Annotated in this window: 52 protein-coding genes and 3 pseudogenes (1 of these 55 running past the window's edge); 13 read left to right on the plus strand and 42 right to left on the minus strand. The window is 63.9% G+C overall.

Annotated features, from left to right (window positions below):
- Window positions 1-664 precede the first annotated feature (664 nt).
- The 24 genes and pseudogenes from O0J73_RS02790 to O0J73_RS02905 form a co-directional block, all read right to left on the minus strand.
- Window positions 665-910 carry a DUF2274 domain-containing protein gene (locus O0J73_RS02790; RefSeq protein WP_031636880.1) on the minus strand — a complete coding sequence of 82 codons (246 nt, stop codon included), beginning with the start codon at window positions 908-910 and terminating at the stop codon, window positions 665-667.
- Entirely contained in the window at window positions 907-2,181 is a 1,275-nt protein-coding gene (locus O0J73_RS02795; RefSeq protein WP_031636881.1) for a TrbI/VirB10 family protein, read from the minus strand. The genes O0J73_RS02790 and O0J73_RS02795 overlap by 4 nt, the downstream gene beginning before the upstream one ends.
- Before the next feature lie 2 nt (window positions 2,182-2,183).
- Window positions 2,184-3,179 carry a P-type conjugative transfer protein TrbG gene (trbG, locus tag O0J73_RS02800; RefSeq protein ID WP_033967817.1) on the minus strand — a complete coding sequence of 332 codons (996 nt, stop codon included), beginning with the start codon at window positions 3,177-3,179 and terminating at the stop codon, window positions 2,184-2,186.
- A complete protein-coding gene (gene trbF, locus O0J73_RS02805; protein WP_023114200.1) occupies window positions 3,176-3,880 on the minus strand; it encodes a conjugal transfer protein TrbF in 705 nt (234 codons plus the stop codon). Before trbF (O0J73_RS02805) ends, trbG (O0J73_RS02800) begins: the two co-directional genes overlap by 4 nt.
- A gap of 12 nt (window positions 3,881-3,892) precedes the next feature.
- Entirely contained in the window at window positions 3,893-5,278 is a 1,386-nt protein-coding gene (trbL, locus tag O0J73_RS02810) for a P-type conjugative transfer protein TrbL (protein WP_023114199.1), read from the minus strand.
- Window positions 5,275-5,595, minus strand: a complete 321-nt coding sequence (locus O0J73_RS02815) for a hypothetical protein (protein ID WP_023114198.1) — start codon at window positions 5,593-5,595, stop codon at window positions 5,275-5,277. The genes trbL (O0J73_RS02810) and O0J73_RS02815 overlap by 4 nt, the downstream gene beginning before the upstream one ends.
- A 12-nt stretch (window positions 5,596-5,607) precedes the next feature.
- Window positions 5,608-6,333 (minus strand): P-type conjugative transfer protein TrbJ, encoded by a 726-nt coding sequence (gene trbJ, locus O0J73_RS02820; protein ID WP_033967813.1) that lies wholly within the window; start codon window positions 6,331-6,333, stop codon window positions 5,608-5,610.
- Window positions 6,330-8,781, minus strand: a pseudogene (gene trbE, locus O0J73_RS02825) (conjugal transfer protein TrbE). The gene trbJ (O0J73_RS02820) and the pseudogene trbE (O0J73_RS02825) overlap by 4 nt, the downstream one beginning before the upstream one ends.
- A 15-nt stretch (window positions 8,782-8,796) precedes the next feature.
- Window positions 8,797-9,069, minus strand: a complete 273-nt coding sequence (locus O0J73_RS02830; RefSeq protein WP_003103993.1) for a VirB3 family type IV secretion system protein — start codon at window positions 9,067-9,069, stop codon at window positions 8,797-8,799.
- Window positions 9,066-9,449, minus strand: a complete 384-nt coding sequence (locus O0J73_RS02835; protein WP_031636907.1) for a TrbC/VirB2 family protein — start codon at window positions 9,447-9,449, stop codon at window positions 9,066-9,068. Before O0J73_RS02835 ends, O0J73_RS02830 begins: the two co-directional genes overlap by 4 nt.
- Window positions 9,446-10,498, minus strand: coding sequence for a P-type conjugative transfer ATPase TrbB (trbB, locus tag O0J73_RS02840; RefSeq protein WP_031636909.1), 1,053 nt, complete (start codon window positions 10,496-10,498; stop codon window positions 9,446-9,448). The genes O0J73_RS02835 and trbB (O0J73_RS02840) overlap by 4 nt, the downstream gene beginning before the upstream one ends.
- Window positions 10,495-10,959, minus strand: a complete 465-nt coding sequence (locus tag O0J73_RS02845; protein WP_003111089.1) for a ribbon-helix-helix protein, CopG family — start codon at window positions 10,957-10,959, stop codon at window positions 10,495-10,497. The genes trbB (O0J73_RS02840) and O0J73_RS02845 overlap by 4 nt, the downstream gene beginning before the upstream one ends.
- Complete coding sequence (locus tag O0J73_RS02850; RefSeq protein WP_308307961.1) at window positions 10,956-12,956, minus strand: conjugal transfer protein TraG; 2,001 nt, start codon at window positions 12,954-12,956, stop codon at window positions 10,956-10,958. The genes O0J73_RS02845 and O0J73_RS02850 overlap by 4 nt, the downstream gene beginning before the upstream one ends.
- A gap of 236 nt (window positions 12,957-13,192) precedes the next feature.
- Window positions 13,193-13,471: a lipoprotein gene (locus tag O0J73_RS02855; protein ID WP_031636913.1), complete on the minus strand. Its 279-nt coding sequence runs from the start codon at window positions 13,469-13,471 to the stop codon at window positions 13,193-13,195.
- On the minus strand, window positions 13,468-14,412 hold the full coding sequence (locus O0J73_RS02860) for a LysR substrate-binding domain-containing protein (RefSeq protein ID WP_023114186.1): 945 nt from the start codon (window positions 14,410-14,412) through the stop codon (window positions 13,468-13,470). The genes O0J73_RS02855 and O0J73_RS02860 overlap by 4 nt, the downstream gene beginning before the upstream one ends.
- 74 nt (window positions 14,413-14,486) lie before the next feature.
- Window positions 14,487-14,750, minus strand: coding sequence for a hypothetical protein (locus O0J73_RS02865; RefSeq protein ID WP_023114185.1), 264 nt, complete (start codon window positions 14,748-14,750; stop codon window positions 14,487-14,489).
- Window positions 14,751-14,877: 127 nt separating this feature from the next.
- Entirely contained in the window at window positions 14,878-15,510 is a 633-nt protein-coding gene (locus O0J73_RS02870; RefSeq protein WP_023114184.1) for a hypothetical protein, read from the minus strand.
- A gap of 21 nt (window positions 15,511-15,531) precedes the next feature.
- Window positions 15,532-16,197 (minus strand): HupE/UreJ family protein, encoded by a 666-nt coding sequence (locus O0J73_RS02875; RefSeq protein ID WP_049879081.1) that lies wholly within the window; start codon window positions 16,195-16,197, stop codon window positions 15,532-15,534.
- A 177-nt stretch (window positions 16,198-16,374) separates the two neighbouring features.
- Window positions 16,375-19,515 carry a CusA/CzcA family heavy metal efflux RND transporter gene (locus O0J73_RS02880; RefSeq protein ID WP_033880256.1) on the minus strand — a complete coding sequence of 1,047 codons (3,141 nt, stop codon included), beginning with the start codon at window positions 19,513-19,515 and terminating at the stop codon, window positions 16,375-16,377.
- Window positions 19,516-19,525: 10 nt separating this feature from the next.
- Complete coding sequence (locus O0J73_RS02885) at window positions 19,526-20,755, minus strand: efflux RND transporter periplasmic adaptor subunit (protein ID WP_031636927.1); 1,230 nt, start codon at window positions 20,753-20,755, stop codon at window positions 19,526-19,528.
- Entirely contained in the window at window positions 20,752-21,999 is a 1,248-nt protein-coding gene (locus tag O0J73_RS02890; protein WP_031636928.1) for a TolC family protein, read from the minus strand. The genes O0J73_RS02885 and O0J73_RS02890 overlap by 4 nt, the downstream gene beginning before the upstream one ends.
- Window positions 22,000-22,139: 140 nt before the next feature.
- On the minus strand, window positions 22,140-23,135 hold the full coding sequence (locus O0J73_RS02895; RefSeq protein ID WP_031636929.1) for a M56 family metallopeptidase: 996 nt from the start codon (window positions 23,133-23,135) through the stop codon (window positions 22,140-22,142).
- A complete protein-coding gene (locus O0J73_RS02900; RefSeq protein ID WP_023114178.1) occupies window positions 23,135-23,533 on the minus strand; it encodes a BlaI/MecI/CopY family transcriptional regulator in 399 nt (132 codons plus the stop codon). Before O0J73_RS02900 ends, O0J73_RS02895 begins: the two co-directional genes overlap by 1 nt.
- A 109-nt stretch (window positions 23,534-23,642) precedes the next feature.
- Window positions 23,643-25,427 (minus strand): annotated as a pseudogene (locus O0J73_RS02905) (relaxase/mobilization nuclease and DUF3363 domain-containing protein); the annotation flags it as partial.
- A 32-nt stretch (window positions 25,428-25,459) separates the two neighbouring features.
- On the opposite strand from O0J73_RS02905, the gene O0J73_RS02910 reads away from it, so the two are divergent.
- The 4 genes from O0J73_RS02910 to O0J73_RS02925 all read left to right on the plus strand — a co-directional run bounded on the left by O0J73_RS02910 (window position 25,460) and on the right by O0J73_RS02925 (window position 30,073).
- Window positions 25,460-26,329, plus strand: coding sequence for a CheR family methyltransferase (locus O0J73_RS02910; RefSeq protein ID WP_006442856.1), 870 nt, complete (start codon window positions 25,460-25,462; stop codon window positions 26,327-26,329).
- Window positions 26,326-26,922 carry a chemoreceptor glutamine deamidase CheD gene (gene cheD / locus O0J73_RS02915; RefSeq protein ID WP_008264676.1) on the plus strand — a complete coding sequence of 199 codons (597 nt, stop codon included), beginning with the start codon at window positions 26,326-26,328 and terminating at the stop codon, window positions 26,920-26,922. The genes O0J73_RS02910 and cheD overlap by 4 nt, the downstream gene beginning before the upstream one ends.
- Entirely contained in the window at window positions 26,919-27,992 is a 1,074-nt protein-coding gene (locus tag O0J73_RS02920; RefSeq protein ID WP_008268640.1) for a chemotaxis response regulator protein-glutamate methylesterase, read from the plus strand. Before cheD ends, O0J73_RS02920 begins: the two co-directional genes overlap by 4 nt.
- Window positions 27,993-28,075: 83 nt before the next feature.
- Window positions 28,076-30,073 (plus strand): hypothetical protein, encoded by a 1,998-nt coding sequence (locus tag O0J73_RS02925; RefSeq protein ID WP_308307963.1) that lies wholly within the window; start codon window positions 28,076-28,078, stop codon window positions 30,071-30,073.
- 70 nt (window positions 30,074-30,143) lie between these two features.
- On the opposite strand, the gene O0J73_RS02930 is transcribed toward O0J73_RS02925, so the two are convergent.
- The 14 genes from O0J73_RS02930 to O0J73_RS02995 all read right to left on the minus strand — a co-directional run bounded on the left by O0J73_RS02930 (window position 30,144) and on the right by O0J73_RS02995 (window position 43,239).
- Window positions 30,144-30,569, minus strand: coding sequence for an energy transducer TonB (locus O0J73_RS02930; RefSeq protein WP_308307964.1), 426 nt, complete (start codon window positions 30,567-30,569; stop codon window positions 30,144-30,146).
- A 340-nt stretch (window positions 30,570-30,909) separates the two neighbouring features.
- Entirely contained in the window at window positions 30,910-31,155 is a 246-nt protein-coding gene (locus O0J73_RS02935) for a DUF2274 domain-containing protein (RefSeq protein WP_000108283.1), read from the minus strand.
- Window positions 31,152-32,432, minus strand: coding sequence for a TrbI/VirB10 family protein (locus O0J73_RS02940; protein WP_003092274.1), 1,281 nt, complete (start codon window positions 32,430-32,432; stop codon window positions 31,152-31,154). Before O0J73_RS02940 ends, O0J73_RS02935 begins: the two co-directional genes overlap by 4 nt.
- A 2-nt stretch (window positions 32,433-32,434) precedes the next feature.
- Window positions 32,435-33,427: a P-type conjugative transfer protein TrbG gene (gene trbG, locus O0J73_RS02945; RefSeq protein ID WP_000776560.1), complete on the minus strand. Its 993-nt coding sequence runs from the start codon at window positions 33,425-33,427 to the stop codon at window positions 32,435-32,437.
- Window positions 33,424-34,128: a conjugal transfer protein TrbF gene (trbF, locus tag O0J73_RS02950; protein ID WP_001211312.1), complete on the minus strand. Its 705-nt coding sequence runs from the start codon at window positions 34,126-34,128 to the stop codon at window positions 33,424-33,426. The genes trbG (O0J73_RS02945) and trbF (O0J73_RS02950) overlap by 4 nt, the downstream gene beginning before the upstream one ends.
- An 18-nt stretch (window positions 34,129-34,146) precedes the next feature.
- Window positions 34,147-35,514 (minus strand): P-type conjugative transfer protein TrbL, encoded by a 1,368-nt coding sequence (gene trbL / locus O0J73_RS02955; protein WP_001000746.1) that lies wholly within the window; start codon window positions 35,512-35,514, stop codon window positions 34,147-34,149.
- On the minus strand, window positions 35,511-35,837 hold the full coding sequence (locus O0J73_RS02960) for a hypothetical protein (RefSeq protein WP_014603538.1): 327 nt from the start codon (window positions 35,835-35,837) through the stop codon (window positions 35,511-35,513). Before O0J73_RS02960 ends, trbL (O0J73_RS02955) begins: the two co-directional genes overlap by 4 nt.
- A 12-nt stretch (window positions 35,838-35,849) precedes the next feature.
- Entirely contained in the window at window positions 35,850-36,593 is a 744-nt protein-coding gene (gene trbJ, locus O0J73_RS02965) for a P-type conjugative transfer protein TrbJ (RefSeq protein ID WP_003092277.1), read from the minus strand.
- Window positions 36,590-39,040 carry a conjugal transfer protein TrbE gene (gene trbE / locus O0J73_RS02970; protein ID WP_000933135.1) on the minus strand — a complete coding sequence of 817 codons (2,451 nt, stop codon included), beginning with the start codon at window positions 39,038-39,040 and terminating at the stop codon, window positions 36,590-36,592. The genes trbJ (O0J73_RS02965) and trbE (O0J73_RS02970) overlap by 4 nt, the downstream gene beginning before the upstream one ends.
- Before the next feature lie 12 nt (window positions 39,041-39,052).
- Window positions 39,053-39,322, minus strand: coding sequence for a VirB3 family type IV secretion system protein (locus O0J73_RS02975; protein WP_003092280.1), 270 nt, complete (start codon window positions 39,320-39,322; stop codon window positions 39,053-39,055).
- Window positions 39,319-39,705 carry a TrbC/VirB2 family protein gene (locus O0J73_RS02980; protein ID WP_000150010.1) on the minus strand — a complete coding sequence of 129 codons (387 nt, stop codon included), beginning with the start codon at window positions 39,703-39,705 and terminating at the stop codon, window positions 39,319-39,321. The genes O0J73_RS02975 and O0J73_RS02980 overlap by 4 nt, the downstream gene beginning before the upstream one ends.
- A complete protein-coding gene (gene trbB, locus O0J73_RS02985; RefSeq protein ID WP_023093367.1) occupies window positions 39,702-40,772 on the minus strand; it encodes a P-type conjugative transfer ATPase TrbB in 1,071 nt (356 codons plus the stop codon). Before trbB (O0J73_RS02985) ends, O0J73_RS02980 begins: the two co-directional genes overlap by 4 nt.
- A complete protein-coding gene (locus tag O0J73_RS02990) occupies window positions 40,769-41,245 on the minus strand; it encodes a ribbon-helix-helix protein, CopG family (protein ID WP_000085131.1) in 477 nt (158 codons plus the stop codon). Before O0J73_RS02990 ends, trbB (O0J73_RS02985) begins: the two co-directional genes overlap by 4 nt.
- Entirely contained in the window at window positions 41,242-43,239 is a 1,998-nt protein-coding gene (locus O0J73_RS02995) for an IncP-type conjugal transfer protein TraG (protein ID WP_001163195.1), read from the minus strand. Before O0J73_RS02995 ends, O0J73_RS02990 begins: the two co-directional genes overlap by 4 nt.
- A gap of 305 nt (window positions 43,240-43,544) precedes the next feature.
- Between O0J73_RS02995 and O0J73_RS03000 the strand changes: the two genes are divergently transcribed.
- The 3 genes and pseudogenes from O0J73_RS03000 to O0J73_RS03010 all read left to right on the plus strand — a co-directional run.
- Entirely contained in the window at window positions 43,545-44,450 is a 906-nt protein-coding gene (locus O0J73_RS03000; protein WP_023093368.1) for a LysR family transcriptional regulator, read from the plus strand.
- A 281-nt stretch (window positions 44,451-44,731) separates the two neighbouring features.
- Window positions 44,732-45,262, plus strand: a complete 531-nt coding sequence (locus O0J73_RS03005) for a hypothetical protein (protein WP_000043569.1) — start codon at window positions 44,732-44,734, stop codon at window positions 45,260-45,262.
- A 95-nt stretch (window positions 45,263-45,357) separates the two neighbouring features.
- Window positions 45,358-45,543, plus strand: a pseudogene (locus O0J73_RS03010) (integrase core domain-containing protein); the annotation flags it as partial.
- A gap of 228 nt (window positions 45,544-45,771) precedes the next feature.
- On the opposite strand, the gene O0J73_RS03015 reads toward O0J73_RS03010, so the two are convergent.
- From O0J73_RS03015 to O0J73_RS03030, 4 genes are all read right to left on the minus strand, one after another.
- Window positions 45,772-46,089 (minus strand): multidrug efflux SMR transporter, encoded by a 318-nt coding sequence (locus O0J73_RS03015; RefSeq protein ID WP_000539741.1) that lies wholly within the window; start codon window positions 46,087-46,089, stop codon window positions 45,772-45,774.
- Between the two features lie 58 nt (window positions 46,090-46,147).
- Window positions 46,148-46,411, minus strand: a complete 264-nt coding sequence (locus O0J73_RS03020) for an EexN family lipoprotein (RefSeq protein ID WP_000717310.1) — start codon at window positions 46,409-46,411, stop codon at window positions 46,148-46,150.
- A gap of 32 nt (window positions 46,412-46,443) precedes the next feature.
- Entirely contained in the window at window positions 46,444-47,349 is a 906-nt protein-coding gene (locus O0J73_RS03025) for a LysR family transcriptional regulator (protein ID WP_000405670.1), read from the minus strand.
- 93 nt (window positions 47,350-47,442) lie between these two features.
- Window positions 47,443-48,846 (minus strand): TolC family protein, encoded by a 1,404-nt coding sequence (locus tag O0J73_RS03030; RefSeq protein ID WP_308307965.1) that lies wholly within the window; start codon window positions 48,844-48,846, stop codon window positions 47,443-47,445.
- Between the two features lie 72 nt (window positions 48,847-48,918).
- Here O0J73_RS03030 and O0J73_RS03035 point away from each other — a divergent pair, with 72 nt between their 5' ends.
- The 6 genes from O0J73_RS03035 to O0J73_RS03060 all read left to right on the plus strand — a co-directional run.
- A complete protein-coding gene (locus O0J73_RS03035; protein WP_143485411.1) occupies window positions 48,919-49,587 on the plus strand; it encodes a TetR family transcriptional regulator in 669 nt (222 codons plus the stop codon).
- 131 nt (window positions 49,588-49,718) lie between these two features.
- On the plus strand, window positions 49,719-50,750 hold the full coding sequence (locus tag O0J73_RS03040) for an efflux RND transporter periplasmic adaptor subunit (RefSeq protein WP_225984323.1): 1,032 nt from the start codon (window positions 49,719-49,721) through the stop codon (window positions 50,748-50,750).
- A 24-nt stretch (window positions 50,751-50,774) separates the two neighbouring features.
- Window positions 50,775-53,879, plus strand: coding sequence for an efflux RND transporter permease subunit (locus O0J73_RS03045; protein ID WP_003092293.1), 3,105 nt, complete (start codon window positions 50,775-50,777; stop codon window positions 53,877-53,879).
- 80 nt (window positions 53,880-53,959) lie between these two features.
- On the plus strand, window positions 53,960-54,307 hold the full coding sequence (locus O0J73_RS03050) for an SMR family transporter (RefSeq protein WP_038421338.1): 348 nt from the start codon (window positions 53,960-53,962) through the stop codon (window positions 54,305-54,307).
- 15 nt (window positions 54,308-54,322) lie between these two features.
- Window positions 54,323-54,943, plus strand: coding sequence for a DUF3313 family protein (locus O0J73_RS03055; RefSeq protein ID WP_000837791.1), 621 nt, complete (start codon window positions 54,323-54,325; stop codon window positions 54,941-54,943).
- A protein-coding gene (locus O0J73_RS03060; RefSeq protein ID WP_000063629.1) for an ABC transporter permease crosses the window boundary here: on the plus strand, window positions 54,940-55,856 show its 5' portion. 241 nt of this gene lie beyond the right edge of the window; the window shows 917 of its 1,158 coding nt (coding positions 1-917); its start codon is at window positions 54,940-54,942; the stop codon falls past the right edge of the window. Before O0J73_RS03055 ends, O0J73_RS03060 begins: the two co-directional genes overlap by 4 nt.

Raw genomic sequence — 55,856 nt, forward strand, 5'->3', positions numbered from 1 at the left:
TGCGGGGGCGCTGCAAGTACGTCCATGTAAGCTCGGTCGCCGCATCCATGCGGCTCACGCCCCGCAACCGGACCCACCCCGCCTTCGACAGATTCCCGCGATCTGTCGGAACGGCGTTCTGCTTTGGTGGGTGTCGACCTTGGTCGACACGGTAGATCTGATCAAAGTTTGACTATCGATATCTGATGGATGTGTCGACCCAGGTCGACATCCACCAACAGCCGCAGGAAACGATCTGGGGCAGAGCCCCCTGAGTCAGGGGGCGGCCGCGAAGCGGCGGGGGTGTGGGAGCTGGTAAGTGGGGCCCACGGTTCGCGCAGCGAAGCGTGGGAGCGACAGCGCGCATGCGATGACGCGTACCAGCCCTGCCAACAAAAAAGTGCCGGTGTCAAGTCTTTCGCGCAAATCACGCAGGGCTTGAAACCGTATATGGGACAGTAGGTTAGCTCTTTTCGGGGCCGCTTTGCAGAACCGCGGCTTCGTCGGCTAGGAGCCACATAAGAGCGTCGGGAGAGAAAGCCGCATCGCACCGTGTCGTGCTGGATTGCCGAGGAACGGCGGGCCTGTCGCGTCATCATAGCCCAAGAGGCTTGGCGGCATCCAGAATGAAGAACGCGCAGCCGGTGGCTGCGCGTTCGATGGATGCCGTTGGTATGTGACGCCATCATGTCGGCTTCGATGGCGCGCTCCGGGTCGCCGTGCCCTTCCTGAATCCCCGATCCCCCGCCATGAACGCCTCCAGCATGTGCGGGATCAATTTCTCTGCATCGACCACCTCGCCATACGCCTGCGCGTGCAGCGAGGCGTAGCGGTCGAGGTCGGCTTTCAGGCTTGCCGGGCAGGCGAAGGTCAGCTTGACACTCTCGGTCTTGGGCAGAGGCCCGAGCCGCAGCTTCTTGGTCGTGGTCATTGCGAAGCTCCCCGGTTAAAGAACAGGGGCTGGTACGGCCGCAGCACCAGATCCCGGTTGACGATGATCCGCACCGGCAGGCCGGGCCGCGTGGTCAGCGTCGGCTGGATGTTCATGTTGCGCCGGGTGATCTCCTGTCCGACTTGATTGATGCTGTCCTGGGCGCTATCACGCCCGGCGATGACGATGCGGTTGCCGTCCTGGCGGTTCTCCGGCGCGGCCAGTTCGGCGCCCACGCCCAGCAGCGTCGTCAGCACCGCGCCCGAGACGATGCGCTTCCAATGCCAGTCCACGTCGTCCTCCAGGCCGGCGTAGCCCGCTGGATCGGTGCCCACAAGGTTGTCGAGCGTCAGCGATGAGGTATCCGGCAGGATGACCCGGTTCCACACCACCTGCACGCGGCTCTGCCCATAGCTGACCTGGCTGTTGTACTTGCCCAGGATGCGCGACCCCTGCGGGATCAGCAGGAACTTGCCCGTGGCCGTGTCATAGACCGGCTCTGTGACGGTGGCGATCACATCGCCCGGAAGATCGGACTTGATGCCTGTCACCAGCGCCCCGGCGATCACGGTTCCGGCCATCACCTGATAGGGCGACGCCGGCAGCGCCAGATTGCCGGAATTGCGGGTTTCCGTAGAGCCGGCTTTCAGGAACGCCTCTTTCTGGTCTTGCCGGTTCTGCACGGCAGTCGGGTCGGCGGGCTGGGCCGCCGTCGAGGCCGGCCCGGCAGCGAGCGGGTCGAAGGCCGCGAGTGCGCTTGCACCGCCGGGCGCACCCGGCGCCGCCTGCGCTATCGTGGCGGCCGCCTGCCCTTGGCCGCCCGAGCGGAAGAACACCGACGAAGCCGCAGCGGCTTCCGCCTCCTTGCGCAAGGCGTCGTTGGGATCGTGGCCAGGGGCCGCGTAAGCGGCCACGGCCGGCTGCTGCGAGTTCACGATGGCCGGGCCGAGGTCGCCCGGTAGCGGCCGCCCCAGCTCGGGCACTTTCGGCGTCAGCTTCGAGTAGTCCGCCGGCAGGCCGTCCAACCCTTCGGACTTCGAGACACGATCGACGTTGTAAAGCTCGGTCTGCTCGCCCGCGCCGCGCCGCTGCGGTTGCAGCGACCAGATCGTGGCCCCGAGCACGGCGACGGACAGGCCGCCGACGAGGATGGCCAGCGTGCGCCGATTCAGGCGAGTGACTGGGCGCGGCTGGGCGCGCAGCGCCACCGCCTCCGGCGCGACCTTGCCCGCCTGTGGCGTGGCGAGGTCGGGGGTGTCGTCCTGGCTCATGGTCAGTTCCTCCGCGCAACGCCGTCCGTGCGCTCAATTCGCACCACGTCACCCTTGTCCCCGCCCAGGCGCAGTTCGGCGGCGCCGAACAGCCGATCCACGATGTAGTACGGCGAGCGGAAGCGGTAGTTGACCAGTTGCCCGTCGCCTTCCGGCCCGATCACGAACAGCGGCGGCAACTCGCCTTGCGCGATACCGGGCGGGAACTGGATATAGACCTTCGCGCCGTCGTCGAACGCGCGCAGCGGCTTCCACGGCGGGGTGCTGCCGCTGACCGCGTAGCGAAAGCGCAGGTTCTCCAGCGACAAGCCGGAGTCCACCGGCGCGGCGGCGCTGGCCGCCTGCGCTTGGCGCTGCAAGGCCAGCATCCGGTCACGCGGATACTCCCAAGAAGCCGACGCCATCCACGTCTTTTCCGTCGAAGCCAACTCCAGCAGGTACGTCCTGCGGTTGGTGGTGATGACGAGATTGGTCTTGAGGCCCGAGCGGATCGGCTTGACCAGCACATTGACGCGCAGGTCAGCACCGCTGCCGCTCGACGTATCGCCCACGATCCAGCGCACGGTATCACCAGCGGCCACCGTCACCAGCTCCTCGCTCGGCTGGAGCGAAATCACGGTCACGCGGCCTACGGCTGCATAGACTTGGTAGAGCGCGCCATCGGTGAACGGCCACACCTGAATCGCGTTGACGTATCCCTCGCGCGTGGGTGCGACGCGCGCCTCGGCATTGGCCCGTGAGACGCGCACCTTCTCGTCGGCTGGCTCCGGCGTGGGCTTGGCGTCCTCGGCTTCGGGCAATGGCTTCAACTGCGCCGGCATCGGCAGCACCTCGGGCACGGCCACCACCTCCACCGGCGCGGGTGGCTCGGGTAGCGGCTGGGCCTGCACCGGCTGCTCATCGAGCGAGATGGTCGGCGGTGGCTTGCCCTGCGTGGCGCAGCCCGCAAGGGCAGCGAGCATCAACGGCAAAGCGAAAAAGCGGAAAGACAGGTTCATGGTTTTACTCCTTCGGAAGAATCCAGTTCGCGGCTCCACGACAGGCCATTGACGTAAATGCCGAGAGGGTTCTTGCGCAGGCGTTCCTCGGTGCGTGGCGTCTGCTGCACGATGGAAATCACGGCGTTCCAGCGTTCAGTGCCTGCGGCGGCGCCGTTGACGTAGCGCCGCTCCGTCCAGCGCACGTTGAAAGACGTGTCGCTGGCACGGGTCACGCTGGCAATCTGCACCGTCACCGACTCCTTGCCGATGCGCGCGAACGGGTCGTTGACCCGTGCGTAGTCGTTGAGCACGGCCGCGCCCTTGTCGGTCGTGTAGTCGTAGGCGTCCAGCCAGTTCTGGCGGACGACAATGGGGTCGATGGACAGCGAGCGCACCAGCGTCACGAAGCGCGCGATGTGGTGCGCGGTCTGCGCATCGTTGGGCCGGTACGGCGTGGCGGCTTCGCCCACGGCGCGCACCTGGCCCGCGTTGTCCACCTCCACCACGTAAGGCGTCACGATGGACTGCGCCGAGCGCCACACCAGGCCGCCGGCCATCAGAAGTGCGAGCGTGAGGCACCCGAAGGCCATCAGCCGCCAGTTCTTCGCCTGCACACGCGGCGAGCCGATACGGTCGTCCCACACCTGGCCGGCAGCTTGGTACGGCGTGGCAGGCTGCGGCGTGTCGGCATAGCGCACCTGCGGTTTCTTGAATCGCATGGTCAGTTCTCCTTATGAATCGGAATCGCGCAGGCTTGGCCCTTGGCCGGAGCCGCCGCCATCGCCACCGCGCAGCGCGTGGGCGGTGGTGGTCGCGGCATGGGTGAGTTGCTGGCGGCGATGCAGGCGCTTGGCCCAAGCGGGCTGTTCCTGTGTCTGCGCCGTAGCGGCGCCGGATGCGGCCTCGCCTGCGGCACCCTGACCGGATGCCGCGCCCGCGCCGCTATCGGCAGCAGCGCCATTCCAGCCAGCGCGGAAGGGAGCGGCCATGCGTTGCCCGGCAGCGGAAGCGCGGGATGCAGCGCCTCGCCCGGCTGCCTGCGCGCCGGTCTTGGCGACGTTGCCCAGGCCCGCCATTGCGCCTTTCGCACCACCACCTGCGGCGGCGGAGCCGGCCTGGAACGCCGATTTCGCACTACCAGCCGCCGACGTGGCGGCACGCGCACCAGCGCCGGCCAGCTTGGCGGCAGCCGGGGCCATGCGCGCGCCAGCGGCCACGGCACCGCCTACGCCCGTCGCAGCGGCGCCAATGGCGACGGCCGTGCCGGCAGCGCCGACAGCAGCACCGGCCATTGCGCCCGCGCCGAGTTGCGGCGCACCGGACACGAGGCCCGTGGCAATGCCGGGGCCGAAGATCCCCAGCGCCAGCAGCGTGAGTGAGGCCAGCATGATGACCAGCGCGTGGTCGATGGACGGCTCGGCGGGATGGACTTGGAACTGAGCGAACAAGCCCGAGCCGATCCCGACGATCACGGCCAGCACCAGAACCTTGACGCCGGAGGCCACCACGTTGCCTAAGACCTTTTCGGCGAGGAACGCGGTCTTGTTCCAGAGCGCGAATGGCACCAGCACGAATCCGGCGAGCGTGGTCAGCTTGAACTCGATCAGCGTGATGAACAGTTGGATCGCCAGCACGAAGAAGCACAGGACCACGACCAGCCACGCGAGGAACATCACCACGATGGGGTCGAGGTTCACGAACACTTCGGGAAAGCCCGCCATCTCGCCGATCTGCTCCAGAATCGGCGCCCCGGCGTCGATGCCGGTTTTCGCCAGCCGGCCCGGCTGCAAGAAGTTCTCCATCGTGATGGCCGAGCCGGTGGCGGTGATGCCCAATCCCGCAAACGAGCGGAACACGATGCTGGCCAGCCAGTTGAAGTTGTTGATGATGTAAGCGAAGGCACCGACGTAGAGCACCTTGCGCAGCAGCTTGGCGATCACGTCCTCGCCCTGGCCGGTGGCATGGCTCATGGCCCAATACAGGCCGGCGATCGTCATGTCGATGACGATTAGCGTGGCCGTGAGGAACGCCACTTCGCCCCGCAGCAGCCCGAAACCCGAGTCGATATAAGCGGCAAAGGTGTTGAGGAACTGGTCGATGATGGTCACGTCATTCATGGCGTGTCCTCCGGTTCGGCGGGATCGGCCGGCGCCATGCCATCGGCCGGCTCCTCGAAGCTCGGCGGGATCGGCGGCAGGTCGGCCAGCGTCTGGTACTCATCCGGCCCGGCCTGGCCGGAGAAGAAGCGCCGCCGGAAGGCTTCGGCGGCGGCACGGCAAGCATCCTCGCCCGTGGCCTGCCGGTCGGCCGCGCATTGCGCGCGCAATGCCTTGAGCCGCACGGGATCGGCGGCCAGGGCATCGGCAAGGTGGTCGGCCGGCTGCTCGCCGCAAGCGGCCAGCAGCGCGACACACAGGACGAGGACGCATCGCATGGCGGCCTCCCGTCAGTTGCCGTAGAAGTTCACGGGCTGCGGCGTGTACGGCGTGCCGTCGCCCAGGAAGCGCCGCCGCACCTCGCGGGCGCGCTCCGTGGCAGCCGCCTGCCGCGCCAGTTCCAGCGAGGCGGCCCGGTCTTGCGTGATCTGGAGCCGCTGCGACTGGATCGACTGCTTGGCCTGCAAGGCGAGCAACTGGTTCATGGCCTGCATCGCCTGCAAGGCGCCTTGCGCCGACTGGCTCTTGCCCACGAGGTCGGCCAGCACGCTTTCGTCTTCGCCCAGGTTCTGCGACACCTGGGCCTGCATCTGCATGGTGGTCTGCAAGCCGTGGAGCGTGTTCCTCCAACGCTCCTGCGCGTCGCGGTACATCTGGTCGCCGCTGACGGTGGCGGCGTACTGCTCGGGATACAGGCGCGCGAACTCCCGATCCAGATTCGTCACGTCGTAGGCCAATCCTCGGGCCTGGTCGATCAGCCGCTCGGTGGTCGCCAAATTGGCGCGCAACTGGCCGACCACGCTGGACGGCAGGCTGGCGAGGTTGCGCGCCTGGTTCATCAGCATCTGCGCTTCGTTCTGAAGCTGCTGGATCTGGTTGTTGATCTGCTCCAGCGTGCGGATCGCGGTCAGCGTGTTCTGCACGAGGTTGGTGGGATCGACCACGACCCATTGCGCATGGGCGGTGGCGGTGCAAAGCATGGCCGCGATGGCGGCCGCGACAAGGCGCTTCTTCATGGCAGGTTCTCCAGGGGTTGGTCAGCGAGCACCCGGCGCGAGGCCGGGGAACGAGGGCAGCAGGTCGGCCGCCCAATCGAGGCCGCGGTGGCGAAGCCAGGCACCCGCGAAACCGGGCACGCCGGCGTCCAGCAGCACGCGGTCAATGTCGCGCTGGTCTTGCGGCGTGGAAGCGCCCGCGAAGGCCAGCGCCGCCGGCCCCAGGTCGAGGTCGAACAGGCGGTTGCCGAGGCGGGATTGGTAGTAGTAGTCGCGCTTGGGCTGCGCGGTGGCGACGATTTCGATCTGCCGCCTGTTGAGGCCGAAGCCCTCGTAGATCGTGCGAATCTGCGGCTCGGTCGCCTGCGGGTTGGGCAAGAAAATCCGACTCGCGCAGCTTTCGATGATCGCGGGTGCGATGCTCGAATCCTTGATGTCGGCAAGGCTCTGCGTGGCGAATATGACGCTGACGTTCTTCTTGCGCAGTGTCTTGAGCCACTGGCGGATACGCGCGGCAAACACCGGGTCATCGAGGAACAGCCATGCTTCGTCGAGGATCAGCAGCGTGGGCGCCCCGTCGAAGCGTTCATCAAAACGCGCAAAGAGGTAATGCAGCACGGCCATGACGGCGGCCTTGCTGTGCATCAGCTCCTCCATCTCGAAGCACTGCACGTCGGCCGTGCCCAGCCGGTCGTGGTCGGCGTCCAGCAGCTTGCCGTGGGCACCGCCGAGCACATAAGGCGACAGCGCCTGCCGCAGCGTGTTCGATTGCAACAGCACGGAAAGCCCCGTCATCGTGCGCTGCTCCACCGGCGCCCCGGCGAGACTTCCCAGCGCCGACCAGATAGCCGCCTTCTCGTCGGGGCCGACCGCCACGCCTTCGTGCAGCAAGCGGCCTTCGATCCATTCGGCGGCCCAGGTGCGGTAGCCCTCGCGGTCGATGCGTGCCAGTGGCTGGAAGGCGATTTCGCCATCCGTGCCCAGGTCGTAGTGCTCGCCGCCCAGGCCCAGGATCGTGGCCCGCATCGAGCGGCCCATGTCGAAGGCGAAGATGCGCGAACCGCGATAGCGGCGGAATTGCATCGCCAGCGTGGCGAGCAGAACCGACTTGCCCATGCCGGTCGGGCCTGCGACCAGCGTGTGGCCCACGTCGCCGATGTGCGTCACCAGCCGGAACGGCGTCGCGCCATCGGTGCGCGTGACGATCAGCGGCGGGCCGTCGAGGTGGTCGTTCTTCTCCGGCCCCGCCCATACCGCCGACACCGGCATCATGTGGGCCAGATTCAGTGTCGAGACGATGGGCTGGCGCACGTTGGCGTAGGCGTTGCCCGGAATGGACGACAGCCACGCATCCACGGCGTTGAGCGCTTCGGGAATGGTCACGAAGCCCCGGCCCTGGATGACGCGCTCCACCATGCGCAGCTTCTCGTCCGCCACGGCGGCGTCCTCGTCCATGACGGTGACGGTCGCCGTCAGGTAGCCGAAGGCGACTTGATCGCTGCCCAACTCCTGCAAGGCAGCGTCCGCATCGGCGGCCTTGTTGTTGGCGTCGGTATCGACCAGCGGGCTTTCCTGCTGGAAGATCGCTTCGCGCAGCAGCGCGATGACGTTCTTGCGCTTGGCGAACCACTGGCGGCGCAGGCGGGAAAGTTCTTTCTCCGCCTCGGCTTTGTCGAGGCAGAGAAAGCGCGTGCTCCAGCGGTACGCAAAGCCAAGGCGGTTGAGGTCATCCAGAATCCCCGGCCAGGTCGAGGTCGGGAAACCTCGCACCGACACCACGCGCAGGTGCTGGTTGCCCAGCATGGGCGCCAGGCCACCGACCAGCGGCGAGTCGGTCAGCAGCGCGTCGATGTGGAACGGCACTTCGGGCACGCCCACGCGATAGCGCCGCGTCGAGATGGTCGCGTGCAGGTAGGTCAGCGTCTGGCTGTCATCGAGCCAGGCGATCTCCGGCATCACGCCGTCGAGCAGGTCAAAGACGCGATCCGTTTCCGCGACGAAGGCTTGCAGCCGCCCGCGCCAGTCCACGCCGGTCGTCGGCGTGTTCTCGTAGAGCATCGTGGCTGCACGGGCGCGGGATTCTTCCGGCGACAGGTAAAGCAGCGTCAGGTGATAGCCGCTCTCGAAGTGATTGCCCGATTCCTCGAAGGCGGCCCGGCGTTCTTCCTCCACCAGCCACGAAAGCGGCTCGGGAAACTCCGAGCGCGGATAGTCGGCGGCGGCGCGGCGCTCGGCCTCGATGAACAGCGCCCAGCCCGATCCCATGCGACGCAGCGCGTTGTTCAACCGCGCCGACGTGGCGATTAGCTCGCCTTGCGTCGCGCTGTCGAGGTCAGGCCCGCGAAACCGGGCCGTGCGCTGGAAACTGCCGTCCTTGTTCAAGACGACGCCCGGTGCGACCAGCCCGGCCCAGGGCAGCCAGTCGGCAAGCAAGGCCGGGCGCTGGCGGTATTCGGCGAGGTTCAGCATCGCGGCGTCCTCCCCTCACACGTCCAGCAGCGGGCGGTGCTTGATGTGCCGGGCGAAGACCTGCATGAACTGCGGATCGACGCGCGCACCCCACACCGCCAGCGAATGGCCGACGATCCAGAGCACCACGCCGGGAATCCACAGTTGCAGGCCCAGGCCGACAGCGGCGGCCAGCGTGCCGTTGGCGATCGCCACGGTGCGCGGCGCACCGCCCAGCAGAATCGGCTCGGTCAGCGAGCGATGCAGCGGCACCTCGAAGCCGTCCGCGAAGGTGTCCGGGGCACTCATACGACGGCCCCGCCGGAGAAGCTGAAGAACGACAGGAAGAAGCTCGACGCCGCGAAGGCGATGGACAGACCGAACACGATCTGGATCAGCTTGCGGAATCCGCCGGACGTGTCACCGAACGCGAGCGCGAGGCCCGTGGCGATGATGATGATGACCGCGACGATGCGCGCCACCGGCCCCTGGATGGATTCGAGGATGGATTGCAGCGGGCCTTCCCACGGCATCGAGGAACCGGCGGCCTGCGCGGTTCCGGCCAGGAACAGCAGCAGCGCGGCCAGCAACAGCCCTTGCCCCGCAGGGCGGGCCAGGCAGCGCAGCTGCGCAAGACGCAAAGCCGGATTTGCAGAAAAACGGAAAGCAGGAATGGTCATCTGCGTCATGGCAGTTCTCCAAGTGAGTCAGGGGATGGGGATGTCGCCGCAGCGGGTGCGGCATCGGGACGTGGCGGCAGCTCGGGAAACGGCGTTTCCAGCGCGTCCGCCAGTTGGTAGCCCACGCCGTCGAAGCCGACGACGCGGGCGATGCTCTCGATGCGGCGCTTGCGCCCGCGTCCGGCGATGTGGATCACCACGTTGACCGCCTCGGCGATCAGCGCACGGGGCGGATTCACCGCCACTTCGAGAATCAGTTGCTCCAGGCGCAGCAGCGCGCCGAGCGCGGAGCCGGCGTGGATCGTGGCGATGCCGCCGGGGTGGCCCGTGCCCCACACCTTGATGAGATCCAGCGCCTCGGCACCGCGCACCTCGCCGACGACGACGCGATCAGGGCGCAAGCGCATGGACGAGCGCACCAGTTCGGTCATCGACACCACGCCCGCGCGGGTGCGCAGCGGAACGTGGTCGCGGGCCGCGCATTGCAGTTCCACCGTGTCTTCGAGCACCAGCACGCGGTCGCCGGTGGCGGCGATTTCGGCGAGCAAAGCATTGGCGAGCGTGGTCTTGCCGCTGCTGGTGGCGCCGGCAATCAACACGTTCTGCCGCTCGCGCACGGCACGAACGAGAAAGCCCGCCTGCGCGCTGGTCATCATCCCGTCGATGACGTACCGCTCCAGCGGAATCACACCGATGGCGCGCTTGCGCAGCGCGAAGGCCGGCCCTGGCGCTGCCGGCGGCAAGATGCCCTCGAAGCGTTCGCCCGTCTCGGGCAACTCGGCGGACAGCAGCGGCTGGCCGCGATGGACTTCCGCGCCGACGTGGGCCGCGACCAGGCGGATGATTCGCTCGCCATCCGCCTCGGGCAGTTCCACGCCCATCGGCGCACGCCCACTGGAAAGCCGATCCACCCAAAGGGTGCGATCGGGATTCAGCATCACCTCCACCACGTCCGGGTCTTCGAGCGCAGCGGCGATTAGTGGCCCCATCGCCGTGCGCAGCATCTGGATGCGGCGGTCGAGCGACGTGGCACTCATGGACTGCGGAATGGCGCTCATGACGCACGCTCCTGCGCTTGCGCGGCTGCCGCCGCGTCTTCCATCCGCATCGGGTCGGGATGCAGTTCCTCCACCACGTCGCGCACCAGGCTGCGGCCCCGCAGCAGGTGGCGGCCAAGCTGCTCGGTGAACTGCTCGAAGCGCGCTTTGCCCTGCGCGCGTGCCGCGTCTTGGTGCGCCTCGGGAACTGGCGTGCTCACGGTCAGGTAGTAGCGGATGAACAGCGCCAGCGTTTCGATGGCGATGTTCTGGTCGCGCTCCATGCGCTCGGCTTGGCGCGACAGGCGATCAAGCCGCTTGGCAATGGCCGCCTCGCGCTGGTCGGCAGCATCGGGCGAAAGCCACGATGCGAGCGCCGCCGCGACGATGGACGACTTGGACACGCCTTTCTTGGCGGCCAGCTCATCGAGCCGCTTGGCGTGCTCCGGCTGGATGAACAGGTTGAGGCGGTAGTGGCTCATAGCTCGATTCCGTCGTTGGGGTCGAGGGAAGCCAGCCGGGCCGTGCGCTGCATGGCTGGATCGAGCTGGCGAGGAAGGGGAAGCGGCAGGTCGTCGTCGTCATCGAGCAGCCCAAGGTCGGCCGCGGGAGCGGCCAGCTCGGGGTCGTAGGCGACGGTTTCGGAGAGTTCGGGCTGACGGCGCGGGCCGCCGTCATCGGCGCTGCCAAGGTCGCCAACGGTCTCCGCGACGAGAGGTGCCGGCACCGCAGGAATTGCCAGCCCGCTCCAGTCATCGGCGCGGGCCGGCGGCGCGTCGGCGTACTGCCCGTCCGCCAGCGTGGGCGGCGGCAGCACGCGGCGCTTGAAATTGGCGTCCGCGTAGTAGCGCAGCTTCTTCGCCTTGATGGGCGCCACGCTGGACACCATTACCACGGCCTCATCAGGCGGAAGCTGCATGACTTCGCCCGGCGTCAGCAGCGGACGCGCGGTTTCCTGGCGCGACACCATGAGGTGGCCCAGCCACGGCGCGAGCCGGTGGCCCGCGTAGTTGCGCTGCGCGCGCAGCTCGGTGGCGGTGCCCAGCGTCTCGGAGATCCGTTTGGCGGTGCGCTCGTCGTTCGTGGCGAACGTCACGCGCACATGGCAGTTGTCGAGGATGGAGTGGTTTTGCCCATACGCCTTGTCGATCTGGTTGAGCGACTGCGCGATGAGGAAGCTGCGGATGCCATAGCCCGCCATGAAGGCCAGCGCCGTCTCGAAGAAGTCCAGGCGCCCCAGCGCAGGGAACTCATCGAGCATCAGCAGCAGCTTGTGGCGGCGCTCGATGCCATCGGAGCCATCGAGCGACTCGGTGAGGCGCCGCCCGATCTGGTTGAGGATCAGGCGAATGAGCGGCTTCGTCCGCGATATGTCCGAAGGCGGCACCACCAGATACAGCGATACCGGATGCTCGGCCGCGATCAGGTCGGCGATGCGCCAATCGCACCGCGACGTGACTTGGGCCACCGTGGGATCGCGGTACAGGCCGAGGAACGACATGGCGGTGCTCAACACGCCGGAACGCTCGTTGTCCGATTTGTTGAGCACTTCGCGCGCAGCCGAGGCCACCACCGGATGAGGCCCATCGCCGAGGTGCGGCGTGGTCATCATCCGGTGCAGCGTCAACTCGAAGGGGCTGGCCGGGTCGGAGAGGAAGTTGGCGACGCCGCGCAGCGTCTTGTCTTCGCCCGCGTAGAGCACATGCAGGATGGCCCCGACCAGCAGCGCGTGCGAAGTCTTTTCCCAGTGATTGCGCTTCTCCAGCGCACCTTCGGGATCAACCAGAATGTCCGCGATGTTCTGCACGTCGCGCACCTCATGCGCGCCGTGTCGTACCTCCAGCAGCGGGTTGTAGGCCGCTGACTTCGCATCGGTGGGGTTGAACAGCAGGCAATGCGAGAAGCGCGAGCGCCAACCGGCAGTGATCTGCCAGTTCTCGCCTTTGATGTCGTGGATGACGGCGGACGCAGGCCAGGAAAGCAGCGTCGGCACCACCAGGCCGACACCTTTGCCCGAGCGTGTGGGAGCGAAGGTCAGGACGTGTTCCGGGCCTTCATGCCGCAGGTACTGGCGGTCGTGCTGGCCGAGGAATACGCCGGCCGGCTGCGTCAGACCCGCCTTGCGAATGTCATCCGCGTTCGCCCAGCGCGCCGAGCCGTAGGTCGTGACCAGGCGCGATTGCCGTGAGCGCCAGATCGACATGCCGATGGCGACCACCACCGCCAGCAGGCCGCTGCCACCCGCGATGGCGCCGCCGGTATCGAACACGCGCGGCGCGTAGGCATCGAAGAAGAACCACCACTCAAACAGCTTCCACGGGTGGTAGATCGGTGTGCCAAGAAGATCGAACCAGGGCGAGCCAAGGCGTAGCTGATAACCAAGGGCGGCTGCTGTCCATTGTGTGGCGCCCCACACGCCGGCGATCACGATGCCGAATACCACGGCGATCTGACCGAACAGCACGTTCGTCCCTTGCATTACCTGGCCTCCGATTTCCCCTGCGCTTCTTCCTCATGGAAAGCGCGGCACAAGGACGTGCCGCTAGCGTCAGGATCGGTGCCAGGTCAGTGCCGGTCAAAGACCGTTTCGAGCAGAAAGGTCGAGCAAAAAGACAGAATTCGCGCGGCGTCGAATCAAAGAAAAACGCCGCAAGCGATAGCGCATTGCGGCGTGTCGAACAGAAAATTGAAGCCGATGCGGCGAACTGCCAACGATCAGAACTTGGGCGATTCCTTCGGCGGCGTGTAGGGCGTTTCGCCGTCGCCATAGAACCGTTTGCGCGTGGCCCCGGCCACCCGATTGCAGAGCACGTCACCCCGCTTGGGCCGATCCGTCTTGCACTGTTGGCGTAGTTCCTTCAACCGTTCGGGATTGGCTGCCAGTTCCTCCACCGTTGGGATATTCGCTTCCGATGTGTTGGCCTTCTGAGGCGTTTCGGATTGGCCGCAGGCGGTCAACACCGGCACCAGCAAGAAATGGATGATCTTCGTCATGGCGCAGGTTCCTCCGGGGGATCAAGATTGCGGCCCAGCATGGGCCTGGGAGATTCCAGAGATTCGATGGCCTGTACGCGCTCAATGAATCGAGCCAGAACCTCCGATGGTTCGCCTATAGGGTGCAGCAGATAGGTTGTCAGGGGTGGGACACGTGATGCCAAGGGGCGGGCCACCACGCCCGGTTGTCTGCTAGCTGTAATGTGTGCTGCACCCGTAAGCCCAAGCGCGAAGCCGGCCGATACAAGCGCCATCATCAAATCGCAGGAGGCCACGCGCTCCGCGATCAGGGGTTCCATGTCCGCACGGCGCAGTACCCGATCAACGTGTTTCGCGTGGCTTTCGCAAACCTGTGGATCGCACAGAACCAGAGGGTAGCGGAGCAGTTCCTCCAACGGAATGCGCTTATGCACCAGCAGAGGATGTCGAGCAGGTACAGCCACCATGAGCGCATCGCTCCAGACGGGTATAGCGACGATGCCTTCGCCCACTTCGTCTGATTGCGCGAATCCTACGTCATAAAGATCGTCGTGTAGCCCCTTGATTTGTTGCGACAACGGCACTTCGGAGAAGCGAATCTCGACTTCAGGTTCTTCCTGTCGGCACAAAGCGAGCACCGCCGGAAGGCGCGACGGTGTAATGCCGTCCGATAAGGCCACCCGCAACTGACCGTGAAATCCATTGGCCGCTGCTTTTACGCTGTCGCGCGCTTGTTGCAGAACAGCAAATACCCGGCGGACATGCTCCAGAAACAACTTACCTGCACGTGTTAGGCGAGTGCTGCGTGTGGTACGGGCAAACAGTACAACACCTAGCTCCTCCTCTAGCTCCTTAATGGCGCGAGAAAGTGGAGATTGTTCAATGTGCAGCTTCTCCGAAGCTCTAGCGAAGTGAAGCTCCTCCGCCACGGCGAGAAAGTATTTTAGATGTCTCAACTCCATAGACGAATAGCTCCCACGAGTGCGCATCGCAGGCGGTAGCCGCGACCTGTGAGTCGCGGCTACGCCCTAAACAATCAGTTGCCGCCGTTGGACGGGCGGCGTTCCGCAGAAGATTGCGCCGCGTTTGGCTTCTTCTTCGCGGCGTCGCATTGCTCTTTCAGCTTCTTTACTTCGGGATAAGCCACGTCACTGATATACCGCTTCGTATCTGCCAATTGCTCGCATGTCTTCGGTATCGCCTTCGCATCGTCGTCATGCCCGCCGGTATGGGCCATCACGAATGGCGAAGCGAGCGAGGCGCTGGCTAGAGCTGCAATCAAAACCGGACGAATGTTCATTTTTCAATATCTCCTGGGATGAGGCCCGGCCTATGTGGCAGGGCGGGAAACTTCGGCTTCCTGCCATGCAATTGGCATGGGGGGGGAGCCGGAGTGCATGGGCATGTGCCCGTAACCAATTTGCCAATCACAAGACGCGCTTCATTTCCATGTATTGACCGCGAGTGCGAACAATCACCGTCACGTCAGCGTCGCCACGGTTCCGCCAGAACCAACCGTGATTTCCACTAAAGGCAGCCTGGATCACGCCATTGCTAGCGGGCACCGCGCGACCCTTTTCATAACTGATGGACTGGCCGCCACCATCGCCGTGGGTATCGAAGTTCACAACGCCCCCTTCGGCAACCCAACTGAACTCGACCTGCTCGCCGGCCTTCATACTCAACTTCACCTCCGCCCCTTGGCCGGGCTTGAGTGCGACGCGCATTTCATCGCGCCAGGCGGCGCCGTTCTCCGCCTGCGCGGCGTTCTGTGCTTGTGCAGGCGCGGCGGTGCCTGCATTCCCTGTCGTCGCGGCAGCGGGCATGGCTGCATCCTTCGCGGCATCCGCAGCGGCTTCTTCGGCCAATTGCGTCTTGATCTCCCCCATTTCCGTCAGGCCGAGGACGCGACCAATCCCTGTTGGGTCGATCGCGTACTCGGAGGGAAGGACGATGCCGACCAAAATTGCGATGGCGGCGACGAGTGCAATGAGCGTCGAGCGCAGCAGTTGTTTCGACGATGGAAGGTCGTCGAGGGTTGGCTTGGATACGTTGTACATGGAATTTTCTCCGTGTTTGATTCAGGAAACGAAATAGCCGGTGAGCTGATAGCCGATCAGGATGAAACCGGCACACATCATCGCTACGTTGGCGGTGTACGCATGGCGCCAGAAACTAGCTGTTCGGCGCCAGTAGCTCATTGCGATCAGAATAGTGCCGAGCGCGATCAACTGCCCGATTTCAACGCCGACATTGAATGCCAAAAGATTTGGAATCAGGCCATCGGGCGAGATGTTGTATTCGATGATCTTGGTTGACAGGCCGAATCCGTGAAAGAGTCCGAATACGACTGTTGCGACTTTCGTGTTGGGCTGGAAGCCGAGCCAACGCTGAAATGCGCCGATGTTGTCGAGCGCCTTGTAAACCACCGAAAGACCGATGATCGCGTCGATGATGTAGCTGTTTATCCCGACGTTGAAATACACGCCAAGCAGCATCGTGGTTGAGTGGCCGATGGCAAATAGCGTCACATACAGGGCGATATGCTTCATCCGGTACAGGAAGAAGATTACGCCAAGCAGGAACAGGATATGGTCGTATCCCGTCGCCATATGTTTCGCCCCTAGATACATAAAAGGGATGAGGTTGACGCCGGATATTTCCTGGATGTAGCCCTTATCGCCCTCGGCAACGGCATGGGCGAGTGCCTGATTCGCGCACGCGAACAGCAGGATAGTCGTCGCCATAAGAAACAGGGAAGTCCGTTGCCAGGTCGGTCGATGGCGATCCGGCATTACTTCAAGTGATCTTTCACGCATGAATTTCATACCTCAATTACTCACCTAAGAATCCATGTGGTTCGGGTGCGGCAAGCGTCTTTCTCGTTCGCCGCGCCATGCGAACCGTTGAAATTGGCGTCTTGCTTACGCCGGCGCGGTGTCCTGGCTATCGGTGCGCCGATGGATGAGGCGATACAGGGCCGGCAGCACCAGTAACGTCAACAGCGTCGAGGAAACAATGCCGCCAATGACGACGGTTGCAAGGGGTCGTTGCACTTCCGCACCCGTTCCGACGTTGACGGCCATCGGGACGAAACCAAGGCTTGCAACCAGCGCAGTCATCAGTACCGGGCGTAGCCGCGTCATCGCGCCGTTCACGATGGCATCGTGAATCGGCGTGCCTTCGTGGTGCAGCTTGCGAATGAAGCTCACCATCACCAGGCCGTTGAGCACCGCCACACCGGATAGGGCGATGAATCCAACCCCTGCCGAAATCGAAAGCGGAATATCGCGTAGCCACAATGCGGCAACGCCGCCTGTCAGTGCCAATGGCACGCCGCTAAAGACGACTGTGGCGTCCCGGCCCGAGCCGAAGGCCATGAACAGAAGGCCGAAGATCAGAACCAGTACAGCCGGCACGACGACGGACAGCCGTTGGCTCGCCGAAATGAGTTGCTCGAACGTGCCTCCGTAATTGACCCAATAGCCCTCTGGCAGTGTGATTTCGCGGCTTACGCGCTCACGCAGTTCTTCCACGAACGACCCTAAATCGCGTCCGCGCACATTGCTGGTAATGACGATCCGGCGTTTACCGTTCTCGCGGCTGATCTGATTGGGGCCGGGTGCCACTTCGATTGACGCAAGCTGGCCAAGCGGTACGTAACCGGCTTGGCCCGGTGCGGCAGCAGTGCCGCTCGGGACGGGAATGGGTAGTGTCGCCAGTGCTTTAGGGTCTTGGCGCTGCGCTTCGGGCAACCGAACCACAATATCGAAGCGGCGATCGCCCTCAAACACCTGACCAGCGACGGCACCACCAAGAGCGATTGCCACCGTCTGCTGTATGTCAGCGATCGCCAGACCGTATCGAGACAGTGCATCCACGTTCGGCGTGATCGTCATCAGCGGCAGGCCCGTAATCTGTTCGAGCGCCACGTCAGCAGATCCCTCGATACTCTCGGCCACGGCTTCAAGCTTGGAGCCTAGTTGGGCCAGTTGCTCCATGTCATCGCCATACACCTTGATCGCCACCTCGGCTCGAACACCCGCGATCAACTCATTCATGCGCATCTGCACGGGCTGAGTGAACTCGTAGTTGTTGCCGGGAATGGTGTTCACCGCCTTTTCCAGCTCGGCAAGCAATACGGCTCTCGGTTTGCGCGGATCGGGCCATTCGCTGCGATCCTTGAGCATGATGAAAGTGTCAGCTACCGAAGGCGGCATGGGATCAGTCGCAACCTCGGCAGTACCGATCTTGGCAAAGACTTCCTCAACCTCTGGAAACTCCTTGATCCGCGCTTCCAACTGGCGCTGCATGCCAATCGCCTGGGTCAGACTCGTTCCGGGAATCCGCATCGCGTGCAAGGCGATGTCGCCTTCATCCAGATTAGGGATGAACTCGGTGCCAAGGCGCGTTGCAAGCAAACCAGACAGCACTACCAACACCGCTGCCGCCGCGACGACGGCGACTCTCAGCCTGATTGCCTTCTGGAGAAGTGGCGCATAGAAGCGGCTGATGCCCCGCATCACCTTGGTTTCCTTCTCGGAAACCTTGCCGGTGACAAACAACGCGACCGCAGCGGGCACGAAAGTCAGGGACAACACCATCGCACCAGTCAATGCGATCACGACGGTAAGAGCCATCGGATGGAACATCTTTCCTTCCACACCCGATAGCGCGAATATTGGAAGGTAAACCGCCGTGATGATGAACAATCCGAACAGGGCAGGCTTGATGACCTCTGCACTGGCGCTCGAAACCAGCGAGAAACGCTCATCGCGGGTCAACAGCCGACCGAGCTGGTGCTGTCGTTCGCTGAACCTGCGTAAGCAGTTCTCCACGATGATGACCGCGCCATCGACAATCAGGCCGAAATCCAGTGCGCCCAAGCTCATCAGGTTGGCCGAGATTCGGTTTTGCACCATGCCGGTGATCGTCAGCAGCATGGCGAGCGGAATGACCGCTGCGGTTATCAGGGCTGCGCGCAGGTTGCCTAGCAACATGAACAGCACGGCAATCACCAGCAACGCGCCTTCCAGAAGATTCTTCTGCACGGTTGCGATGGTGCGATCAACGAGTTGAGTGCGGTCATAAACCGCGTGCGCTCGGACTCCCTCGGGAAGTGTCGCGTCGATTTCAGCGAGCTTTTCTACCGTGCGCTGTGCAACCGCTCGGCTGTTCTCGCCAATCAGCATGAATGCTGTTCCCAGCACGACCTCCTTGCCGTCTTTTGTGGCCGCGCCGGTTCGCAGTTCGCTACCTTCCAGAACTTCCGCCACGTCGGACATTCGGAGTGGCAGCCCATCGCGCGTTGCCACGACAATCTTCCGCAGTCGCTCGATGTCGCCTACCTGTCCGGGGATGCGGATCAGGTACTGCTCGCCGTGACGTTCGATGTAGCCGGCACCGACGTTGGCGTTGTTCCGCGCAACGGCGTTCAGCACGTCGTTCATCGTCAACTCGTAGGCCAGTAGCTTGACCGGATCGGGTGTGATGTGGAACTGACGCACGTAACCGCCGATGGTGTTGACCTCGGTGACGCCTTTCAGATTGCGGAGCTGCGGACGCACCGACCAGTCTTGCAATGTGCGCAGCGCCGTCGGTGTCCATATTTCCTCGTAGCCCTTTTCGGGTTCCAAGGTATACATGAATATCTCGCCCAGGCCGGTTGCCACCGGCCCGAGAGAAGGATTCAGGCCCGCCGGAAGTTGCGAAGATGCCTGCTGCAAGCGTTCGGCGACCTGCTGGCGGGCAAAGTAAATATCAGTACCGTCCTCAAAGACCGCAGTGACTTGCGACAGGCCGTAGCGGGAAATCGAGCGGGTGTATTCCAACCGGGCGAGGCCAGCTAGCGCCGTCTCAACCGGAAAAGTGACGCGCTGCTCAGCCTCCATTGGCGAGTAGCCCGGCGCCTCAGTATTGATCTGTACCTGGACGTTGGTAATGTCCGGTATCGCGTCGATCGGTAAGCGGCTGTAGTTCCAGATGCCCAGCCCGGACAGGGCCAGCACCAATAGAAGCACGAGCCAGCGATGCGCGATGGACGCGCGAATGATACGTTCGAGCATATCCGCGCCCTCAGTGATCGTGGCTTGCGCCAGACTTTTCGATGTCTTGGCGTATCAGGAAACTTTGCTCGGCCACGTAGTTTGTGCCGGGCTTGAGTCCGTTAGTCACTTCGGCGTATTCACCATCGCGCTCGCCAAGTTCGAGCATTCGGACTTCGTATGTCTCGCCAACCTGTGCGAAAACCACGGTGAAGTCTCGGAATCTCTGCAACCCGGACTCCTTTACCGCCAGTGATACCTTGCGCGTGCCTACTGTGACCTCGGCCGCCACGGTCATGCCAGGGCGCCAGCGCCCCTCCGGGTTCGGGATGCTGACGCGGGCAATGACGCTTTGGCCGCTGCCAGCCACCGGCAACAATCGCTGGATCTTTCCGCTGGCTTCGGTCTTCCCGGTGGCTGACCGGATTCGTACCGGCTGCCCTGGCTGTAGGGCTTCGGCATCGGTGCCGATGGCGCGCAGGTCGATCCATACGTAGGACGGGTCAGCCAACTCGAACAGCGCACCTGCTTCAGCCACATCACCGACGTTCGTGTTGCGTGCGAGCACCACGCCGTCGAACGGTGCGGTAATCGGGTAGGTGCGCATGCTGTCGTTGCCCTCCACGATGGCCAGCGTCTGGCCGCGGCGGACTCGCTCGCCCTGTTGCACGTTCACTGACCGCACGATGCCAGGGAAGCGTGCGCGAACCGCTGCGTGTCTGTCGGCATCCAGAACAACGGTTCCCATCAGCCGCACAACGTCTCGGATGACTGCCGGCCCCGCTGATTCGGTCTTGATGCCAGCATCCTTGGCGATACCAGCCGGAATGCTTACGCGACCCTCATAGGATTCATAAGACCAAGTGGACTTCTTTCCGGCGTGTTCGGCGGTCACGGCGACATCGAAAGAATGCGGCTCGGTCACTTCACCGCTGCCGACCAGATAGTTGCCTTCTGGCCTGAACGTGAATTGGTTGACCTCGCCATCCAAACGGGAGAGCTTGATCGTTGCGGCAACATCAGCGGGGGCAACTGGCTTGCCGTCACGATAGGCGTAGAGCCTGTAATGCGGGGGGGCGTTGGTTTCGTAGATGGTGACCTCCAAAGCGAAGTCACCGTCGCGGAGTAGCCGCCCATTGTTTGGGCCGCGCTCATAGCTTCCGCTGGCTTGGGCACTGGCCGCCTCTTTGGGCTTGTCGCCGCCAGGGCTGCATGCGGCGGCAAGTACACAAAGGAGCAGCAGGGAAAGAATGCGAATCATGGTGCGGTGTCCTCAACGGTGGCGGTGAGGCGTTCCACCTCGACCAGCAGAAGGTGATAGCGGGTGGCGGCTTCCACAGCTCGCGCACGCAGGTCGAATAGCGTTCGCTGCGCTTGAGCCAACGACAAATAGGAGAATCGGCCTTGCTCGAAGCCGCGACGAGTCGTTGCCAGGGCGCTTTCAGCCATAGGCAGCATTCGTGCGCGTAGCGACTCAGCCTCTGTCCGTGCGCGCGTGAGTTCTTGATACTTGTCGAACAGCGCCTGATGGCGCTCAAAACGTTCGGCGTCACGCCTCGCTTCAAGCGCAGCAAGCTCCGCATTGGCCTGGGATACCGCGTATCCAGAGCGCGTCGGGCTGCCCAGCGGCACCGAGATCGACATCACTACGCCGTGATCCTTGTAGGCTTCCAAACGCCGAATGCCCAAGCTGACGTCGATGTTGGGTTTGGCTTCGGCCTCCGCGAGCCGGCGGCGGGCGCCGATGGTGTCGGCCCGCAAACGCGAAGCCCACAGTTCCGGCGTCATGGGCAAACGGGCGGCCAGCGTCTCGAATGGCGCCACGGTCGGCAAGGTTTGGAGGTCGCCGACGACCTCGCCGAAGTCGGGGATCGTTGCCCCCCAGCTTGCGGCCAAAGTCATCTTGGCGCTTGCCAGTTCGTGTTCAGCACTCTCCCGATTCAGTTGGGCCTCAGCGACTGCAATATCGGCAGCCTGCAAATCTGAATCAGGATTGCGTGCGGCTTTTACCCACGCAGCAACCTCTTGCCGCGTGCGTTCCGCTTGCTTGATGCGTTCCTCGGCATAGGTCAATCGCTGTTGCCTGGCGAGCACTTCAATGAAGCGGGCCGTCGTTGAACTAGCCAGGTCTATCCGCGTTTTGGTGGCCTGGTGCTCTTGTTCTCTCAGCTCGGCTTGTCCTAGCGTTTGGCGAGCCTCACGCTTGCCGCCGAGTTCTATGACCCGACCGATGCGCAATGTCGTTTCAGCCGAGCGGATACCTCGCAGGTTGCCGTTCCCAGCGACGTTCTCAACCTCGCCGCCAATGGTGTAAGGCGGTGGCAGGGCTTCGCGCTGTGTGCGCGCTCGGACGGCCTGGAGCTGCGCCGTTTCGGCGGCGATGGATGGGTGGGCGGCCAGTGCTCGGGAGACTGCCTCCTCCAATCGCAGGGGTTCGGCGGCCAGGGCTGCGGATGTACCGCAGGCTCCGACAAACACCAAGGCTACTAAGCGGATCAAATTCATGAAAATCCTCACGACGACGACAGGTGGCGAGCAAACGATTCCGCGTCATGGCTGCTCGCACACGCCTGAGTGGAGTCGTCATAAAACCGATCATCCATCGGTTTTTCAGGCAAAAAAACACAGCACGCGCGCATATGGACTTACCTCGTCATCACAGTGATGAGAGATTCGGTCACGGAATGCAGCCAGCCGGTAGATAGGCTGCAAAACGCCAGAACAAGAATGCCCAGCATCGGCCCCAGGTATGAGACAGACGAGTGCTTGGACGACAGCAACGCCTCGACACGCTCAGGGACGAAATCGGAAAAGAACGCCATAGCCAAAGGCATCTGTTTCTTGGCGTGTTGCCGAAATATCTTTTCTACTGCAACGATGGTTTCGGCTACGGCGACAGGGCATCCCACTTCGTTTGCAGCAGCGAAATCACAACGCTGTTCCAAGGCGAGTTCCAGATCGCGCAACAGCCGGCGACGAGTGCCCGGCAACTGGATGCTCGACAAGACGACAGCGATCAGGCGATGCAGCACATCTCGATTGGCGATATGAGCCTGTTCGTGCGCCAGCACCACGCGCAATTGCGTTGGGTCGAGTCGCCGCATCAACGAGGTTGAAAGCAGGATGTGGCCATTCCCGACGCCACAAGCCAGCGCCATAGGCTGATCGACATCAAGCACGCGAAGTTTGTCTGGATGCCCCGGACGCCAGCTCAGGCGCACCATCGAGGCAAGGGTTCGACGAGCACGCCAAAGGCCAACTGCGGCCCGTAAAGCCAGCCAAACCGCGTATCCCGCCAACAATGCCAATGCTCCCCATAGCCAGGCACTTTGCCCATTGCCGCTCGGGTGCCAAACGCACAGGTGCAGCAGCGTGTCAGCGTGCGCAGAGCAGGCAGCGGCAAATCTGGCCGAATCATCAAACATCGACGGCATGGCGATGGTCATGGCCGTATAGGCAATACCCGCCAATGCGGGTGTTACCAGCATCCACCAAGACACTCTTGCTCGCTGATAGGGGGTCTTTCCCGACAGCGCACGGCGTAATGGGCGCTCGCAGGCTCCAATCAGCAGGGTAAGCGTTACTGCCAGCACGAAGCCGGATAGCAATGCGAACTGAAGTAGTGGGCCATAACTCGTCATCACGGCTGATCCAATTCAGCGCGACGACGGGCAATCAACTCCTCCAGCCTCTTGAGCTGGTCATCATCCGCCCTTGCAGCAAGATCGACAAAGGCGCTCAACAACGCATCCGGCTGCGGGCCTGCGACACGACGCACCGTGGACTCGACCAGCTTCTGGATCAGTTCCCGGCGAGATACTCGTGCCGAGTATTCGTAGGCATGGCTGATCTTTTCGCGCTGGAGCATGGCCTTGCGAAACAGACGTTCTAGCGTGGATTGCACGGTGTTCAAGGAAATCGAGCGAGACTGCCCAATGCGCGCGTACACCGCCTTGGTGTCGGACGGGCCGAAGCGCCAGATGTCTTCGAGCACGGCGATTTCCAGATCGCCAAGTGTTGGTACGCTGTGGTTGGTCAATGTTGTCGGCTCCGAGCTTTGACTCGAACTCAAGAGTATCCACCACAAAAAACCGACCGTCAATCGGTTTATTGTGCGACCCCGTGCCGGACACTGCTATCGTAGGAAGTTAACCAACGGCAGGCCCACGCTGCCGTCCTATCTCCCAGGACACGCCGCCGCCGCGCACCGTAGCGGCAAGCTGCTGGCCCAGCCGCTGCTCGACCACCGGCCGCCACGGCACCAGACTGAACCCCTTGCCGTCATCGAGCATGGCGTAGCGCCCACTGGCGAGCATGACGCTGCGCCGGTAGATACCGGCCACGCGCTGACCGTCACCCGCAGGCCGATGTTCCAAGCCGGTTTCGGCCGCAATGTCCTTGGCGGCCTGCGCCAGCTCCCGATTGCGCAGCGTGCCCAGCAGGTTGCGCGCGAGGATCACGCGCTGCCCACGCCGCTCGGCCAGCCCCTGTTCGGCCAGGAAGTCGGCGCGCTGCTGCATTGCCTGCTTGGCCTCGCCGCCAAAGCCCAGGTCGCCCAGGCCCGAGCCGCCGCCGATCAACTGCTGGTCAAGCCAGGTGGCCCCGATAACGCGGGCCTGCCGCTCGATGGGCAGGTGCGATTTCAGTTCCACGGCCACGCCGCCCAGGCGCTGCGCGTCGTAGCGGCGGCCCTGTTCGGCCAAGTCGTCCGGCACCTTCCATAGTCCCTCGGCCACGCGCTCCACGATGCCAGCGCGGCGCAGGGCTTCCAGCCGGCGGACGTGGGCCGCGACGACTTCCTGCGGATCGCGGCCCGGTACGGCCTGACCCTGCGCGATGGCGAGGTGATGATCGGTGCGGTACAGGCCACCGCTCGCCAGTGCGGCGATGTTCTTGTCGGCGGCGCGCACGTCGGCCGATCCCTTCACCTCCACCACGGCACCGGCTGGGTAGTTCGCCAGCTCGTCGCGGGCGTTGAGCGCGACGTAGTGGGCCTTGCCATCCACCCCGTCGATGACCAGATAGCCCCGGTCGCGCAGTTCGTCGGCCAGCCCCTTCGCGGCCACGCGGCCGAGGATGGTTCGGCCATCCTCGCCCGGCTCGAACACCGCCAGCTCGCGCGGCTGGCCGCTCATGGCCCGCTGCATGGTGCGGATGATGTCGCCACGCTCGCCCAGGGCGCGCAGGGTCTTTTCGGCGTCGGTATGGACCGCCCAGGTGCCCGGCTGCGTTTCGTCGGCCAGGCCCAGACGCTGCAAGCGTTGCAGCCGGCCGATCAGCAGCAGGCGCTGGCGTTGCAACCTCGGCTCGTTGAGCCGTTCGACATGCACCAGGCCATCGTCGCCCAGCTCGCGCTTGAGCGTGCGATCCAGGCTCGTCCACCGCTCCTGTTCCACCTCGCGCTGCAAGGTCTGCTGGATCTCCAGCTCGGTGCGTGGCCCCAGCCACTCGGTCGCCAGTTCGGCCGCACGATGGCGGAAGCCATCGGCGATGTAGTCGCCCGCGATGATGAGGTCTTTGCCGGTGTCATCGCGCCCGCGCACGACGATGTGCGTGTGCGGGTTGTCGGTATTCCAGTGGTTGACCGCCACCCAATCGAGGCCCGTGCCCAGGTCGGCCTCCATGCGGCCCATGAGGTGCCGCGTGTAGGTGCGCAGGTCTTCGAGTTCCGGGCCATCCTCGGGTGAGAGGATGAAGCGGAAATGGTGTCGGTCGTCGGCGCAGCGTTCCTTGAAAGCGTCGAGGTCGGCGGCATCGGTCTGCGGCCCGTAGGCTTGGCCCGGCTCGCCATCGCGGCCCACGCCGTCGCGCTCGATGTAGCGCAGGTGCTTGGCGAGCGACTGCGGGCTGGCCTGGCGCTGGTTGACCAGCAGCGTCTTGATGGTCACGCGCCGCGACATGGGCGTCAGCTTCGCTCCGGCGAAGCGCGCGGCCGGGGGGGCCCCCCCCCCCCCCCCCCCCGCCGATGGACACGTCCCCCGTGCAAAGTCCTACTCCCATCGTCACCGGCCCCCGCGAATTCGAGTTCGCCGACCGTGATTTCCGCCGCGTCTGCGACCTGATCTACCAGCGCGTGGGCATTGCCCTCGCGCCGGCAAAGCGCGACATGGTCTATGGCCGCCTGTCGCGCCGCCTGCGCACGCTCGGCATGCGCAGCTTCCAGCAGTACCTGGATCATCTGGAACAGGAGGATGGCGATGAGTGGCAGGCGTTCACCAATGCGCTGACCACCAACCTGACCTCGTTCTTCCGCGAGCCACACCACTTCGACAAGCTGCGCGAGGAACTGCAGCAGCGCAACGGCCGCACGCCGCTGCTGCTGTGGTCGTGCGCCGCGTCCACCGGCGAAGAGCCCTACTCGATGGCGATCACCGCCTGTGAAGCGTTCGGCACGCTGAAGCCGCCGGTACGCATCGTCGCCACCGACGTCGACACCCAGGTACTGGCCACTGCAGGCCGTGGCGTCTACAGCATCGATCGTGTCGCCAACCTCGATCCGGACCTGCGCCGCCGCTACTTCCAGCGCGGCAGCGGCCCCAACGAAGGCCAGTGCCGCGTGCTGCCGGCGCTGCGCGACCTGATCGAGTTCCGCCCGCTGAACCTGCTGGCCCCGCGCTACGACGTCGGCGGCCCGTTCGATGCACTGTTCTGCCGCAACGTGATGATCTACTTCGACAAGCCCACCCAGCGCGCCATCCTCGGCCGCCTGGTGCAGCACCTGGCCGACGACGGCCTGCTGTACACCGGCCACTCGGAGAACTACCTGCACGCGGCCGACCTCATCCAGCCCTGCGGGCGCACCCTGTACCGCCGTGCGGCAAAGGCCGGCGCATGAATGCCTCGCTGCGTACCGACGATGTGATGCGCTACCAGGACGCGCGCTTCAAGACCATCGCCGCCAAGCTGCTGCCCACCCAGTACCTGGTCGTCGATGACACCACCGCGCTGACCACCACGCTCGGTTCCTGCGTGGCGGCCTGCCTGCGCGACCCGGTACTGAAGATCGGTGGCATGAACCACTTCCTGCTGCCCGAAGGCAACGCCGGTGATGGCGCCCCCGCGCGCTACGGCAGCTACGCGATGGAACTGCTGATCAACGACATGCTCAAGCGCGGCGCGCACCGCAAGCGCATCGAAGCCAAAGTGTTCGGCGGCGCCAACGTGCTCAAGGGCTTCACCAGCAACCCGGTCGGCACCCGCAACGCCGAGTTCGTACGCCAGTACCTGCAGGCCGAGCACATCCCGATCATCGCCGAGGACCTGTGCGGCATCCATCCACGCAAGATCTGGTTCTTCGCCGATACCGGCCGCGTGGTGGTGCAGCGCCTGCCGCACGCCCATGAAGCCGAAGTGGCCGCGACCGAATCTGCGGTGCGTGCCCGCCTGTCCAAGGCTCCGGTCACCGGTGGCGTGGAGCTGTTCGAATGACCCTGACCGGCAACGCCCCCTGCCGGGTCCTGATCGTCGACGACTCTGCCGTCGTGCGGCAGATGCTCACCGAGATCCTGTCCAGCGATCCGGCCATCGACGTGGTCGGCACCGCCGCCGACCCGCTGCTGGCGCGCGAGAAGATCAAGCGCCTGGCCCCGGACGTGATCACGCTGGACGTGGAAATGCCGCGCATGGACGGGCTGGCGTTCCTGGAAAACCTGATGCGCCTGCATCCACTGCCGGTGGTGATGATCTCCTCGCTGACCGAGCGCGGCGCCGACACCACCCTGCAGGCATTGTCACTGGGCGCAGTCGATTTCGTCTCCAAGCCCAAGCTCGATGTGGCCCGTGGGCTGCAGGGCTACGCCGATGAGATCATCGCCAAGGTGAAGATGGCGGCGCGCTCGCGGGTACGTCCGCTGGTGCGCGCTGCCACGCCAAAGCTCACGCTCGAAGCCGCTCCGGCAATGCGCCCGGCCGCACCGCAGTTCCGTACCACCGACCGCCTGATCGCGATCGGCTCATCCGCCGGTGGCACCGAAGCCCTGCGCGTGGTGCTGGAAGGCCTGCCCGCAGACGCGCCGGCCGTGGTGATGACCCAGCACCTGCCGGCCAGTTTCAGCACGGCCTTCGCCGAACGCCTGGACCGCCACTCGGCGATGGCCGTGCGCGAAGCCAGCGACGGCGAAGCGGTGCTGCCCGGGCATGCCTACCTGCCCCCGGGCGGCAAGCATCTGCGCATCATCCGTGACGGTGCGCGCTGGCGTTGCCGGGTCGACGACGGCCCGGCGGTGAACCGGCACAAGCCGGCGGTGGATGTGCTGTTCCGCTCGGTGGCGCAGAGCGCCGGTGGCAACGCCATCGGTGCCATCCTTACCGGCATGGGCGACGATGGTGCACGCGGCCTGCTGGAAATGCGCCAGGCCGGCGCACCGACGCTGGTGCAGGACGAGGCCAGCAGCGTGGTTTGGGGCATGCCCGGCGCCGCGTTCAAGCTGGGCGCTGCCGAAGAGCAGGTCCCTCTCGAGCGGATTGCCGAACGGCTGCTGGCGCTGGCGCGCGGCTGAGCCCACGCGCAACACACCTTTCCCGAACGGCCGGCCAAGGGGACCCGGCCGTTCTTCATCGCGTTTCCCCAAGGAGCTCCACTGTGGCACTACGCCTGACCTGCCTGCCTGCCGCCATCGCGTTGGGCCTGATGCTGACTCCGCCGGCATCGGCAGAAGAACCCGCTGCCGTCCCGGTACACGACGCTGCCCCTGCCACCGACGCGGCCCGCACCCAAGCAGTCGACGGCGCGGCCACTCCGCCCTCTCCCGATGACTGGAGCACGCGCGTCCAGGTGGTACAGGGCGCGCCTTCCGGCCTGCCCGGACACCGCGATGTCGATCTGAAGCTGCGCCTGGTCTCGCGCGGCGACACCGGCAAAGTCGTCACGCTCAAGCTTGTTCAATTGGCGGCCGCCGCCAAGGCCGGCGGTGGCCGTGTCGATGGCTTCTCGAAGAAGAACCTGCGTGGCACCGTCATCGAATCAGTGTCCAGCCCAGCGGTCGACGAAATCCCCGCACTGCTGCGCCGCCATTTGGCCGAGTACTTCATCGCACATCCGGATGCGCTTCCCGAGCACGCGCAGATCGTCAGCGCAAACGCCGGCCTGTGGTCGCTCACCTACCAGTCGCTGTCGGGCAACGCGGTTCCGTACGATCTGCAGCATGAGGCCACCCTCACCATTGCACAGTCGTCTCCCATCAGCCCGCCCTGGCTGAGCATCACCTGCAGCGATCCCGTACAGACGGCGCCGCTGGAAGATTGGCAGGCAGATGACTACGCGCAGGTCAGGGCCGCGGCACGCCAGTTCGCGCAGCGCTGTGTTGACCGGCTCGTGGAACAGCTGCCCACCGTGTTCCCTTCGCCAAGCGCCCAGCTGGCCGCTGCGATCAGTGCCGCCTCGCTCGATCCAGTGCCAACAGGGGCAGCGACCCAGGACGAGGCCGCAACGGCCACAGGCGCAGGCCATCCGGCACCGGTACTGTCCACGGACTGGATGAAGGTGGTCCACATCGACCACGGCACCGGCACCGATGCCAAGGGCAAGCGTTCCGGCGACGCAGACCTGCGACTGGTGACCCGATCGGACATGGGCGTGGCCACGCTGGCCAAGATGAACATCTTCGCCCTGGCCGTGGTCGGTGCACGCAAGGCGCGTGGCTTCTCCAAGGACACCCTGCGCGGCGACACCGTCGAAGGCGTGTCCAGCCCCGCAGTGGCGCGGGTGCCGGCACTGCTGCAGCAGCGTCTTTCCGAGTACTTCAATGCCTATCCCGACGCGGTTCCCAGCGCCCCCGTGACCGTGCGGGCCGACCCGCACGAATGGGCGCTGGTCTACGGGCAGCTCAGTGGCTCGCAGATCCCCTACGAGCTCAAGCACCGCACCACGATCGAGGTGCTGCCGGCCCCGGGCGCATCGGCCATGACCGTTGACTGCACCGATGGCACGCAGTCGGCAGCGCTGCCACAGTGGCAGGCGGATGACTATGCCGAAGTGAGGAGCGTGGCCGACGAGCTGGCCGAGCAGTGCGTGGCACGATTCGTCGCGCGTCTGCCAGAAGCGTTTCCGTCCGCGAAGCGCGCCGCCGCGCCTGCCAGCGCCGTTGCCGCTGCCCTGCCCGACGGCAATCGCTCCCGCATCCGCATCTTCGGTGCCAACGGCCGCAGCATCACCATGCATATCGGTGGCCAATGCCGCGGCGACGCGCGAAGGAAGGTCGTGGTCGCGCGCAGCAACAGCGCGGCCGTAGGCAGCCTGGTGGGCGGCAGCCCGCAGAACATTTCCATCGGAATGCCGGAAACCGACACCGTGCGTGCGATGAAGAGCGTCCTGTTCTCGAACCCGAACTTCCAGGAGTATTCGGTGGAGGCCGGCAAGCCGTTGATCTTCGACGCACAATTCCAGAACGTTGCCCATCTCCGCTGCGGAGCAGCACCGGACTCGCTGTCGATCCAGTTCGTGCCGAAGGCGGGTCAGGACTACGAAGTGATGATGCGGCTCGAGAACGAGATGTGCGTGCTGGAGAGCAGGCAGGTGGCTGCCGATGGCAGCCTGCGCGTCAACCTCGTGCACGCCCCGAAGGCGTGTGCCGCGCAGTAAGGCGTCGGCACCGCGGCAGGAGCAACGCCGTTGCCAGGCAGTGCCGGGCAACGGCATCGCTACCGCGTGATCACAGCTTGAACGACACCGGTACGCGGATCTCGCCAGGCACGGGTACGCCATCCTCGCTGGCCGGCAGGTAGCGCCACTTGCGTGTCGCCGCCTGCGCCGCCTCATCCAGTTCCGGCCAGCCGCTGCTCTGCAGCACGGTCACGCCGGCCCACTGCCCGTCGGCTGCCACCTGCACCATCAGGATCGCTTCCCCCTCTTTCTCATCACGGAATGCCTGCGACGGATAGCGCGGCGGATTACTGTGCTTGGTCTCCATCACGATCGACGCCGGCACGTGCGCCGGCCGAGCGCGCTCGACAGCGGCGTGCTGCACCGCCTGCTGCGCCATCGCGGCGTGCCCCATCATCAGCGTGGCCAGCACCACCGCAGTGCCAGCCCAGTGCCCGCAGCGCGTGCGGCTCCCCTTCAATCGATCCTGCAACATCCGTGTACTCCAACAAGCGAGGCGGCAAGTCTAACGCTGCACGCACAAAAAAGTGCCGGTGTCAATTCTTTCGCGCAAATCAAGAAGGACTTGAAACCGTATATGGGACAGTAGGTTAGCTCCTTTCGGGGCCGCTTAGAAGAAGAGCGGCGTTGTCGGCTAGGAGCGACATAGGAGCGTTGGGAGAGAAAGCCGCATCGCACTGTGTAGTGCTGGATTGCCGAGGAACGGCGGGCCTGTCGCATCATCATAGCCCAACAGGCTCGGCGGCATCCAGAATGAAGAACGCGCAGCCTGGGCTGCGCGTTCGATGGATGCCGTTGAATAGCATGCGGTGCAATCATGGCGGCTTCGGTGGTGTGCTGCGGGTCGCCGTGCCCTTCCTGAATCCTCGATCCCCCGCCATGAACGCTTCCAGCATATGCGGGATCAGCGTCGCCGCATCAACGGCCTCGCCATACGCCTGCGCGTGTAGCGCGGCGTAGCGGTCGAGGTCGACTTTCAAGCTGGTCGGGCAAACGAAAGTCAGCTTGGTGCTCTCGGTCTTCGGCAGCGGGCCGAGCCGCAGCTTCTTGGTCGTGCTCATCGTGAAGTCCCCCGGTTGAAGAACAGCGGCTGGTACGGCCGCAGCACCAGATCCCGGTTGACGATGATGCGAACCGGCAGGCCCGGCCGTTGCGTTAAGGTCGGCTGGATGTTGAGGTTGCGCCGGGTCATCTCCTGGCCGACCTGATTGATGCTGTCCTGCGCGCTGTCGCGCCCAGCGATGATGACGCGATCACCATCCTGCCGGTTCTCCGGCGCGGCCAGCTCGGCACCGACGCCCAGCAGCGTGGTGAGTGCCGCACCGGCAAAGATGCGGCCCCAGTGGTAGTCCACATCGTCCTCCAGCCCGGCATAGCCGGCTGGGTCGGTGCCGGCCAGGTTGTCGAGCGTGAGCGAAGACGTGTCCGGCAGGATGATCCGGTTCCAGACGACTTGAACGCGGCTCTGCCCGTAGCTGACCTGGCTGTTGTATTTGCCCAGGATGCGCGAACCCTGCGGAATCAGCAGGAAGCGCCCGGTGGCTGTGTCATAGACCGGCTCCGTCACCGTGGCGATCACGTCGCCGGGCAAGTCCGACTTGATGCCCGTCACCAAGGCACCTGCGACCACTGTTCCGGCCATAACCTGATACGGCGAAATTGGCAGAGTCAGATTGCCGGAATTACGGGTTTCAGTGGGGCCAGCTTTCATGAAAGCCTCTTTCTGGTCTTGCCGGTTTTGCACCGCTGTCGGGTCAGCAGGTTGGGCCGCCGTGGAGGCCGGCCCGGCCGCCAGCGGGTCAAACGCCGCATTGGCGGCGAAGCCCGGCGCAGCGGCCACCTGTGTCTGCGCTACCGGCGCCGCATTCTGCCCACCCGAGCGGAAGAACACGGACGAGGCCGCGGCCGCCTCGGCTTCTTTTCGCAGGGCATCGTTCGGGTCGTGACCGGGGGCCGCGTAGGCAGCCGTCGCCGGTTGCTGCGACTTCACGATAGCCGGGCCAAGATCGCCCGGCAGCGGTGGCCCTAGTTCGGGAACGGCAGGCAGCAACGCCGGCGGCAGCTTGGAATAGTCCGTCGGCAGCGCATCCAGTCCTTCCGACTTTGACACGCGATCGACGTTGTAAAGCTCGGTCTGCTCGCCTGTGCTGCGTCGATGAGGTTGCAGCGACCACATCAGCGCGCCGAGCACGGCGACCGCTAGGACGCCGGCAAGGATGGCCAGCGAGCGCCGGTTCAGGCGTGTGACTGGACGCGGCTGGGCGCGCAGCGCCACTGCCTCCGGCGCCACCTTGTCCGCCTGCGGCGCGGCAAGGTCGGGAGTGTCATCCTGGCTCATGGTCAGTTCCTCCGTGCAACACCATCGGTGCGCTCGATCCGCACCACGTCGCCGCCATCGCCGCCCAGCCGCAGTTCGGCCGCGCCGAACAGGCGATCCACGACGTAGTACGGCGAGCGAAAACGGTAGTTCACCAGTTGCCCGTCGCCCTGCGCGCCGATGACAAACAGCGGCGGCAGCTCGCCCTGGGCGATGCCCGGCGGGAACTGGATATAGACCTTCTCTCCATCATCGAAGGCGCGCAGAGGCTTCCACGGCGGGTTGCTGCCCGATACCGCGTAGCGGAAGCGGATCTTGTCCAGCGACAGGCCCGTATCGACAGGCGTTGTTGCCTGCGCTGCCTGCGCCTGGCGCTGCAACGCGAGCATTCGGTCTTTCGGATAGTCCCAGGACACCGACGCCATCCATGCCCTCTCGGTCGAGGTCAGCTCCAGCAGGTAGGTGCGCCGACTGGTGGTGATGACGAGATTGGTTTTCAGACCGGAGCGGATAGGCTTGACCAGCACATTGACGCGCAGATCGGCCCCGCCGCCGCTGGACGTGTCGCCCACGATCCAGCGCACGGTATCGCCGGCGGCGACCGTTACCAGTTCCTCGCCCGGTTGAAGCGAAACCACCGTCACGCGCCCCGGCGACGCATAGACCTGATAAAGCGCGCCATCGGTGAACGGCCACACCTGAATCGCGTTGACGTAGCCCTCACGGGTAGGCGCGATACGCGCTTCTGCATTGGCACGGGAAACGCGCACCTTTTCGTCGGCCGGCTCCGGCGCAACGGGGGCCTCATCGAGTTCCGGCAGGGGCTTCAACTGCGCCGGCAGCGCCAGCGGTTCAGGGACGGCGACGACTTCGACGGGCTTGGGCGGTTCGGGCAACGGCTGGGCCAGCACCGTCTCGTCGAGCGAGATGGATGGCGGCGGCTTCCCCTGCGAGGCGCAGCCCGCGAGGGCCAGCAGCGTCAAAGGAACAACGTAAAGGCGGAAACGAAGTTTCATGGTTTGGCTCCTTCGGAAGAATCCAGTTCGCGGCTCCATGACAGGCCGTTGACGTAGATACCCAATGGGTTCTTGAGCAGGCGCTGTTCAGTACGCGGGGTTTGCAGGACGGTCGAAAGCACGGCGTTCCAGCGTTCGGTGCCGGCGGGCGCACCGTTGACATAGCGCTGCTCTGTCCAGCGCACGTTGAAAGACGTGTCGCTCGCGCGAACCACGCTGGTGATTTGCACCGTTACCGATTCCTTGCCGATGCGGGCGAATGGGTCATTGGTGCGGGCGTAGTCGTTGAGCACCGCCGCGCCCTTGTCGGTGGTGTAGTCGTAGGCATCGAGCCAGTTCTGCCGCACCACGATGGGGTCGATGGACAGCGAGCGAACCAGCGTCACGAAGCGCGCCAGGTGGTGCGCGATCTGCGCGTCGCCGGGCCGGTACGGCGTGGCGGCCTCTCCCACGGCGCGCACCTGCCCGGCTTGATCGACCTCGATGACATAGGGCGTCACGATGGACTGCGCCGAGCGCCACACCAGGCCGCCGGCCATCAACAGCGCGAGCACTAGGCAGCCGAAGGCCATCAGGCGCCAATTCTTCGCCTGCACGCGGGCGGAGCCGATACGGTCGTCCCACACCTGGGCGGCGGCTTGATACGGGGTGGCAGGCTGCGGCGTATCGGCGTAGCGCACCTGCGGTCGTTTGAATCGCATGGGTGTTCTCCTTGAAGGTTAGGTATCGGAATCCCGCAGGCTCGGGCCTTGCCCGGAGCCGCCGCCGTCGCCGCCGCGCAGCGTGTGGGCGGCAGTGGTCGCGGCATGGGTAGCCTGCTGGCGGCGGTGCATCCGCTTGGCCCAGGCCGGTTGCTCTTGCTTCTGCGAGCCTGCGGTGCCGTCTGCGGTCTGGCCGGGGCCAGCACCGTCGCTGCCGGCTTCTGTGCCGTTCCAGCCAGCGCGGAAGGAGTCGGCCACCTTCTGCCCAACAGCGGAAGCACCAGAGGTGACGCTGCGGCCTGCGGCTTGTGCGCCAGTCTTGGCGACATTGCCGAGGCCAGCCGCCGCGCCCTTGGCACCGCCGCCGGCCGCAGCGGAACCGGCCTGGAACGCCGATCGGGCACTGCCGGCCGCCGAAGTCGCGGCACGCGCACCGGCACCGGCCAGCTTTGCGGCCGCCGGGGCCATTCGTGCCCCGGCCATGACGGCGCCGCCCACGCCCGTTACGGCGGCGCCGATGGCAACGCCGGTGCCGACAGCCCCGACCGCAGCACCAGCCATCGCGCCCGCACCAAGCTGTGGCGCACCGGACACCAGGCCGGTGGCGATACCGGGGCCGAAAATGCCCAGCGCCAGCAGCGCGAGCGAGGCCAGCATCACGACCAGCGCGTGGTCGATGGATGGTTCGTCGGGATGCACCTGGAACTCGGCGAACAGGCCTGAACCGATGCCGACGATGACGGCCAGCACCAAGACCTTGATGCCTGACGACACCACGTTGCCTAGCACCTTTTCCGCGAGGAACGAGGTCTTGTTCCAGAGTGCAAACGGGATCAAGACGAAGCCGGCGAGCGTAGTCAGTTTGAACTCGATCAGCGTGATGAAAAGCTGTACGGCCAGCACGAAGAAGCAGAGGATCACCACCAGCCAGGCGATGAACAGAACCACGATAGGGTCGATGTTCACGAACACCTCGGGGAACCCAGCCATGTCCCCGATCTGTTCCAGAATCGGCGCGGCTGCGTCGATGCCGGTCTTCGCCAGCCGGCCCGGCTGAAGGAAGTTCTCCATCGTGATGGCCGAGCCGGTAGCGGTAATTCCCAAGCCGGCGAACGAGCGGAACACGATGCTCGCCAGCCAGTTGAAGTTGCCGATGATGTAGGCGAACGCGCCGACACAGAGCACCTTGCGCAGCAGCTTGGCGATCACGTCGTCGCCCTGGCCGGTGGCGTGGCTCATGGCCCAATACAGGCCAGCGATCGTCATGTCGATGACGATGAGCGTGGCGGTGAGAAATGCCACTTCGCCCTGCAATAAGCCGAAGCCCGAGTCGATGTAGCGCGAGAACGTATCGAGGAAACGGTCGATGATGGTCACGTCGTTCATGGCGAATCCTCGGGCGGAGTGAGCGGAACGGCGCCCTCTGGCAATTCATCTGCGGGCGTATCGAAGCTCGGCGGAATCGGCGGGAGTTCAGCCAGCGAGTTGTATTCATCCGGCCCGGTATGGCCGGCGAAGAAGCGCCGCCGGAAGGCTTCAGCGGCGGCGCGGCAGGCATCCTCGCCCACGGCCTGCCGGTCGGCCGCGCATTGCCCGCGCAACGCCTTGAGCCGCACCGGATCTGCGGCCAGGGCGTCGGCCAGGTTCTCGGCCGGCTGCTGGCCGCACGCGGTCAGCAGCACGGCCATCAGGACGGAAGCGCATCGCATGGCCGCCTCCGGTCAGTTGTTATAGAAGTTGACGGACTGCGGCGTGTACGGCGTGCCGGTGCCCAGAAAGCGCCGCCGCACTTCGCGGGCGCGCTCCATAGCCGCCGCTTGCCGCGCCAGTTCCAGTGAAGCGGCCCGGTCTTGCGTGATCTGGAGCTGCTGCGCCTGGATCGACTGCTTGGCCTGCAAAGCCAGGAGCTGGTTCGTCGCCTGCATCGCTTGCAGCGCGCCGGTGGCCGACTGGCTCTGGCTCACGAGATCGGCCAGCGCGCTTTCGTCTTGGGCGAGGTTCTGCGACACCTGCGCCTGCATCCGCATCGCGGTGTGCAAGCCGTTCAAGGTGTTCTGCCAGCGTTCGCGGGCGTCCTGTGCCATGCGGTCGCCGCTGATGGTGGCGGCGTACTGTTCCGGGTACAGGCGGGCGAACGTGGCATCCATGCTCTGCACGTCGTAGGCCAAGCCGCGCGCCTCGGCGATCAGGCGCTCGGTGGTGGCGAGCGTCGAGCGCAGGCGGTTGACGATGTTGAAGTCGAGATTTGCCAGGTTCCTGGCCTGGTTCATCAACATCTGCGCCTCGTTCTGAAGCTGGTTGATCTGGTTGTTGATCTGTTCCAGCGTGCGCACGGCGGTCAGCGTGTTCTGCACGAAGTTGGACGGGTCGAACACCGTCAGCGCGGATGCGGGCTGCACGGCCAGCAGCGATACCGACAGCACGGCAGCGAGTGAGACAGAGAGCAAACGGGGCTTGGTCTTCATGGTGAAACCTCCAGCGGTTGAGAAGCGAGAAAGGAAGCTGCCGCCGGAGCGGACGGCAGCAGGTCGGCGGCCCAGCCGAGGCCGCGATGGCGCAGCCACGCGCCGGCGAAGCCGGGAGCGCCGGCCTGCGTCAGCACGCGGTCAATATCGCGTTGGTCTTGAGGGGTGGATGCGCCCGCGAATGCGAGCGCGACAGGCCCCAGGTCGAGGTCGAACAGGCGATTGCCGAGGCGCGACTGGTAGTAGTAATCGCGCTTGGGCTGTGCGGTCGCCACGATCTCAATCTGGCGGCTGTTCAAGCCGAAGCCTTCGTAGATCGTGCGAATCTGCGGCTCGGTGGCCTGCGGGTTAGGTAAGAAGATCCTGCTCGCGCAGCTTTCGATGATGGCTGGCGCGATGGTCGAGTCCTTGATGTCGGCCAGCGACTGCGTGGCAAAGATGACGCTGACGTTCTTTTTTCTGAGCGTCTTGAGCCATTGCCGGATGCGGGCCGCGAAGGACGGCTCATCGAGGAACAGCCACGCTTCATCGAGGATCAGCAGCGTGGGCGCGCCGTCAAAACGTTCGTCGAAGCGGGCGAACAGGTAGCGCAGCACTGCTTGCACGGCGGCGGGGCTGTGCATCAGTTCTTCCATCTCAAAGCCCTGCACGTCGGCCATGCCCAGCCGGTCGTGGTCAGCGTCCAGCAGCTTGCCGTGGGCGCCGCCCAACACATAGGGCGCGAGCGCTTGGCGCAGCGCGTTGGACTGCAATAACACCGACAAGCCGGTCATGGTGCGCTGCTCCACTGGCGCACCGGCAAGGCTTCGCAGCGCCGACCAAATGGCAGCCTTCTCGTCCGGGCCGACCGTCACGCCTTCGTGCAGCAGCCGGCCCTCCACCCATTCGGCGGCCCAGGTGCGGTAGCCCTCGTGGGCTATTCGCGCGAGTGGCTGGAAGGCGATGCCGCCATCGGCACCGAGGTCGTAGTGCTCACCGCCAAGGCCGAGGATGGTGGCGCGCATCGAGCGCCCCATGTCGAAGGCGAAGATCCGCGAGCCGAAGTAGCGCCGGAACTGCATGGCCAATATGGCGAGCAGCACCGACTTGCCCATGCCGGTCGGCCCGGCGACAAGGGTGTGCCCCACGTCGCCGATGTGCGTCACCAGCCGGAACGGCGTCGCGCCATCGGTGCGGGTGACGATCAGCGGCGGGCCATCGAGGTGTTCGTTCTTCTCCGGCCCAGCCCATACCGCTGACATCGGCATCATGTGCGCCAGGTTCAGCGTCGAAACGATGGGCTGACGCACGTTCGCGTATGCGTTGCCGGGGACGGACGACAGCCAGGCATCGACTGCGTTGAGGGTTTCGGGGATGGTCACGAAACCCCGGCCCTGGATGACGCGCTCCACCATGCGCAGCTTCTCGTCGGCCACGGCCGGGTCGGCGTCGAGCACCGTCACCGTGGCGGTGAGGTAGCCGAAGGCGACTTGATCGCTGCCCAGCTCCTGCAAGGCGGCATCGGCGTCGGCGGCCTTGTTGCTGGCATCGGTATCGACCAGCGGGCTTTCCTGCTGAAAGATCGTTTCGCGCAGCAGCGCGATGACGTTCTTGCGCTTGGCGAACCATTGGCGCCGCAAGCGCCCCAATTCCCGTTCCGCCTCGGCTTTGTCCAGGCACAGGAAGCGCGTACTCCAGCGATACGCAAAGCCCAGGCGGTTGAGGTCGTCCAAGATCCCCGGCCAGGTCGAGGTCGGGAAGCCTCGTACCGACACCACGCGCAGGTGCTGATCGCCCAGCATGGGCGCCAGGCCGCCGACCAGCGCGGCATCGGCCAGCAGTGCGTCGATATGGAACGGCACGTCGGGCACGCCGACGCGATAGCGCCGCGTGGAGACTGTGGCATGCAGGTAGGTCAGCGTCTGGCTATCGTCCAGCCAGGCAATCTCCGGCATCACACCATCGAGCAGGTCGAACACGCGATCGGTCTCTGCCACGAAGGAATCAAGCCGACCACGCCAGTCCACACCCTCAGTGGGCCGGTTCTCGTACAGCATCCCAGCCGCACGGGCGCGAGACTCTTGCGGCGGTAGGTGTTGCAACGTGAAGTGATAGACGCTCTCGAAATGGCCATCCGACTCCTCGAACGCCGCGCGTCGCTCCTCATCCACCAGCCAGGACAGTGGTTCGGGAAAGGAGGATTGCGGATAGCTCGATGCCCGCATCCGCTCGGCCTCGATATAGAAGGCCCAGCCAGACCCGGTACGGCGAAGCGCGTTGTTCTGCCGCGCCGACGTGGCAATCAGCTCGCCCTGTGTCGCACTGTCCAAGTCGGGGCCGCGAAACTGGAACGTGCGTTGAAACGAACCATCTTTGTTCAGCACAACGCCCGGCGCGACCAGCCCGGCCCAGGGCAGCCAGTCGGCAAGCAAGGCCGGGCGCTGACGATATTCGGCAAGGTTCAGCATGGCGTCCTCCCCTCACACGTCCAGAAGCGGGCGGTGTTTGATATGCCGCGCGAAGACCTGCATGAACTGCGGATCGACGCGCGCACCCCATACGGCCAGCGAGTGGCCGACGATCCAGAGCACCACGCCGGGAATCCACAGTTGCAGGCCCAGCCCGACGGCGGCGGCTAGCGTGCCGTTGGCAATCGCCACGGTGCGCGGCGCACCGCCCAGCAGGATCGGCTCGGTCAGCGAGCGATGCAGCGGCACTTCAAAGCCCGGAAGATCGGTGGCCTTACTCATACGACGGCCCCTCCGGAGAAGCTGAAGAACGACAGGAAGAACGAGGACGCGGCGAACGCGATGGACAGGCCGAACACGATCTGGATCAGCTTGCGAAAGCCGCCGCTGGTATCACCGAACGCCAGCGCAAGCCCCGTCGAGATGATGATGATCACCGCCACGATCCGGGCGACTGGCCCTTGGATGGATTCGAGGATGGAGGTCAGCGGCCCTTCCCACGGCATCGAGGAACCGGCGGCCTGCGCCGTGCCCGCCAGCAACAGCATCAGCGCGGCCAGCAGCAGCCCTTGCCCTGCGGGACGGGCCAGGTGGCGCAGCCGCGCCATGCTGGACAGGCGAGAAATAGGATTTACGGAAAGACGGAAAGCATCAACGTGCGTCATGGCAGTTCTCCAGGTTGGTCAGGGGTCGAGGAAGGCGCAGCGGCAGCGGCTGCAAGAGGAACCGGCGGCAGCTCGGGAAACGGCGTTTCCAGCGCATCTGTCAGGCGATAGCCCGCACCGTCGAAGCCGACGACACGGGAGATGGTTTCGACGTGACGTTTGCGGCCACGGCCTGCGATGTGAATCACCACGTTGACCGCCTCGGCGATCAGGGCGCGGGGCGGATTCACTGCCACTTCGAGGATCAGTTGCTCCAGACGCAGCAGTGCGCCCAAGGCGGAGCCGGCATGGATGGTGGCAATGCCGCCGGGGTGGCCGGTGCCCCAGACCTTCACCAAGTCCAGGGCTTCGCCGCCACGCACTTCGCCGACGATCACGCGGTCAGGCCGCAGGCGCATCGTGGCCCGCACCAGCTCGGTCATTGTGACGACGCCGGCGCGGGTGCGCAGCGGCACATGGTCGCGGGCCGCGCATTGCAGCTCGATGGTGTCTTCGAGCACCAGCACGCGGTCGCCTGTGGCGGCGATCTCGGCCAGCAGCGCGTTCGCCAGCGTGGTCTTGCCGGTGCTGGTGCCGCCGGCGATCAGGATGTTCTGCCGCTCGCGCACGGCGCGGCGCAGGAACTCGGCCTGCCCGGCGGTCAGGATGCCGTCGGCCACGTAGCGATCCAGGCCGATGATGCTCACGGCCCGCTTGCGTAGCGCGAAGGCTGGCCCCGGGGCGGCCGGAGGCAGGATGCCCTCGAAACGCTCGCCGGTTTCCGGCAACTCGGCGGTCAAGAGCGGCTGGCCGCGATGCACCTCCGCGCCGACATGCGCGGCGACCAGGCGGATGATGCGTTCACCATCGGCCTCGGGCATCTCCACGCCCAGCGGCGAGCGACCCGACGACAGCCGATCCACCCACAGGGTGCGATCGGGGTTGAGCATGATTTCCACAACATCCGGATCTTCGAGCGCAGCGGCGATCAGCGGCCCCATCGCCGTGCGCAGCATCTGGATGCGGCGATCCTGGGACGCCGCGGCGGATGAGCGAGATTCAGGCGGAATCTGCGGAACGGCACTCATGACGCACGCTCTGCAGCTCGCTCATCGGCGGACGCCATCGCTGCTGCGTCATCCATCCGCATCGGATCGGGGTGCAGTTCCTCCACCACGTCGCGCACCAGACTGCGGCCACGCAGCAGGTGGCGACCCAACTGCTCGACGAACTGCTCGAAGCGCGCTTTGCCCTGGGCGCGGGCCGCGTCCTTGTGGGCTTCTGGCACCGGCGTGCTGATGGTCAAGAAATAGCGGATGAACAGCGCCAGCGTTTCGATCTGGATGTTCTGGTCGCGCTCCATGCGTTCGGTCTGCCGCGACAGTCGATCCAGCCGCTTGGCAATGGCGGCCTCACGCTGGTCGCCCGCATCGGGTGACAGCCAGGACGCCAAGGCCGCTGCGACGATGGAGGACTTGGACACGCCTTTCTTGGCGGCAAGTTCATCCAGGCGCTTGGCGTGCTCGGGCTGGATGAAAAGATTGAGGCGGTATTGGCTCATAGGTCGATTCCGTCGTTGGGGTCGAGAGAAGCCAGCCGGGCCGTGCGCTGCATGGCCGGGTCGAGCTGGCCGGGAAGCGGGAGCGCCAGGTCGTCGTCATCGAGCAGCTCCAGGTCGTTCGCACACGCGTCCAACTCGGGCTCGTAGGCGACGGTTTCGGAGAGTTCGAGCTGGCGGCGCGGGCCGCCGTCATCGGTGCCGCCCGGACCATCGGCGGATACCGAGGTCGGCGCCGTAGGTACGGCCGGGATCGCCAAGCCGCTCCAGTCGTCGGGGCGGGCTGGCGGCGCGTCGGCGTACCTCCCGACTGCGAGCACGGGCGGTGGCAGGACGCGATCCTTGAAATTGGCGTCGACGTAGTAACGCAGCTTCTTCGCGCGGATCGGGGCAACGCTGGACACCATGACTACGGCGTCCTCAGGTGGAAGCTGCATCACCTCGCCGGGCGTCAGCAGCGGACGTGCAGTTTCCTGACGCGACACCATCAGGTGCCCCAGCCACGGAGCGAGGCGGTGGCCCGCGTAGTTGCGCTGCGCGCGAAGCTCGGTGGCGGTGCCGAGGGTTTCGGAAATCCTTTTCGCCGTCCTTTCGTCGTTGGTGGCGAAAGTCACCCGGACATGGCAGTTGTCGAGGATGGAATGGTTCTGCCCATACGCCTTGTCGATCTGGTTCAGGCTTTGAGCGATGAGAAAGCTGCGGATGCCGTAGCCGGCCATGAAGGCAAGCGCGGACTCGAAAAAATCGAGGCGACCCAGCGCCGGAAACTCGTCCAGCATCAGCAGCAGCTTGTGCCGGCGCGCGATGCCATCGCTGCCGTCGAGCGATTCGGTCAGCCGCCGCCCGATCTGGTTCAAGATGAGCCGGATCAGCGGCTTGGTGCGGCTTATGTCGGAGGGCGGCACCACCAGATAGAGCGATACCGGGTGCTCGGCGGAAATCAGGTCGGCGATGCGCCAATCGCAGCGCGATGTGACTTCGGCCACGGTCGGGTCGCGGTACAGGCCGAGAAACGACATGGCGGTGGAGAGCACGCCCGATCGCTCGTTGTCCGACTTGTTGAGCACTTCGCGGGCAGCGGATGCGACAACCGGGTGAGGCGCATCGCCCAGGTGCTTCGTCGTCATCATCCGGTGCAGCGTCAGCTCGAACGGACACGCCGGGTCGCTGAGGAAGTTGGCGACGCCGCGCAGCGTCTTGTCCTCGCCTGCGTACAGAACATGCAAGATTGCACCGACCAGTAGCGCGTGGCTGGTCTTCTCCCAATGATTGCGCTTCTCTAACGCACCTTCAGGGTCAACCAGAATGTCGGCGATGTTCTGCACGTCGCGCACTTCATGTGCGCCGCGCCGGACTTCAAGCAGCGGGTTGTAGGCGGCCGACTGCCTATCGGTGGGGTTGAAAAGCAGGCAGTGCGAAAAGCGCGAACGCCAGCCCGCCGTGATCTTCCAGTTCTCTCCCTTAATGTCGTGAATGACGGCGGACGCCGGCCACGAAAGCAACGTAGGCACCACCAAGCCCACGCCCTTGCCCGAGCGCGTGGGTGCGAAGCTCAGGACATGTTCCGGCCCCTCATGTCGGAGGTATTGGTCGTCGTGTTGGCCGAGGAAGACGCCCGCCGGGAGGGTCAGTCCAGCTTTGCGGATGTCGACGGCATCGGCCCAGCGTGCCGAACCATAAGTCGTAACCAGCCGCGACTGCCGAGAACGCCATACCGACATGGCGATGGCGACGAGTAAAGCGAACAAACCGCTACCACCCGCAATCGCACCGCCTGTGTCGAAGACGTGCGGCGCGTAGGCATCAAAGAAGAACCACCATTCGAACAAGCGCCACGGGTGATAAACCGGTACACCTAGAAGATCGAACCAGGGCGATCCGAGGCGTACTTGATAGCCAAGGGTCGCTGCTGTCCATTGTGTGGCGCCCCAGACGCCGGCGATCACGATGCCGATTACCACAGCGATCTGGCCGAACAGAACGTTCGTCCCTTGCATGACCTGTCCTCCGATTTCTCCTGCGCTGGTGTCTCATTGAAAGCGTTGCACAGGGGGTGTCGCAGGCGTCAGGATCGGTTCTGGGCTAGTGCCGGTCAAAGACCGTTCGCAGCACAATGGTCGAGGGAAAAGAAAGAATGAGCGCGGTGGCGAGTCAAAGAAAAGCGCCGCAAGCGAAAGCGCACTGCGGCGCATACAGAGTTCCAAGCAAGTTACCCAAAAAAAGCCGTCAATGGGCCTTGCTTCCACTCATAGGCAATATTTAGATATCATGAAAAACGATGATATTTAAGATTGGAATAAAAATGAAAAATATCAAGAGTATGGATCTCAACTTGCTCAAGGCGCTGGACGCATTGTTAGACGAACGCAATGTGACACGGGCGGCGGCCCGTCTGGGACTAACCCAGCCGGCCTTGAGTGGCATGCTGACGCGGTTGCGCGAGAGCTTCGGTGACCCGCTTTTCGCGCGCTCGCAGCGGGGTATCGTTCCAACGCAGCGGGCGCTGGATCTAGGGATGCCTGTCAAGCAGGTGCTCGCCGAAATCGACGCGCTGCTCCAGCCACCTTCCTTCAATCCGGCCACCGCACAACTGACCTTCTCCATCGCCGCGACGGACTATGCGCTGCGTGCCGTTGCTGTCCCATTTCTATCGGCACTTAAACGGCACGCACCGCGTGTACGAGTCTCATTAGTGCCAGTCGAGAGCGGGCAGCTACAGAACCAGCTTGAGCGCGGTCAGATCGATTTAGCCCTCCTGACGCCAGAGATCACTCCGCCAAATCTGCATGCCCGAGAGCTGTTCAAGGAACACTATGTGTGTGTCCTGCGGGAAGACCATCCTGCGGCTATGGGGCGCAAGCTGACCGTTAAACAGTTCTGTGCTCTCGACCATGCGCTTGTTTCCTACGATGGTGGAGGTTTCCGCGGCGTCACCGACGATGCGCTAGAACAGTTGGGCAAACGACGCAGCGTCACACTGTCGGTCAAGAGCTTTCTGATCTTGCCAGACATCCTGCGTGCCAGTGACATGGTTGCGATCTTGCCGAGCCGCTTGGTCGCCGGTATGGACAAGCTGGCTATCTCCCTGCCGCCGGTGAAGATACCGGGGTTCACCAAGACGGCTGCTTGGCACGAACGCACCCATCACGATCCAGCACATCGCTGGATACGAGCACTGCTGTTCACTTCCTGTGCTAACAACAAGTAGGCAAGATCGCTCCTATCGTCATGCTCAGCACAACTCTACCTCGCACTACAAATAAGCAATCAGTCGGCTCAATTGGAGACGCGCCCTTTCGTAGCGCCGCTGCGAGATAGCCTAGTCGGTGGATGGCAGAACCTAGGCCTTGATATCATATTTTATGATATCAAAAATAGAAACTTAGGATTTCACTTATTGCAGATGGAGGCTCATGATTTGCTCCATGACCACTTGAATGACGCAGCCACCCCTGTTGCGTCATCGACATTTTGTGAAGGAGCTTCGATATGAGCAAGCAACAGAACGCCATCCTCTGGCCCGAAGGCTACACGCCGGGCTTTACTGAGAATTTCGCCTCCAATGAGATCATCGCCGCCGGCTTGAGCGCGGCCGACGTATGGCCTCTACTCGTCACACCATCGCTGTGGCCAAGCTACTACGCCAACTCGGCTAACGTGTGCTTTCATGACGGCAAAGGCCCGGTACTGGCCGACGGCGATCGGTTTTACTTCGAGACCTTCGGCTTCCCGGTAGAGGGGCAGTGCAACGAATACGTGCCACCTGCGGATGGGCAACCCGGCCGCGTGGCCTGGCACGGCTGGTCCGGCGAGGAAGGCACAGATACGCGCCTGGATGTGCATCACGCCTGGCTGGTTGAGAACCTGGACGGCAGGCGCGTGCGCATCCTCACGCAGGAAACTCAGAAGGGCAAACCGGCCGAGGAGCTGCACAACGCCAAACCCAACCCGATGATCAACGGCCATCAGGACTGGCTCGACAGCTTGGTCGAGGCAGCGCGCAAAGCCAAGCAGGCGTAGTGGTCTCCGGCCGCTTGATCCCAAGCGTCTGAACGGAGAAAACCATGATGAGAACTCCCCTCAGGATTCTGCTGGTCCTGACTTCGCAGGCAACGATGGGCGACGAACTGCTCAACCGCGAATGGTTCCGCAGTCGGACCGAAGCGAAGGTGCTGATCGAACGTTGGCGACAGTTCTACAACGAGCAGCGGCCGCATAGCGCGCATGCTTACAAACCGCCGGCGACGATCCGGCGCAACTGGATCCAATCCGATAGCATCCCCTCCGAACTCACTGCCTGACTGGCTACAAAGTTCGTACTCAGGTCACCTTGGCGCAGGCACTGAAGGTGGAGCCACCCGGAATGGGTGCTCCCACCGCCTTACGCGCACTGGCTCGAACTCTCCCGAGGCGCCGGCAAGCTCGTCACATAGCGACTAGAGAGAGGAGGTGACCGTACGAGTTCCCAGCGCCCGATCCACTCTGGGAGCTGGGTCGCCTAGCGACTACGCTACCAATGGAGCTAGCGATCAACTCGATAACTTGAGCGTGATAACGCCCAGGATGATCAACGCCACGCCAAGGTATCGCATCAGGGAGGTTGGGTCGCCATAGAAATGAATTCCGACTAAGAAAGTTCCCGCCGCTCCGATACCCGTCCACACCGCATAAGCAGTCCCAATCGGTATCTGACGCTGAGCAAGCCATAGGAAGGCGCCGCTAATTGTCATGAAAGAGACGGCTACTGCGACCCCACTCCAACGCGATGTTGGCTCTTGCGCCATTTTCAGCCCGACCGGCCATCCGATTTCAAACAATCCAGCCAAAACAAGATAGATCCAACCCATTGCGATTCTCCTTCAAATTTTTCATATCCGGCATACATACTCCGGCATGACCACCAGCTTAGAACTTCGGCGGCTCTTTAGGCGTGGTGTGGGGCACATCGCCATCTTCGTAAAAGCGCTTTCGCGTAGCCTCGGCAACCCGGTTACATAGTTGGTCGCCCAGCATTGGTCGATCCAACTTGCATTGCTTGCGCAACTCTTTCAGACGCTCAGGATTGAGCGCTAATTCATCGACTGTCGGAAGGTTGGCTTTATCTGGTTTCCCAGATGGGCTGCAGGCTGCCAATGTCGAGGAAAGCAATATGAGAGCAATCTTCTTCATGGTTAATTTTCTTTGGGAGATTGTGTGATGGTTTACCGCCGACCTTTGGCATCTGGAGATTTGATCGAATGAACGCGTTCCATGAAGCGAGTCAGCATTTCTGACGGCTCGCTGGCCGGCCGTAGTAGATAGGTCGTGAGCATTGGCGAACGTCCAGTCAGCGGCCGTGCGACCACCCCCTGTTCCCTGCTGGCTGTGATATGCGCGCCTCCTGTGAGGCCTAGTGCAAGTCCCGCCGAAACCAGGACCATCATTAGATCGCTGGAAGTCACGCGTTCGGCAATCAGTGGCTCTATGTCCACGCGACGTAGCACCCGTTCAACTTGCCGAGCATGGCCCTCACACGCCACCGCGTCGCAGAGCACCAGCGGATACCGCAACAGCTCTTCTAGGGGAATCTGTTTGTGGGATAGCAAGGGGTGCCGTGCGGGCACAGCTACCATCAGAGGGTCACTCCACACCGGCACGGCGATGATGCCTTCGCCGACTTCATCCGATTGAGCGAAGCCGAGATCGTACAGTTCGCCACACAATCCCTTGATTTGCTGTGCCAAAGGCACCTCGAAGAAGCGAACTTCCACTTCCGGCTCTTCCTGCCGGCAGAGCGCCAACAACGCAGGCAGGCGCGATGGCGTGATTCCATCAGACAATGCAATACGGAGCTGGCAATGAAAGCCATTGGCTGCGGCGTTCACACTGTCGCGCGCCTGCTGCAAAGCTGCGAAGACACGCGGCACGCTCTCAAAGAAGAGCCTGCCCGCACGAGTCAAGCGGGTGCTCCGAGTGGTTCTCGCAAATAGCGCTACGCCCAACTCTTCCTCAAGTTCCTTGATGGCGCGCGACAGCGGCGATGTCTCTATGTGGAGGCGCTCTGCGGCTCGGGCAAAGTGCAGCTCCTCTGCCACCGCCAGAAAGTAGCGCAGGTGTCGAATTTCCATGTTCGCATTCCTCATCACTCAGGCCTCACCACCTTCGCCTTGCGTCACGCTATTTAGCTAGCCTTCGCAAGCTGCTCCAGCATGTTTCTGCGATCAAACAGGAGAGCCGGATAATGCTTTTGCCAGGACGCCCCATTGCATGGCTGTCTCGGCCCGCGTGCGGATCAGCGAAGCCTGCGCTGACAGCCCCCCGGCCTCAGCCTCGGCCACCACCGTGGCGTCCACTTGTCCCGCCTCGAACAGACGTCGGCTGCGATCGAGCTGACGCTCCGCGACTGCGACACCCTCGGCCTGATGCTCCAGTGCTGCGTGCTGCGTATGCCAACCGAGATATGCGTTCTCTACGTCCTGCAAAGCACTCAACAAAGTGCGCTCGAACTCCGCACGGGCAGCTCGGCTGCGCGCCTCTCCGGTCTCGATGCCGGCACGGATCGCGCCACCATCGAAGATCGGCAACGACACCCCGGCCCCAAGTGAAAAAATGTTTCCAGTGATGCGGGTTCCCACACTCTCTACGCGCTGCCGTCCGCCGCTCAGGTCCAACACCAGCCTGGGGAAGCGTTCGCCTTCGGCTGCGTTCCAGCGCGCGGTTTCGGCGGCGAACTTCGCTTCGGCGGCGCGCACGTCGGGCCGCTCACTCAGCAGGTCCGCAGGTATGCGTGTCGGTGTCCAGTCCGGGACGGCGAGCGACGCAAGAGTTGGGGAAGCTGCAGGCGCTCCGGGCGTTTGTCCCACTAGTACATCGAGTGCATGCGTCGCCTCGCCGCGCGCACGCCGCAGTTGCTCTTGCTCCACGCGCAGTGCGACGACGCCGGCGCGGGTACGCTCGATGTCGAAGCCGGTAGCTTGTCCGGCCTCGAACTTCCGTTGCATCAGCAAGACGAGTCGTTCTGCGGATGCCAGCCGCGCCGCGGCTAGCGCTTCGAGCTCACTGGCTTGGCGCTGCTGCACAGCCGCCGACACTGTTTCAAACGCGACCTGCCACCGCGTGGCAACCCACGCTTGTTCGGCTGCCACCGCATCCAGGCGCGCACCTTCTGCTGCCTGCGAAAGCCGTCCCGACAGGTCTGCCTTCCACGATGCGGACAACGTGGCGCGGCCATCATTGCCGATTGCAACGTTCTCTGAATAGTCGCGTCCTCGAGTTGCCTGCGTGCCCGCGGACAACGAGGGGAGCAGGGAGGCCCGTGCTCGCCGCGTGGCGGCCGATGCCTCGTCCACGCGCGCTCGCGCAATCGTCAGTTCGGTATTGCGCTCCAGCGCCGCCCGGACCAAGGCATTGAGGTGCGGATCGCCGTAGGCCGTCCACCAATCGACGGGAAGAGTACGGCGGGACGATTTGTCCAAGATGCCTTCACCTCCCTCTTCATTTGAGAAATGGGCCGGTACATCCAGGCGAGGTGGATCGGCAGAGTGCGGGGCATGGCTGCAGGCCGCAAGAAGCAGTAGCGGAGAAATCATGGCAATGAGGCGATAGCGTTCAAGAATTTGAGACATGGCAGCTCCTTGCGTTCCGAAAAAGTCTTGACGGACTGTTGTATGGCTTCTACTATACCGTCTGGACTGTATATGACTCAAGCTTTTTTGGAGCACGACCATGCCGCCCCGCGCGAAAACAAAGTTGCCCCCCCGTCCACTGCCCATAGCAGCGCCGATGCGCAGCCCGGCCTCCAGCAAGGAGCCCAGCGAACTCGCGACCGCATCCTGCAGGCCGCCCGCGAACTGGTGCTGGAGGAAGGTGCCAGTCGCTTGACACTGGACGCCGTCGTTGTGCGGGCCGGGTTGAGCAAAGGGGCGTTTCTCTATCACTTCAAGACCAAACGCGATTTGTTCGTGACACTGATCGACGAGATGATCCGGGCGTTCGACGCGGTACAAGCCAATCACGAGCGCAGGTTTGCCGGAGATCCGGACCCCTGGCTGTCGAGCCAGGTGGAAGCGATGCCCGACGACGAGATGCAGAAGATGGGCGCAGCGCTGCTCGCGGCAGCTGCGGAAGATCCAACACTTCTCGACCCACTGCGCGAGTGGTACCGCGTGCAGTACGAACGCGTGCGTCGATCCCCGCGTGGCACCGAGACCGCGGCACTCATCATGCTGGCATTGGATGGCGCCCTGTTCGCCGATCTTCTGGGTTTGCCAATACTCGCACCCGCAGAGCGGCGGCATTTCTTTCGGGCGCTCCAGGATCTCGCCTCGGGCCATCTCGAACTTGTCCCGGCAAAAGGACGCACATGAGTCGCGTCCGTAGCGGTGTCATGACCGCGTGCGCACCGCGCTCCTTGGCGGTTGCTTGCACACTATCCATTTCGACTCTGCTCTCAGGGTGCGGAAACTCGCAATCCACCGTATCCGAGCCTCCGCGCGCAGTGAAGCTCGCCGCCGCGCAGTCGGATCTCCCGCATAGCTCTCGCATCGAATTGACTGGCTCGGCGCGAGCAACCGAGCGCAGCATCCTAGGATTTGAAACAGGAGGACGGATCGCCAAGTTGAACGTCGACGTGGGTGAACGGTTCTCCCGCGGCCAAGTCCTGGCAGAACTTGATGCGCAACCTGACCGGCTTCGCGTGACACAAGCGCAAGCATCCCTGGCGGCCGCCGAAGCCGGCCTGATGGATCGACGTGTACAGACAGATCAACAGCGCCGGTTGCTCGAAAGCGAAGTCATCTCCCCTGCTGCGTTCGAGAGCGCGAAGGCGCAGCTAGCGGTCGCAGAGGGTCAAGCGCGCACTGCCAAGGCGGCGCTTGGCCTGGCCGAACGAGCACAACGTGGCACGATGATCGTCGCTCCTTTCGATGGTGTCGTGGCGGAAAAGCTGGCTTTGGCGTTCACCGACATTGCTGCTGGTGCGCCGGTATTTCAGGTCGACGGCGTGCGCAGTGGCACTGAGATCATCGCGAACGCGTCTACTACACAGGCACCTCACATAGATGTCGGCCAACGCGCAGAACTGAGCTGGAGCGGAGCCGAACAACCAATCCGAGCGGTGGTACGTCGTGTCGGTCTGCGCGCCGAAAATGGCTCGCTCCTACCCGTGGTGCTAGTGCCTGAAGATAACGCGCAAGCGCGCGCACTTCGGCCAGGTATTCCCGTACAGGTCGTGCTCGACGCACCTGCGGCAACCTCCAAGACCTCTCGGCCCGAGACTGTATCCATACCTTATGCCTCGCTGGTGCTCGGCACGAAGCCGGGCGAGGCTTCCGTCTTCGTCTACACCCCTGAAGATAAGAAGGTGCACCGTCGCGCGGTGCGCTTCACGCCGGTACAGGAAGGAGACAGCGCGCGCGTCCTCGCTGGACTCAAGCCCGGCGAGACGGTGGTTGCCGCCGGAGGAGGATGGCTCACCGATGGACAGCCAGTGACACCACTGGAAGCCACCACTCAATTGACCAAGCGCTAACGCGATCCACCAGGTTACTTCATCATGAAGATCACCGAGATGGCGCTGCGCGCCAGTCGACTTACCTACTTTGTAGCGCTCATCATTTTCGTCGCCGGCATCGCGACCTTCCTGAATTTTCCTTCTCAGGAGGAGCCGACTGTCACGGTCCGCGATGCGATGGTCACGGCGTTGAACCCGGGGCTGCCCGCCGAACGCGTTGAGCAACTCATTGCCCGGCCGATCGAGGAGCGCTTGCGCGAACTGGCAGAGGTCAAGCGCGTGACGAGCACCGTGCGCGCAGGCAGCGCCATGATCCAGGTCACGATCTGGGACCGCTACACCGACTTGGCACCGATCTGGCAGCGCGTCCGGGCCAAGGTCGCCGATTCGAAGGATGCCTTACCACAGAGCACGATGGGGCCTTTCGTCGACGAAGACTTCGGCCGCGTCGCGGTTGCCTCGATTGCGGTCACTGCACCAGGTTACTCCATGAGCGAGATGCGCGTCGCGCTCAAGCAGATGCGCGACCGCCTGTACACCGTGCCTGGTATTGAGCGCATCACTTTCTACGGCCTGCAGGAAGAGCGCGTCTATCTCGAATTCGATCGGCCTAGGCTCGCGCGATTGGAGCTGACACCACAGGGGGTGATCGACCAACTCGTCAAACAGAACGTCGTCGCTTCGGGTGGACAAATTGTTGTCGGCGGCATCAATGCAACCTTGGCGGTCAGTGGCGAAGTGCGTGACGCTCCCTCCCTGCGAGCAATGCCGATCGCGCTGCCACGACCGCAAAGTAGTACGGCGCCCGTGCCGACGATCGCATTGGGTGAACTGGCGCAGGTGAGTGTGCGGCCAGCCGATCCGCCGGAATCTGCTGCCATCTACAAAGGCCAGCCCGCTGTCGTCATGGCGGTTTCGATGGCCTCCGGTCAGAACGTGGAGCAGTTCGGAAAAGCGCTCAAAGCACGGGTTGCAGACCAGGAGAAGCTGCTGCCGGCGGGTTTCGATCTGTCATACGTCACTTTCCAGGCCGATGTCGTCAAGCACGAGATGGGCAAAATGAACCACGTCATGATGGAGACGATCATCGTCGTCCTCGGTGTCGTCGTGCTATTTCTCGGTTGGCGCACCGGGATCATCGTGGGCATGATCGTGCCGTTGACGATCCTCAGTGCACTCATCGTCATGCGCGCGATGAACATCGAGCTTCAGAACGTCTCGATGGGCGCCATCATCATTGCGCTCGGCTTGTTGGTGGACAACGGCATTGTGATTGCCGAAGACATCGAACGCCGCCTGGCCGGTGGCGAAGATCGTAAGCATGCCTGCCTCGAGGCGGGCCGCACGCTCGCCATTCCGCTGCTCACGTCCTCGCTCGTGATCGTGATCGTGTTCTCGCCGTTCTTTTTTGGCCAGAACGCCACGAGCGAGTATCTGCACAATCTCGTGGTCGTGCTGGCACTGACGTTGTTCGCTTCGTGGCTGCTGTGCCTGACTGTCACGCCCCTATTGTGCTACCACTTCGCCAAACCCCATCACAAGCAGGAGCAGGGCGACGCCTATGACACCCGCTTCTACCGTGGCTACCGGCGCGTACTGGAGTGGGTGCTCCACCATAAGGCGGTCTATGTAGCGTCGATGATCGCGGCGCTTGCCATTGCGCTGTATGGCTTCACCACCCTGCCGTACGATTTCATGCCCAAGTCCGACCGGCTTCAGTTCCAGATTCCGGTGCAGCTCGCCCCCGGTACCGACTCGCGCGAAACGCTCGCCCGCGTGAAGCAGATCAGTGGTTGGCTGGGCGACACGAACATCAATCCAGAAGTCTCCGATCACATCGGCTACGTCGCCGATGGTGGCCCGCGCTTCATCCTTAGCCTGAATCCACCACTGCCGGCATCGAACATCGCGTACTTCGTTGTCACATTGAAGCCGAAGAGCGACATCGACGCCGTCCTCGCCCGCACCCGCAGCTACTTTGCGCAAGCACATGGCGACGTGCGCGCCGAGCCCAAGCGTTTCTCGCTCGGTGCGACCGAGTCAGGGACTGCCATTTATCGCGTCAGCGGTCCGGATGAGGAGGTATTGTTGGGGGCCGCGTCCAAAATCGAAGCAGCGCTGCGCAAGCTGCCCGGCACCATCAACGTCAAGAACGATTGGGATACGCGCGTTGGCCGCATCGACGTACGGGTCGACCAGGACCGCGCGCGTCGGGCGGGCGTGACGACTGAAGACATCGCTGGCGGGCTGGATGTCCGCTACAGCGGCAGATCGATCTCGGTTATTCGCGACGGTGACACCTCCGTCCCGATCGTCCTGCGCAGTATCGTAAGCGAGCGTCGCAGCACGGCAGACGTAGGCGCGACGCTCATCTATCCCACCAACGGCGGTCCAGCGGTGACGCTGGCTCAGGTCGCAGACGTATCGCTCGCGAGCGAGCCCTCGGTCATCCAACGGCGCAATCTCATCCGCACGATCACCGTGCAAGGACAGAACACCTCTTACACCGCCCAGGAGATCATCAACCGCCTGGCGCCTAGCGTCGCTGCCCTGGACCTGCCCGCGGGCTACTCGGTTGAACTTGGCGGCGAGATCGAGGAAGCCGCCGAATCGAACGCCGCGCTGTCGACCTACATGCCCCTCGCATTTCTGGCGATGCTGATGCTGTTCGTATGGCAGTTCAATTCTTTCCGCAAGCTCGGTGTGATCCTCGCGACGATCCCTTTCACGCTTATCGGCGTGGTATTGGCTCTGAAGCTGACCGGCACACCTTTCAGCTTCATGGCGACCTTCGGCGTACTGGCCCTGTTCGGGATCATTGTCAACAACGCCGTGCTCTTGCTGGAACGCATCGACCAGGGGCTAGCGGAAGGCCTGCCACGCCATGAAGCCTTGGTTGGGGCCGCGATACAACGGCTTCGTCCAATCGTGATGACCAAGGTCACCTGCATTTCGGGACTGGTGCCACTCATGCTCTTCTCCGGACCATTATGGAAAGGGATGGCGATCGCGATGATCGGTGGGCTGGCACTCGGAACGCTGGTGACGTTGGGCTTGATTCCGCTGCTTTACGAAGTCCTGTTTGGAATCAAGCGAATTGGGCCGTGGAACCTGAGTGTCGCCACCGCGCATGGAGATCGCTCATGAGTCTCTTGCGAGCCGCCGCGTGCTGCGCATTCTCAGAATTCGTATGCACCCACGCTTCATGCGTATGTCTCGCTAGGCTTATGCGATTCAGCACCCATCCGCTGATCTGGAAATCCTGGTCGATTGTCATTGCCGCAGGGGTTCTAGGAGCGGGCTATCCACTGGGCCTGCGGGCCATCACGGCGGGCGGTCCGATGCGCTGGGTCGGCCTCTGTGTGGCAGTGACGTGCATGGCGGCCAGCGGCGCACTTTTGTGGTTCGCGCTCAAGCGGATTCCGATCAGCGCGGCCTCTGCAGCCTGGGCAGGAATCGGGCTACTTGGAAACTTGGGCGTCGGCGCCCTCCTACTAGGCGATGTCGCATCGGTAACGCGCTGGTCTGGCACCGCCCTCATCGCAGCAGGCATTGCCTGTCTTAGTTTCGTTTGATCAAGGAGACCCATTATGAAGAGCAAAACTGCATTGATCCGCGGCGGCATCTTTTTTTGCGTAGCAGGCGCGCTCTCTGGATGCGCGACCAACAGCATGACGCGCTCCGGATTTCTCGGCGACTACGAGAAGTTATCGCCGACACGATACGAGAACGTACTGATGTACCGCGCAGCGGGATTCGAGCCCAAGCGTTATGCCGCTGTCGTGGTGGAAGAAGCGCAGATCAAGACCGCCTCGGGTCGCATCGATGGGCTCGATGACGCGCAGCAGCGCGAAGTGCTAGACCATGTGACGAGCGAACTGAAACGCCAGGAAGGCAAAAGTCCCGCCCCCCCAGGTGGCGCGGGACAGGTTCGGGTGCGTGTAGCGGTCACCGAACTGCAGACACCGAATCGGGCAGTCAATGCAATGACGACCCTGCTGGTTGGACCCGTGACGACGGGTGGTGCCAGCCTAGAGTTCGAAGCAGTCGATTTAAGGACGGGACGCCGGGTTGCTGCCGCCAGTTGCTTCGAGCGCGGCAACGTCATTAAAGAGTTCGCCGGTTCGTACACATTGCTGGGTCATGCCAAAGCGGCGATCACGAACTGCATCGAGCGCATCGACAGCGCTTGGCGGGACACGCAGCCATGAGCAACGCTTCACAGGCTTGGCTCCGGCAGGATGCCATGGTCGGCGGTGATCACAAATGGCTGGCGGGTGGCGACTGGACGATAGAGCACTACGCCAGTCTGGCAAAATCCGTGTCCGCCGCCCGCATCAGTCATGCCGAGGGGTACGCCACTCCCTTACTCGACTGGACGCAAGTCCAGAGACTGGACACCGCCGGCGCGGCTCTGCTGGTGGAAATTCTCGGGCCAGACTCGATACTCGACCGGCCGGAGGCAGCTCCAAATCTGTCCTCGGATCGCCTCGCCCTAATGAGAGCGCTGGCCGCCGCTGCTACCGATCAGCAGAAGACGGAGAAAGCAGCGGTGAGCGGGAATCCTCTGCTCCGCGGTCTGGGACGCATAGGCCTGACCTTGGAACAGGGCTGTCGTGCGTGTCTTGGTCTGGCCGGGTTCGTGGGCCAGATCATCGAAACATGGAGCCGTACCGTTCGTCACCCGCGTCGCTGGCGCGCGACCTCGGTGATCGCTCAAATCCAGCGATCAGCGGTGGACGCCATTCCCATCGTGGCGCTACTGAGCTTCATGGTAGGAATGGTGGTGGCGTTCCTGGGAGCAACGGTGCTGGCCAACTTCGGTGCGAGCATCTTCTCGGTGCATCTGGTCGCCTTCTCGTTCATGCGCGAGTTCGGAGTGCTGCTCCCGGCCATATTGATTGCAGGCCGTACCGCAAGCGCGTACACCGCCCAAATCGGTTCGATGAAGGCAAATGAAGAGATCGATGCGCTTCGCTCCAACGCGCTCGACCCCATCGAGTTACTGGTGCTGCCACGCGTGCTGGCGCTTCTTGTGTCCTTGCCACTGCTCACCTTAGTAGGCATCTTGGCTGGCATTGCGGGCGGCGCCACCGTATGCGCACTGAGCTTGGAAATTCCTCC

Origin of the sequence: Stenotrophomonas sp. Sm6012 (genome assembly GCF_030985895.1) — a bacterium.
Classification (GTDB): Bacteria; Pseudomonadota; Gammaproteobacteria; order Xanthomonadales; family Xanthomonadaceae; genus Stenotrophomonas; species Stenotrophomonas forensis.

Bases quoted from the DNA above. Each gene is read 5' to 3' on its own strand.
- O0J73_RS02790 (WP_031636880.1), bottom strand. From the start codon at position 910: ATGACCACGACCAAGAAGCTGCGGCTCGGGCCTCTGCCCAAGACCGAG.
- O0J73_RS02795 (WP_031636881.1), bottom strand. From the start codon at position 2,181: ATGAGCCAGGACGACACCCCCGACCTCGCCACGCCACAGGCGGGCAAG.
- trbG (WP_033967817.1), bottom strand. From the start codon at position 3,179: ATGAACCTGTCTTTCCGCTTTTTCGCTTTGCCGTTGATGCTCGCTGCC.
- trbF (WP_023114200.1), bottom strand. From the start codon at position 3,880: ATGCGATTCAAGAAACCGCAGGTGCGCTATGCCGACACGCCGCAGCCT.
- trbL (WP_023114199.1), bottom strand. From the start codon at position 5,278: ATGAATGACGTGACCATCATCGACCAGTTCCTCAACACCTTTGCCGCT.
- O0J73_RS02815 (WP_023114198.1), bottom strand. From the start codon at position 5,595: ATGCGATGCGTCCTCGTCCTGTGTGTCGCGCTGCTGGCCGCTTGCGGC.
- trbJ (WP_033967813.1), bottom strand. From the start codon at position 6,333: ATGAAGAAGCGCCTTGTCGCGGCCGCCATCGCGGCCATGCTTTGCACC.
- O0J73_RS02830 (WP_003103993.1), bottom strand. From the start codon at position 9,069: ATGAGTGCCCCGGACACCTTCGCGGACGGCTTCGAGGTGCCGCTGCAT.
- O0J73_RS02835 (WP_031636907.1), bottom strand. From the start codon at position 9,449: ATGACGCAGATGACCATTCCTGCTTTCCGTTTTTCTGCAAATCCGGCT.
- trbB (WP_031636909.1), bottom strand. From the start codon at position 10,498: ATGAGCGCCATTCCGCAGTCCATGAGTGCCACGTCGCTCGACCGCCGC.
- O0J73_RS02845 (WP_003111089.1), bottom strand. From the start codon at position 10,959: ATGAGCCACTACCGCCTCAACCTGTTCATCCAGCCGGAGCACGCCAAG.
- O0J73_RS02850 (WP_308307961.1), bottom strand. From the start codon at position 12,956: ATGCAAGGGACGAACGTGCTGTTCGGTCAGATCGCCGTGGTATTCGGC.
- O0J73_RS02855 (WP_031636913.1), bottom strand. From the start codon at position 13,471: ATGACGAAGATCATCCATTTCTTGCTGGTGCCGGTGTTGACCGCCTGC.
- O0J73_RS02860 (WP_023114186.1), bottom strand. From the start codon at position 14,412: ATGGAGTTGAGACATCTAAAATACTTTCTCGCCGTGGCGGAGGAGCTT.
- O0J73_RS02865 (WP_023114185.1), bottom strand. From the start codon at position 14,750: ATGAACATTCGTCCGGTTTTGATTGCAGCTCTAGCCAGCGCCTCGCTC.
- O0J73_RS02870 (WP_023114184.1), bottom strand. From the start codon at position 15,510: ATGTACAACGTATCCAAGCCAACCCTCGACGACCTTCCATCGTCGAAA.
- O0J73_RS02875 (WP_049879081.1), bottom strand. From the start codon at position 16,197: ATGGCGACGACTATCCTGCTGTTCGCGTGCGCGAATCAGGCACTCGCC.
- O0J73_RS02880 (WP_033880256.1), bottom strand. From the start codon at position 19,515: ATGCTCGAACGTATCATTCGCGCGTCCATCGCGCATCGCTGGCTCGTG.
- O0J73_RS02885 (WP_031636927.1), bottom strand. From the start codon at position 20,755: ATGATTCGCATTCTTTCCCTGCTGCTCCTTTGTGTACTTGCCGCCGCA.
- O0J73_RS02890 (WP_031636928.1), bottom strand. From the start codon at position 21,999: ATGAATTTGATCCGCTTAGTAGCCTTGGTGTTTGTCGGAGCCTGCGGT.
- O0J73_RS02895 (WP_031636929.1), bottom strand. From the start codon at position 23,135: ATGACGAGTTATGGCCCACTACTTCAGTTCGCATTGCTATCCGGCTTC.
- O0J73_RS02910 (WP_006442856.1), top strand. From the start codon at position 25,460: ATGGACACGTCCCCCGTGCAAAGTCCTACTCCCATCGTCACCGGCCCC.
- cheD (WP_008264676.1), top strand. From the start codon at position 26,326: ATGAATGCCTCGCTGCGTACCGACGATGTGATGCGCTACCAGGACGCG.
- O0J73_RS02920 (WP_008268640.1), top strand. From the start codon at position 26,919: ATGACCCTGACCGGCAACGCCCCCTGCCGGGTCCTGATCGTCGACGAC.
- O0J73_RS02930 (WP_308307964.1), bottom strand. From the start codon at position 30,569: ATGTTGCAGGATCGATTGAAGGGGAGCCGCACGCGCTGCGGGCACTGG.
- O0J73_RS02935 (WP_000108283.1), bottom strand. From the start codon at position 31,155: ATGAGCACGACCAAGAAGCTGCGGCTCGGCCCGCTGCCGAAGACCGAG.
- O0J73_RS02940 (WP_003092274.1), bottom strand. From the start codon at position 32,432: ATGAGCCAGGATGACACTCCCGACCTTGCCGCGCCGCAGGCGGACAAG.
- trbG (WP_000776560.1), bottom strand. From the start codon at position 33,427: ATGAAACTTCGTTTCCGCCTTTACGTTGTTCCTTTGACGCTGCTGGCC.
- trbF (WP_001211312.1), bottom strand. From the start codon at position 34,128: ATGCGATTCAAACGACCGCAGGTGCGCTACGCCGATACGCCGCAGCCT.
- trbL (WP_001000746.1), bottom strand. From the start codon at position 35,514: ATGAACGACGTGACCATCATCGACCGTTTCCTCGATACGTTCTCGCGC.
- O0J73_RS02960 (WP_014603538.1), bottom strand. From the start codon at position 35,837: ATGCGATGCGCTTCCGTCCTGATGGCCGTGCTGCTGACCGCGTGCGGC.
- trbJ (WP_003092277.1), bottom strand. From the start codon at position 36,593: ATGAAGACCAAGCCCCGTTTGCTCTCTGTCTCACTCGCTGCCGTGCTG.
- trbE (WP_000933135.1), bottom strand. From the start codon at position 39,040: ATGCTGAACCTTGCCGAATATCGTCAGCGCCCGGCCTTGCTTGCCGAC.
- O0J73_RS02975 (WP_003092280.1), bottom strand. From the start codon at position 39,322: ATGAGTAAGGCCACCGATCTTCCGGGCTTTGAAGTGCCGCTGCATCGC.
- O0J73_RS02980 (WP_000150010.1), bottom strand. From the start codon at position 39,705: ATGACGCACGTTGATGCTTTCCGTCTTTCCGTAAATCCTATTTCTCGC.
- trbB (WP_023093367.1), bottom strand. From the start codon at position 40,772: ATGAGTGCCGTTCCGCAGATTCCGCCTGAATCTCGCTCATCCGCCGCG.
- O0J73_RS02990 (WP_000085131.1), bottom strand. From the start codon at position 41,245: ATGAGCCAATACCGCCTCAATCTTTTCATCCAGCCCGAGCACGCCAAG.
- O0J73_RS02995 (WP_001163195.1), bottom strand. From the start codon at position 43,239: ATGCAAGGGACGAACGTTCTGTTCGGCCAGATCGCTGTGGTAATCGGC.
- O0J73_RS03000 (WP_023093368.1), top strand. From the start codon at position 43,545: ATGAAAAATATCAAGAGTATGGATCTCAACTTGCTCAAGGCGCTGGAC.
- O0J73_RS03005 (WP_000043569.1), top strand. From the start codon at position 44,732: ATGAGCAAGCAACAGAACGCCATCCTCTGGCCCGAAGGCTACACGCCG.
- O0J73_RS03015 (WP_000539741.1), bottom strand. From the start codon at position 46,089: ATGGGTTGGATCTATCTTGTTTTGGCTGGATTGTTTGAAATCGGATGG.
- O0J73_RS03020 (WP_000717310.1), bottom strand. From the start codon at position 46,411: ATGAAGAAGATTGCTCTCATATTGCTTTCCTCGACATTGGCAGCCTGC.
- O0J73_RS03025 (WP_000405670.1), bottom strand. From the start codon at position 47,349: ATGGAAATTCGACACCTGCGCTACTTTCTGGCGGTGGCAGAGGAGCTG.
- O0J73_RS03030 (WP_308307965.1), bottom strand. From the start codon at position 48,846: ATGTCTCAAATTCTTGAACGCTATCGCCTCATTGCCATGATTTCTCCG.
- O0J73_RS03035 (WP_143485411.1), top strand. From the start codon at position 48,919: ATGACTCAAGCTTTTTTGGAGCACGACCATGCCGCCCCGCGCGAAAAC.
- O0J73_RS03045 (WP_003092293.1), top strand. From the start codon at position 50,775: ATGAAGATCACCGAGATGGCGCTGCGCGCCAGTCGACTTACCTACTTT.
- O0J73_RS03050 (WP_038421338.1), top strand. From the start codon at position 53,960: ATGCGATTCAGCACCCATCCGCTGATCTGGAAATCCTGGTCGATTGTC.
- O0J73_RS03055 (WP_000837791.1), top strand. From the start codon at position 54,323: ATGAAGAGCAAAACTGCATTGATCCGCGGCGGCATCTTTTTTTGCGTA.